This window comes from Brachybacterium sp. YJGR34 (assembly GCF_003347015.1).
Lineage (GTDB): Bacteria > Actinomycetota > Actinomycetes > Actinomycetales > Dermabacteraceae > Brachybacterium.
The window spans coordinates 1-54,095 of the sequence record NZ_PNFB01000025.1 but is presented as its reverse complement, the minus strand read 5'-3'; the positions used below and the strand labels follow the sequence as shown (position 1 = coordinate 54,095).

Sequence of the window (54,095 nt, the reverse complement as noted above, 5' to 3'; positions counted from 1 at the left end):
TCCCCGGCGAGGCCCCCTCGATCATCACGAAGGTCGAGGAGGGGATCGACTTCAACTTCCGCCGCCGCGTCCTGATCTACACCGAGGCCTCCGGCCCCGTCCCCATCGACTACTCGCCCCGCGCCTACATCCCCGTCACGCCCGCCTGACCGAGAGGACCACCATGAGCACCCACCGCCGCGGCGAGATGACCCTCACCGCCGAGCAGCGCGCCACCCAGCCCGACGCCGCCGGGTACGCCTGGACCATCACCGAGGACCAGATCAACACCGACGGCGTCGTCCCCAGCCGCGTCGGCACCCTCGGCCCCGCCGACGCCCACGAGAGCCTCTGCGAGGCCGTCCAGAAGCCGGGCCAGCACCGCGTGCGCTTCCGCATGTACGACGACGACGGGATCTACTACTACGGCGGGTTCCTGACCTACGACCCCGAGCTGACCGAGCACCTCGAACCCTCGTGGCAGCCGGTCCAGGACTTCGGCATGCCCGACGCCGGATGCGTGCGGATCTCCTACCCCGACCGCCCCGCGCTGGACTGCGCATGACCGCCACGCGACCGGCCCTCACCGACGACGGCTGCACCCTAGCGATCGCTCTGCACGAGTTCGCGCAGAGATGGGCGGACGGCATGCTCATCGACGACCTGTCCGGCACGCTCACCTGCTCCGAGCTGGACGCGCTGACGGACCTCCTCGCCGCGCTCGGCGAGGAGACCGTGGCACAGGCCTGGACGGACTCGCACGCCCTGCACGACGAAGAGGGCGACGCCCACTACACCCACTGACCACCCCACCCCGGCGGCGGCGACCCTCCTACGGTCGCCGCCGCCGCTGCATCCCCGTAGCAACAGATTTCCGCTTTGCTGTTGACAGTGGGGTGGCGCGCTGGAATACTCAGAAGGGTCAGAACGAAGCACCACACCACGGAGGACACCATGTCGCACCTGATCCAGATCACCACCACCGGCGAGATCGAGACCCTCGGCTACGACGGGACCGCCCCGAGCCGCCCGCAGCTGCTCCGGGCTCTCAGCACCGAGGGCATCACCGTGGACCTCCTCGACGCTCCCGGCCACACTCGCAGCGAGCACATCACCGTCTGGACCGACGACGAGGCGAACACCAACGACGGACGGCTGAACTTCATCGCCAGCGCCTACGCGGGCACCCCGATCATCGGCACCGCGGTCATCTCCGGCTTCAACACCGAGACCGGCGACACCGTTGGCCTCACCGCAGACCAGGCCGCCGAGGTGCGCGACGAGATCCTCAGGGCTTCCGATCGGGTCTCCGAGCGCTTCGGCGTCCTCGCCCGCCTCGCCCAGCTCTGACCGATCCGAGGACCCCCGGGGAGCCTCCCCGGGGCCCTCCCTCCCAGAGGAGCCCACAATGGCCACTCCCTGCCCGTACTGCGCCGCGGCGACCACCCCGCAGTGCCCCGGCTTCCTCGCCCACCTCGGCGAGTTCCACTGCACCCGTGCCGCTGGCCATGACGGCCCGCACGTCGCCTGCCATCCGACGTTCGGCCGCCACCAGATCCGCACCTGGCAGCCGACCATGGACGACGTCGCACGGGATCTCGTCGAGCACGCCGCCGCGCTCCGCGCGAGCATCACCCGTGTTCGCGAGCACCTCGACGCGTACGCGCGCCATCCCCACGACGAACGCTGCGACGGCGACAACCCCTGCCCGCGCGACCTCGCCGAGGAGGTCCTCGCCCTGCTGCACACCTGACCCCATGCACCGGCGGACCGGAGACCATCCGAAGAAGTTTCCGCTTTAGTGTTGACAGTGAGTATGTCCGCCCGTAAGCTAGGAGCATGCCAGGAAGGAGGAGCCGCCCACCACCCACCAGCGACACCGACGTCGCCCCGAACAACAGCAAAAGTGTCCTGTAGCAGGACATGGGGGAGTGTGCCCCCCACCCCCCCCCCGACTGTTCCCTCACGAGAGGCTCCCGCCATGTGGAAGAAGAAGCCGGCCAAGCGCCGGCGCACCCAGACCTCCGACCCCCGGCGGTTCGATCTGCCCAGGATTCCGGCCACCCAGCTCCCTCAGCTGCCCATCGGAACATGGGTCCAGGCGCACAGCACCCTCGACCCGCTCCCCGAAAGTCAGGTCATCGGCGTCAAGAAGCTGACCACCAACGTGATCTACGAGCTCGGCTACATCACCCCGCACCCCAGGCGCCGTCGCCAGCCCCCGACGATCACCCGGCTCGGCGCAGCAGCCAGCCCCGAGAACATCACCGTCCTCGGCTTCATGATCGAGGACGCCCGATGATCCGACAGCGCCGCAGCGCCCGAGAGAACGCGCCATGAGGCAGGGCCTCCACAAGCTCGCTCCCGGAGTCGCCTGGGTGCACCGGCATCGCGGCCTCACGATGGACGCCCTCGCCTCCTGCTACGCGCTGCCACCCCGGGCCGTTGCACAGCTCCTCGAGCTCGGCGACGCTCGAGTTCACGCCCGGCGCGGCGATGTCCCGATCACGTCCCTCGAAGATCTCCCCGCTCACCGGATCGCGACCCTGCTGCCGGCAGCCGGCTACGGGCTCGGCCGCTACCCGGACCTCCTCGACCCCGACCTGAGCAGGGAGCACCAGATCGCGCGGCTCTCGCTGCTCGCCTGCGGGGTCCCGCGCCGCTCCGGCGCACCGAGCAGGACCCGCGACCACGCCAAGGAGGGCGAGGACGGCCTCTACCACCTGCGCAGCGACGGACGCATGGGCACCTGCGACCGAGGAGGCACCCACCGAGCCCCAGTGCGGCTACGACGGGACCGCCTGAGCTTGCGGCCGGAGGCCGTACCCGAGAACCTGCGCTGCGAGCCCGAGGACCGACGATGGGGCACAGACCCCGTGGCCCACACCCACCGGACCCCGCGCATGGCGCGCATCGTCGACGAGCTGCGGAACATGCAAGGGCTCTCCTGCGGGGCCTGCCACAAGCAGCTCTCCACGGTCATCGACCACGATCACGTGACGGGCATGGTGCGCGGGCTGCTGTGCACGCCGTGCAACGTTGCCGTGGACTCCTGCCCGCACCTCAGCGGCTGCCCCTTCGCGGAGTACCTCAACAACCCGCCGGCCCCCGCCGGGATCCGCTACCCCCGACACCGTCCGAAGCCCCCGGCCCGGTAGTCGCCGGCTCTCCACATCTCACGACCCTGACTTGCTGCGGCCTCGTCGAGCGGCTTCGCTGGGCACATGGACTCCTCTCCCCCACCGCACCCGGTTCTCGGTCGACGGTTCGTCCCGCTGAGCGAGGTGGCGGAGATGTTCTCGATCTCCTCCTCGCAGGCCTACGCGCTGGTGCGGTCCGGCGAGCTGCGCGCGATCCAAGTCGGCGGCCGGCGCCAGTGGCGCGTCGAGCTCAGCGAGATCGAGGCGTACATCGAGCGCGCCCACGCAGCAGCCCGCCCACATGTTGACACTGAGGGAACTAGCGCGTAATCTTGCAGGTGGACGACGACCCCTCAGGAAAGGAGCCTCCACCGCCGGCGGCGAGTCGACCACCGCCTGATCTCGTACCCATGGGAGTGTCACAACAGCACCCCTCAGACGCGGTAACAGGGTGACCACCTCTCCCAAGGAAGGGCAGCACCCCATGACCGACACGCTCACCATCTACGGCAAGCCCGACTGCATTCGCTGCGACCAGCTCGTGAAGTATTGCCGCCGCAAGGGCATCCCGTACCGCTACATCGACGTCACCCAAGACGCCGACGCCCTGGCTCTCGTCAAGAGCCTGGGCTACTCGGAACTTCCTGTCGGGATGATCGGTGATGACCACTTCCATGGCGTCCGACTCGACAAGATCCGGCCTCTCGCCCCTCAGCTGTCGAAGGCATCCTGACCTACTGACCTGTACCCTTGAGAGGCCCACCCTCCACCGTGGTTTCGTTCTGACAGATGAATCCTCCTGGAGGGTGGGCTTTCTCGTGCCCCACGAGGAGATCCCCCCTTGGACCAGCCCCAGCCCCTAGCCACCATCGCTGAGCGTGTCGGCATCACCGTGCGCACGCTGCGCAAGCACGCCGAGCGCGACGGGTTCCCCGCGCCCGCGGTGCGCTGCGGCAAGTGCGGCAGCGGTCTCCTCTACGACCTGGGCGCCGTGCAGCGCTGGGAAGAGACCGGCGACGGATCGGCGACGGCCGACGGAACGACGCGCACCGTGCAGCCGCTCTCAGTGCTCGCCGACGATCTCGACGTCACCGCGACGACGCTCTGGAAGCACTCGAAGCACGCCGACTTCCCGAGCCCGGTCGCGCGCTGCGGCATGTGCGCGAACTCCTACGTGTACGACGCCGAAGCCGTCCGACGGTACGAGGAGGGCGCACCGGTCGACCCGTCCGACCGGCTCGTCTCCCTCCAAGAGGCCGCCGACGAGCTCGAGCTCAGCTACGGGTCGATGAGGACCTACCTCGGCCGTCACGCGGACTTCCCCAAGCCGGTCAAGTACACCGGGCCGCGCCCTCTGTTCAGTCTCCAGCAGATCCGCTCGTGGCAGGACAAGCGCCAGCGGATGCGGTCGACCGTGGCCGAGGCGGCCGCGGGAGACACCCTCGAGGTCGAGGGACTGCTGACCCGCGCCGGCGTCGCCGCCGAGCTCGGCGTCAAGCTCGACACCGTCACGCGCTACCAGCGACGCGACACCGACTTCTCGAAGGACTTCCCCGAGTCGGTGCGGAAGATCGGCCGCTCCCGTCTCTGGGACCGCCAGCAGGTGCGTGCGTGGAGGGACAGTCGGCCCAGCGCGCAGCGTCAGGCCTGAGCACGGCGCGTCATAGCGACACGCCCCGCACACACCGCCAGCAGCAGCACCCCGGCCCCCACCAGCAGGCGAGGAAGGTCGAATCCGACCCCGGTCGTGGGGATCGACACCAGCGCCTCGGCTGAGGGCACCACGACCTGCCAGCTGAGCAGCTTGGCGATCGCGCCAGCGACAAGCTCGGGCAGAAGCGCCGGCAGCAGGAACACCGCGGCCACCAGGCCGCCGAACACGAGGATCACGAACTCCCAGTCCTTGTCCATCACAGGCTCCCTTCGCACTCATCGAGCTCGTCCTCGAGGGCGGACTTCTCCTCCGCGGAGACGCTGAGCTCGAACTCGGTCTTCACATCGATCCACTGGATGACGTAGCCGCAGCGGCCAGCGTCAGGCATCCACTCCTCCGGGCCTCGATCGCCCTTGGATCGGTTCGCGGAGGCGTCCACCGCCAGGAGGTTGCCCGAGGTGTTGGCGAACTCCTCACGGCGCTCCTCGGGCCAGCTGGAGGCTCCCTGCTGCCATGCACGCGAGAGCGGCACGACGTGGTCGATGTCCACGGTGTTCTCGCCCTTGACGAAGTCGATCGTGGTGCCCGTGTAGGGGTCCTCGATCGTCGCCTCGAGCACCACGCAGCCGTGGGTCCCCGGCTTGGTCGTGACCTCGACGGCGCCGGCGCGCAGAGCGTCGTTGCGCTGGTCGCAGCCATTGCGGTCGATGTCTGCCCAGCGCTGCCCGAACAGGTCCCGGTCGTAGCCGTCCTCGTGGCCGAGCTCGGCGATCGCGAGCGCGTCAAGGTCGCTCGAGGCGCCTGCGAGAGCGTCTGCGTCCACGTCCTCGTCCTGGGCTGCCGAGGCCGGGGAGCTGCCGCCCGAGGGCGCGATGTCCGGGAGGATCTCGTCCAGCCCCGAGGGCGCCATGTAGGCGCCGGCTGCGAGGACCAGGACCACGAGGCCGCCGAGTGCGCCTACGCCGCGCCGGCTCATCGCTGGACCTCCGTCAGGCTCTCCCACCAGCGCACGGTCCAGAGGGCATCGCCCATGGCGGTGTGGGCCTCCTCAGCAGCCGGAGGATCGACGTGCGCGCGGCGGGAGAGGTCGTAGGAGGAGGTCGGGATCTTCACCGATTCCCCCCGTGCGAGGAGGTGCGCGTAGGTCCACGTGACCAGGTTGATGGTGTGGTGGTGCCAGCGCGGCCGTAGCCCGTGCTGGCGGAGCAGCCATTCGAGGGCCCGGGCGTCGAAGTCGGGGTTGGAGCCGACAAGAACGGTGCCGGCGGTGAAGATCTCGACCGCCTGCGCGGCGTCGTGGCTCGGGTGCAGGGCGGCGATGTCCGACGGGGCAGCGGATCCGGTCCAGCGGGGGTGCCTCTCGTAGAAGCGGTTGACGCGCAGGGAGTCGGGCGACGCGTCGGACAGGTCGGGGTCGCGCAGCATGATGTGGAACCGGTCCTCGAGCTGCCCGGGGGTGCGCTTGATGAGCGCGATCTCCCAGGGCTTCGGGGTCGGCTCCAACATGGTCGTCTCCGTGTCGACGAAGACGAGGGGCAGGCCGGGATCGAGAGCGAGGTGCTGAGGGAAGTTCATGGTGTCTCCGGGGGTCGGTCAAGGGGATGGCGGGCGGCGGGCTGTGTCAGGTCAGTCGCTCTCCTCGGTCATCCGTCGCACCTCCAGCATGTCGTCAGCGGTCAGCGCCAGCTCACCGGCGTCGTCATCGTCGGAGCGCCAGGAGATCGAGATCATGCCCTCCTCGTCAGGGTCGGCGACGGCCTCCTCGACCACGACCCAGTCGCCGTCGACGTCGATCAGGTCTCCCGGCCGCAGTCGGTCGGCGCAGACGGTCTGCACGAGGCCGTAGTCGTCGGGCTCCTCGTCCTCGCGCACGAGCTGGAGATGGCGGTCCTCGCGCGGCTCCGGGGCCGGGGCGGAGGTCTCGCCGGCTGCCGCTTCGCGAGCGCTGCTCAGGTCGTCCAGGAGCTCATCGAGGGTGAGGTGCTGGTCAGCGTCCGGGCTCGGCACGCGACGTGCCTGGGTGATGGCTGCCCATGGGGTGTACAGCGTCGGATTGTCGTTGTCGTCGAGCCAGGTCGGCGAGTCCTCGTCCTCGATCTCGTAGGTGAACCGCTTGTGGGTGGTCGAGGTCGGGTACAGGCCCTCGAGGATCTCGATGTCGCCGGCCTTGCGGGACCGGGCGACCTTGCGGGGGTCCGGCGTCCAGTACGCCTGCGCCTCGGCCGGCTGTCCGTCGGGGCCGGTGGCGGTGCCGCGGCCGGGGATCTTCCGAGGGACGCTCGTGCCGATGTAGGCGGCCTCCCACATCATCTGTGCGCCCTGCGGGGAGAGGCGGCCCAGCGAGTGGCGGTCGCCGAGGTTGTCGCGGACCTCGCCGGAGAGCAGCTCCGCGTCCGGGCGCTGCATCCCGAATCGCAGGTGGATGCGGGCCTTGCGGGCGAGTCGTGCGAGCGAGCCGACGGCGTTGAAGATGGGGCACTTGCTGGGGGCGCCCTTGTGCTTGTTCTCGGACCACCAGGCGTTCACGGCGCTGCGGAACTCGGTGTACTCGTCGGCCAGCACGAGCAGGGGCTCGAAGTCGTCCTCGTCGGCGCCGGCCGTCTCGATCAGGCGGTAGCGGTGTTCCATGAGCTCGAAGGCGTCCCAGATCATCGCGATCTGGTCCTCGACGGTGGTGGCGACGACCTGGACGTTGGGCCACTTCCGGATCCCGAGGAACTCGACGCGCTTCGGGTCCGCGACCCAGACCGCCCAGTTGCGGCCGGCGAACTCCATGCAGGTCCCGAGGAGCACGACGGTCTTGCCGGTTCCCGTCCGTCCGGTGGTCAGACCGTGCGGGTCCGTGGAGCGCAGGTCCCAGAACACGGTGTCGCCGTCCTCGGTGACGGCGCTGGGGATGAGATACCTATTCTCGTCGGTGACGTTGATTTTGGGGTGGGGAACGGCGGCGGGGAATTCCGTGCGGAGCCGGAAGGTCGCTGTGGAATTCTCGATGTCCCAGGAGGAGCGCCAGCGGCCGGGAAGGGTGCCGGTGACGACGCGTTCAACGCTCTGGCGCTTCATGCGGCTGACGAGCTTGACGGCGATCTCGTTGGGGAATTCGACCTGGATGCTGCTCAGGGAGTCGCCCTCTCCCCACGAATAGGTGGCGCTGGATTCCTTGCCGAGCAGCTCGCGGATCACCACATCGGCCTTGTGTGCGAGAGCGGCACGCGGGGAGTCATCGGTGATCTCCTCCTCACTGATCGCGGGGATCAGGTACACGCGTTTGCGGGCGCTCTGGTGCTTCTCGACCTTGTAGTCGACGCCCACGCGCGCCTCCACAGTTGCCGTCAGCTGCTGCATCCACTTCGGGTCCCAGTCGCGGGAGGCGGCGGCGTAGCGGACCTCGATCCGTCCCGGGCGGGGATGGATGTACTCGCGCTTGGCCCAGCGCGAGCAGCGGACCTCCACCCCGATCCCCATGAGCGGGACGAGGCCCTCGACGAGATCGCTCCGGAGCTGCCTTCGCTTGGCGCCTCGCCATTGAGTGAACCCCACGACGGCGAGGGGCGGGGCGACGCACGCGGCGGCGCCGACCAAGGGGACGTCGTTCATCATCAGGGTGCCGCCGGCGATGAGGGTCGCGCCGGCCCCGAGAGTGCCCAGGGGCAGAGGGGAGCTCGAGCGGCCGGCTCGTCTCCGATCGATCGCCGGTGCTTGCGTCATGAGAGGTCCTCCAGGTCTGGAACGAGGGTCACTCTCTTACCGCGTCGGGTGGGGGTCGTTGTGACCGCCGCGGAGAAGTTCCGTGTCGGCTCGTCGGCCTGCGCCGGTGTGCACTCGTCACCTCGGAGAGTCGGAGACTCGCGGCTTCGTGAGCTCGTCACCTCGTCTCCCTGGAGCTTCGGACCCTCGTGGGTTCGGGACCTCGGAGGTTCCCAGACCCGTGGCTTCGGGCCCTCGGAGGTTCGTAGGTTCGGGACCTCGTTTGGTCGCGCATGCTAGGCTCAGCGATACATGGTTCTCGTAGAGGTTCTGGATCGCTGGACTAGCATCGCTCCCGCACTCCAGAGACTCTCCCCCAGCTCTTTCCCCCTCTCTCCGGGCCCTCCAGAACCCGTCGAGCAGAGCGATCGGCACCCTGATATCGCCAGCCGTACGATGCGGCCATGGATCACAACGTCTACGCCCTCCTCGAGGTCCGCAACCTCGGGACCCCTGATGCGACGGTCGACCTCTACAAGGTGTGCCCGACCTACGAAGATGCCCTGGAGGTCTACCGGGAACGGCGTGGGGAGCCGCAATCCGTGCGCGAGAGCAGCGGTGCAGCAGGCACAACGTGGTGGCTCGATGAGGACGACTCCGGGTCCGCGACGATCACCCGGTACACGCTGCACGGTCCGCTCGAGGAGGCCTGATCCCGGCTCAGGCGCTGCCCGCAGCCCTTGTCAGCTGACGGCTCGACCCGCGATCACGGATCGTAGAGCCTTCTTGCCCTGGTGCTTGACCTGCGCTTTCGCGAACTTGCCCCGAGGAATGTCCTGCCTCAGAGGTGGGCGTCCTGGGGGGTCCAGGCGCCAGTGTCGTCCCGGGTGAGTTCGATCGTCACGGTGGTCCAGGTGGGAGTGCTCTCGCCGTCGCGCGCGTAGGGCACGGTCGCATGCACCACGAGCTGATCGTCCTCGGCCGCGAGTACCAGCTCGTGGGCGTTGCCGATCCGGACGGCGGCGCCGTCGTCGACGCTGCGGGGGAGGCTCAGGGCCTTCTCCGGGCTGGTGAAGGTGTCGCGGATCAGCTTCTCGCGGTCTTCATCGCTCTGCCCGCCCGGCTGCGCCACGACGGCCGTGAGCGCCTCCTGGACGGGTGCGCGGACCTGTTCGACGTCGTCGGTCCCCAGCGGCAGTGCGGCGCCGTCGGGTGCGTCCGTGAAGTCGATCCCCGTGACGATCGGATGGGCCACCGCTTCGTGCTCGTCGTGCTCGTGGTCGTCCTCGAGCTGGGCGTACTCGAGGGTGTAGGAGACGTCCGTCTTCGTCCCCACCGACACCCGGCCATCGCTGACGTCGAGGATCTCGTGCCCTGCTGTTCGTGCGAGCTCGCGGTCGCTCGAGAGCAGCGAGGCGAGCAGCGCCGGCGTCACGTTCGGTGCCAGGGACTGGCCCCACTCGTCGTCGGAGGCGTCGGGGTCGGCGTAGCTGTCGATGAACGCCTGAACCTCCGCAGGGACCTCCGCGGGTCCCGGCGAGTCGGTCTGCTCGGTCGCGGGTTCGTGGTGGGGTGATCCCGTCGTCACCGAGGGTGCTGCGGCCCCGGGCTGCGGGGTCTCCTGCTGCTGCCGGTTCTCGGGGTTGAACACCACCAGGGCGAGGATGCCCAGAACAGCTGCCGCGACGACCAGAATTGCTTTCAGGCTGACTCGCATCACAGGGGCTCGCTTTCTGGGTCGCTCATGCCGCCGGGATGAAGGGGACGTCGCGCTCTGGTGCCCTGGTGATCACCCATTCCAGGTGCCAGAACTCTTCGTCATGAAATAGCGCCCCGTTCTCAACGCCGTGTTTGTGATAAGAACTCCACGCGGGGGCATTGGACTTGCATGAACCGTCTGCCGCGAACCCGGAGCAGTTATGCCGGTTGTATCCGCCAGGGAGCCCTGAAATGTCTATGGCTGCACCCATCTGATGGTTGCTGTAGCCGACACGAGCGACGTTTCCACCAGAGAACGATGCCTGCGTCTCCCAGCTGCGGAACGAGGAGCTGAACTGTGGGTTGTAGCCGTCGGCGCGGACCGCCTCAAGCCACTTCATGAAGTGAGGGGCGACCAGAGAGTTGACGACGACCTCTCCGCGAGCCTTCCCGTCGAGCTCGCCGGCGCGGCAGTCGCTGCCGGTGCACACGGTGCCGGTGATCGAGCACAGACGGATGGGGATCCGCTTGCCCTGGTATCCGCCTGTCGCAGCGCCGAGGTCGGTGCTGCCCTCCGGGCACGCCACGTTGGCCGAGTCCTGGGTGAGCTGCTCCTGCGTGGGGAGATCTCCCACCGCGACGTTCACGGGGGCGCTGCATCCGAGGTTGGTGTCGGTGAGACTGCCGCTGGCCTGGCCGACAGGCACGCCCGCGAGCTCAGACATCAGCTTGCGTGCTTCGCTCTCGTGCTTGGCGTACTCGCCCTCGTACTGCTCCGCCGGGAGCTGGACGGCCGAGGCGGCCTGCGTGAGGCTCATCGACTCCCAGCCGTCGATGTCCATGAGACCGGGGATGTGCCCGGTCCTGGAGGTGTCGACCCCGCGGAAGAACGCGGTCGCGGCGTAGGCCGGGTCGCGTAGCTGCTCGACGGTGCCCCACCCCTGCGAGGGCCGCTGCTGGAACGCCCCGACGGAGTCACGATCTCCGCCGGCGAGATTCTGGAGCGTGGACTCCTGCATCGCCGTCATGAGACCGATCAGCTGAGCGCGCTCGGGCAGGCCCAGGTCCTCGCCGGCTTTCATGATCTGGGCCGCGACCGAGAGCTGCTCCGGCGTGTAGCCGGCGACGTCGGGGAGGGCCGACGTGTCCACCGAGAGGGCCTGGGCCGAGGTGCCCGTGCACGCGGCATTCGGGCTGTCAGAGCTGCTCGAGGAGATCGACGTGAACTGGAAGAACACGGCCGTGACACCGACGACGATGCCGGCACCGGCCACGAGGGCGCCGACGACGGCCCACGCGAGGATCTTCTTCATGGGGCTCTACCTCCCTCAGCGGGTCATGCGGCCGACGAGCGAGCGCGGTCTCGCGCCTGACGGACGCGACGGGTCGTCTGCGGGCGCGGGCCCGTCGATCGCGCGCGACTGCGCATCTTGGCGTTCAGGCGGTCCTTCGCAGATCCGGTACCGCCACTGGTGCCTGCCTGGCCGCGGCCGGGCTGCGGGGTAGCCCTCTCGCCCGAGCGGGAGGCGGGGGTCTGCGATCGACCGTTGCGCTTGGCGGCGTCCGGGCCGGGGTTCGCGTGGTGCGAGGCGGTGTCGGTAGAGCCCTGCTGGCGCGAGCTGGGGGCCGAGCTCCTGCGCCGCGACGTGCGGGGCTCCTGCTCGGGCCCGGGCTGTGCCGAGGAGCGGCGCTGGGGGCGCTTCCCACGGCTGCCGGGGGCCGCCGACAGATGCTGTTCCTGCCCCGTGGCGCGCTGCTCGACATCTCTGGTGCCGCCGGCCCACGTCCAGTGCTTGCCGCGCACCCGGCGCTCCTGCCGCAGCTCTCGTTTCTCGGCCCTCTTCGCTTCCTTCTTCCGCCACTTCCGCTCGCCCATGGAGTGCGCGACGCCCTGGATCTTGCGGTGGCTGGCCTTGTCGTGGATCCCGGCCTTGTGGAGCATCCCGCTGCCCAGCCGTGCTGCCATGAAGCCCGGCCGCGAGACGGTGCGCGTCGCAGCGCGGGCCGGCGCCAGCGCCAGACCGCCGGCCCGGCGTCCGACCCCGACAGCACCGCGGGCCACTCGGGATCCGGCGCGCCCTGCGACGTGCGCGACCTTGCTGCCCGCGGCCGTGGACACTCCTGCGGCGAAGCCTCCGCGACCCATCGACTGCAACCGCTGCGGCACCGGGGCGTTCTTCCCCTTCGCGCGGGTGCGCTCCTTCATCCGCTCGAAGTGCTTGCGCAGCTTCGCCCTGGTGCGGATGATCACCGCGATCATGACCAGGAGGATGACGTCGACGATGAGGAACATCGTGATCATCTCCTCCTCCCAGTTGGTGAAGGTGTACGTCACCACCCCGAGATAGAGGGCGTTGATCATGATCACGAACAACATGGCGAGGATGGACTCGACGACGTTCCAGCCCTGCCCGAACAGGCCGAGGTAGGAGCCGCCCGGTCCGACCGCGCGGAACAGCTCCCAGACGAGCTGGATGCCGGCGATGAGGATGTTGACGACCTCGTACAGGATGACCGCCGAGCACAGCACGGCGATCCCGATCAGGATGAGAGCTCCGACGGCGATGATCACCGCGGTCAGCAGCGTCACGGTGGAGGGGTTCTTGATGGTGCTCTCGGCGTCCGGCCAGCACTTGAGCATGGCGTTGGCGAGGTCCTTGCCGCTGCTGGTGAGGTTGTCGTTGTAGGTCTGCTCGCAGCCCCCGCCGTCGGAGAGTCCGCCGTAGGCGACGAACTGGTGGGGCTTCCTGACGAAGATGGTGGCGATCTGCTGCGCGAGGGATCCGGCAGCGTCGGCGGGGTCGGCGGCGCCCGCGGCGGCGTCGGGGTCGACCAGCTGGGCGCTGAACTGCTGGCCGGCCTCCTTGGTCTTTGGCAGGACGCCCTCGGGGCCGGTGAGCCAGGTGACGGGGTTGACCAGGATGGCGGCGCTGATCCCCCACGCGGCCATGCTTCCGACCATGTCGGTGAGGCCGCGTGCGGCCTGCCCGAGCCACATGCGGGTGATGCCCCAGCCGATGGCGAGGGTGATCAGAAGCTCGCGGGCGGCAGGGATCTGGTCGAGGAGCTTGTCGAGGACCTCCGCGGTCTGCTCGACGGGGTAGGTGAGGTAGTCGAGCCAGCCGAAGCCAAGGGCCAGATCGATGATGAGTGCCGCAGCGCCGATCCCGTACCGGTAGCCGTCCCAGATGAACTTCACGAACCATGCGGTCATGTTCTGACCAGGGGCGTCGAGGGAGAGCTGATCGATGAGGTACTCGACGTTGTAGTTGCTGATCTGGTAGCCGGCGGAGTCCGCGCGGTCGAGGGCCTCGAGCGGGTTCGGGGGCGCCGCCATCGCCGGCGGAGCCGCCAGGAACATCATCAGGTAGGCGACCAGGGCGATCTGGAGCCACATCACCAGTCGGGGCCGGGCGAGGATCGCTCGGATCAGGTTGGGCAGGTGGTGCGGGATGAACAACTCGCGCAGCCTGGGGAGCGCTTCACTCATGGGTGACGCCTGCCTTCGGGGTGGTGCTCGCGGCCTCTCGAGAGGCTGCGGCGGCAGGGAGCAGTGTGCGGATCCGGCCGATCGTGCCGGTGGCGTCGCGCATGTATGCCTCGCCTCGACGCTCGCGCGGGACCTGGTTGCCGATCTGGGGGGAGGTGTCGGTTCGGAGCTCGTTGACCAGGTCCTCGTCCTCAGCGTCCATGCCCAGCCAGCGCAAGGACTTCTTGGCGAGGGTCTCGTCCTCCTGGCGGTGCACGATCCGGATCGGGATCAGGCCTCGCATCGTCTCGTCGCCGAAGTCAGCCTCGGGGTCATGGCTGCCCAGGACGAGCACGGCGAAGTGCTTTCGGCCGTCGCGCACGAAGGTGGTCATCTCACCGACCTGCAAGTCGTTGCCGGTGGCGTTGTGCGCCTCGTCCTCGATGTAGGCGGCGAACCGTGTGGGGTCGTCGAAACAGATCACGCGGGCGAGGGTGCTGATCAGGGTGTAGGCCGCACGGCCGAACCGCTTCTCCAGGCGCATCGTCTTGTAGATATTCGGGTTGTCGAGCTCGTTCGTCTTCGGCATCTCGACCCGGTTGGTGCGGATGACGATCGCCGAGGACTCCCGCCAGGGCAGCGGCGGGAGCGAGTCGTCGAACAGCGCCCGTGCGAAGGGCTTGCGGGCGTACACGTTCATCTGCCCCGCGAGCTTCCGGGCGACCTCGTCGTCCTTGCCGAGCTCGGTGAGGTGCTGGAGCAGCGCGCCCAGGCCTTCGAGCTGGTGGTCCTCGAGGTAGTCCTGGCTCAGCAGGTTGCCCAACAGCACGCCCTCCTCGTCGGTCGGGTCGACGTTGAGGAGCGTGACCAGGAAGTTGCTCGCGACGGTGGCTGCGCGGTCGGGATCGAACATGCGCAGGGGGTCCACGGAGAAATCCGGCTCGATGAGGTCAACGACCGTGGGCCTGGTGAGCGTCTTGACGTAGGAGACCCACTCGCCCGTCTCGGAGCGGTCAGTGGCGATGATCTGTCCGCCCCAGCAGTCCACGATCGCCTTGATGATGATCTTGAGGGTGGTGGACTTCCCCGAGCCGAGGTCTCCGGTCACGCCGATGCAGCCCGACTTATCGCGCAGGCGGAGCATGCCGGGCAGATCGAGGTGGACCATCGACAGCAGCCCCGACGTCTGGTTCTCGGCGAGCAGGGCGCCATTGTCGTCGCCGAGCTTGGCGACGGTGATCGGCACGAGTCCGGCGAGGTCGCGGGAGGTGGTGATCTGGGCGAAGTCGTTCACCTTCGGCGTCAGGGCGGCGCCGGGCACGAAGCTCCACCAGAGGTCCTCCTGGTAGCCGGCGGGGTGACGCACGGAGAAATCCTGGTCCTGGAGGATCTTGACGGCTTCGCGGGAGCGCTGGGTGACGTCCTCGGCACTGTCCGAGCAGACCGCGAACAGGATCACGGGCTGAATCTCGACCTCGTTGGGGTCGTGGGCGAGGGTCTCGTCGAGGGCGGTGAGCGCGTCCACGGCGGCGTCCAGGTCGTGCTGACCCGTTCCGACCTCGTTCGCGCGCTGGTCCAGCTGGTCGTTGATCCTGGCCATCGCGGTGCGGTTCGCCCGCTTGGCGGCGTCGGAGGAGCGCGACCGCATCCGCAGGACCCAGTCGGCCCCGGGGACGTAGGAGTCGATGTCGCCGAGGATCTCCGAGCCCGGCCACGCGAGACCTCCCGCGGGCAGCCCGGTCAGCGCGAACATGGACTGGTAGGAGGCCATGTCCTGCGAGAACATCTCCTCGTCGCCGATCTTCACATACCGGTGGGAGAAGGGGTTGAGCTTGGACGCCTTGGTCTGCTCGTCCGACTTTCCGCCTTCGTCGATGACGGGCTCACCGATGTGGCGAGCTGGCACCAGGCTCTCGAAGTCCTCGTGGGTGAACGCGGTGGCGTCGATGCCGCGGTACTGGAGGTGGTAGTCCAGCCACACCTGCTGCGCGACGCTCGAGCGTCGAGGGGAGAACGTCTTGGGGATCATCGCCTCAACGCGCGAGGCCTGTCCCATGCGATACGTGATCTCCTGCTGGGTGACTCCGTAGTGGGGGAGCCCCAGATGCGCTTTCACGTTCTGGGTCGCCGCCTTCGCGGGGACGGTGATCTTGCGGATCCCGGAGTTGGGCAGCGGCACACACAGGAAGTAGAGACGGTCCCCGGCCTGAGTTCCCTCGAGGTGGTCGAGGCGGGCTTCGGCCTCCTCGGCCCACGCCTCGCGCTCCTCGAGGTCGACGTCCTCGATCATGCGCTGCACGATGCTCACGGGGTCCTGGGCGACGACGACGCTCAGGAGCATCGACTCCCCCGTGAGGACACGGAACATCGCCTGGTGAGCCGCACGCGCAGCTGCCTTCTCCTTGACCGGGCGCATCCCGTAGGACATGCCCTCGAGCTGCCAGATGGCCCAGCAGGTGCCCTGGCGGGTCCACATCAGATGCCCTGCGCGAATCGAAGCGGGGTGGAGCATGGCTACCTCCGTTGTGCCGATGCAGCAAGGAGCTGCTGCACCTCGTTGAGCTGGTGAGGAGAGGGGCCGCCATCTGGCCGTGAATCGACGGCCGAGCCCGCCCCTGGCGTTGTCGCGATCGCAGGCTCGAGGACGACGCTGGCGAGATCCTCGGGGGCCCCGACCTCGTCGAGGGGTTCCTCGGCGGTTTCCGACGGAGCCGGTCGCCATGTGGGTGAGGTACTGCGGTGCCTCACCGTGCGAGTCCTCTTAAGGGCGACGGTGTTGCCGGCCTGTCGTCCCCACGCCGGTGCGTCGGCGTAGCCGATGATGCCCCAGAGAATCATCAGCGGGTTCCTGCCCTTGAGGGGGATGTGCCCCGCAGCGAGCGCGCTGGCTGCGGCGAGGACGAGCACCGGGATCCAGGCGAAGATCGGGGCCATGTTCGAGGCCCAGAGCGGCATGGTCTTCTGTCCGATGAAGGCGACCCCGATGAAGGCGCCGCCCTGGGCCAGGGTGTAGGGGCCCCCGGGCAGCACCCAGTCGCCGAGTTTCCCCAGCAGGAAGGGGATCTTCCTGGCCAGGGTGTAGAACCTCACGACGGCCTGCGGCTGCTCGTTCATGGCGGATCAGGCTGCGTAGCCCAGGTCGTCGACGGTGAGCACGATCGGGTCCTCGAGCTGGGGCTGCGCCTCCAGGAGCGTGGACTCGTTCACGACCGGCGCCGCGTCGGGGATCGTGTCCTCAGCAGACTGCTGGAACATGTCCATCTGCGCAAGGATCGCGCCGCCGATGACGGCGAGGAAGATGCCGGCGATGCCGCTCGCCACGGAGAACTTGTTCTTGACCCACTGGATGGCGGCGCCGACGATGAAGCCCGCCCCGAAGAAGACCTTGGCCGTCTCCTCCGCGAGCCCCGCGAAGGTGTTGATCTGATCGAAGAATCCGGCGGCCTGGAGCGCCCCGTCCGTCTGGATGACGCCGGCGGCCTGGATGATGAGGTCGTTCATGACTGCTCTCCTGTGGTGGTGGTGGGAACTGCGGTGGTGGGGTTGATCGCGGCGACTTCCCAGCGATCGCGGTAGCGCAGCTCGACCATGTAGTCGAGTCGGGCGCTGCCACCGTCAGCTGCGGTCGCAGTGACGGAGATCTGTGCTCGCAGCAGGTCTCCCTCGGCGGGCTCTTCGGGGAGCTCCTGGGTTGTGGTGAGCGAGGAGATCGACAGCTCCTGGAACGGGGTGGGCTGCACGGCGCTCAGCGACGACTCGGGGGCCGTCAGAGGGGCGACTTCTCCCTGCCCGGTGAGGTATGCCTGCATGAAGGCCGTAACGGTGTCCTGCACGGCGGAGTCGTTGATGGCGTCGCCCTGGTCGACCTCGAGATCTCCGGCGGTCGGCGCGGCAACGAGGGACGGCAGCCCGGCCGCGGCGATGCCTCCTGCCTCGTCGGTGAGTACCGGCACCTGCCAGTAGCGGCGGATGGCGGCGCCGCTCTCGCTGGGCTGGTCGACCGCGACGGTGACGACCCAGCTTCCGTCGGAGGTCTGCACCGCTTCGCCGGGGGTCGCGGCTCCGATCGGGGAGGGCTTCTCCGGCAGGCTCAGCCGCCGGCCGGCCCCCTGGGCGAGCATCGCGGTCACCTGATCCTCTTGGCCTCGTGCCGCGGTCAGGTACTGGGTCACGAAGCTCGTGGCGAACTCCGAGACGCGCTGGGAGGCAGCCGGGTCCTGGACCTCGACCGCGGCCGTCTGGGGAGCGGGGTCGCTCCCGAAAAAGTGGAGGCCGAGAGCGGCAGGGCCAGTGAGGCACAGGCCCACGACGACACCGGTCGCCGCGATCGACTTGAGCCGCTCCCCGTTGGTCCACCCATGGGCGAGATCCGGCTCGGCCATGCTCCCGCGAGTCTCATCCGCAGCGGTGTCGCTCTCGGCCGCTGCCGCCTCATCCGGGGCGTCGATCTCGGTCTCGGGGGCGGTCTTCTTACGCCACAGGGTCAGCACGACTCCTCCTCGGGGAAGGGAGTGCGGGGGGAGCCACCCATGCCCGTCCCCGCACTCCCGCTCTGGGACACCGTCTCCAGCAGAGCGAGATCCGAACGCAGCAGCTGCTCCTCTTCAGGGCGCGTGCAGCTGCGCACTTCCGCCCACGCGCCGACGTCTCGCGGGTCGGCGAGCAAGGTCGCCAGAGAGGCACGCAGCCGTCGCTCGCGACGGCACACAGCCCCCGCAGCGCACAGCGCCGCGTACGAGACGTCGAGGTCGAGCGTGGTGGTCATCGGGATCTCCTCCGGATCGGTGTCACCCCGTTACCGCGTCCAGCGCACCCCGTTGTGACCACCCATCCGCAGGAACTTTTCGCCACCCCTCGACCTGCGACGGACCCCGCCCCTGACCAGCAGAAATGCGAGGGGCAAGAAACCCGATCGTCTTCTTGCCCCCGCGGGCAAGATCCAGGGCAAGGCCCTCTCTCCAGCGTGGAACCAACCCGTCCACTCCCCTGACGAGGAGCCACCATGGAGACCACCCAGCCGACCATCGAGTCCATCAACGCCGGCCTGCTCGCCGACCTCGACGCGATGCGCGAGCAGCCCCTCACGGCCCCTGTCGGTTCAGCCACCACGGTCCGTGAACTGTTCGCCGTTCTCGAGCACCGCGGTGACTACGACGCCACCGACCACGCGCTGCACACCCTCATCGCCCGGGCCGACACCGACCCCCAGGCGCGCCAGCTCCTGCTGTACGCGATGCGGCCCGGCCTCTCCTCGCTCGCCTGGAACCACCACCTGTTCACGTGGTTCACCAACAACAACCGCGCCGACGCGTTCTGCACCGTGATCGACGTCTTCTACGACGCCCTCGAGAACCCCTGGATCCGCCGGAAGACCACGCGCGTGGCCGCACGGCTCCTCGGGCAGGTCCGCACGCAGCTGGACGCCATGGACGCCGACTGGATGACGCAGCAGCCGGCCGACTGGCGCAAGCAGCAGACGGAGACCGACGAGATCCCCTCGATCGTCGAGCTCGAGGCCCGGCTCACCCGCCCCGCGACGGCCCACGAGAGCCAGATCGATCTGCTGGAGAGCCTGGCCTGGGCGCGCGACCGAGAGATCATCACCCTCGACGAGGCGCGGTTCCTCCTGGCGATCTACTCCCCCGACACCGGCATCGATCTCGACAGCCTCGATCTGGGTGACCTCACCCCCGCCGCCGTCCGCAAGCGCGCCTCCCGGCTCTCCCAGCGCATCGCCCGCGCCGTCACGGAGAGCACCGACCGGCAGCTCGAACTCGGCCCGCGGGAGCTCTCGTGAGCACCACCACGCTCATCCCTGCCTGCCCCGCCTGCCAACGCGGTCACCACGACAGCTGCACGGCGGCCACCACGCAACAGGCCCAGAGCGAGCCCTCCCCCTGCCAGTGCCACCTCGACCACCACGACCGTCCCACCCAGCTGGACCTCTTCACGCTCCTGGAAGGAGACCTCTCATGACCACCGAACGCGCCCGCGCCGAGCACGCCGCCAAGTACGACAAGAACCTGATCGTCCCAGCCCGCGAGTACCTCGCACTGCTCGACGAGAACGAGCAGCTGCGCACCGCAGCGCAGAAGACCGAGGAGACCCCGGCATGAGCACCAACCCCCAGCGCGTCCACCTCTCCACCAACCCCACAGACACCGCGATCCTGATCTCCGAGAACAAGGCGATGCCCCCGTCCTGGGCCGCGATCACCCGCGGCAGCGCCGCCGCGCTCATCGAGCGCCACCACGCACGACACGACCGGCTCCAGCCGGTCGCCCGGGCCGATGCCCGACTCCTGATCCCCCTCACCATCGTCGCCCTCGCAGCCGCCGGCTACCTGTACCTGAACGGAGCAACCTCGCTCTGGTGGTTCCCGCTCGTCTTGCTCGGCGGACTCTTCACCCTCACCCGCCTCCCCAAGCCGCTGCCCCGCGAACTGGACCGACAGGTCACCGAGGTCACTCAGCAGGACGAGATTCTGGTCCGGTGCCCGGTGCCGATCGCTCTCGAGCTGACGGAGGCCCAGCACTCGGCGCTCCGGGTCGCCGAGGACTACGACGTGATCGACGAAGTCCTCGGCGCCCTCATCGAACGGCACCAGGCACAGATCGATGCAGACCAGACCCGGCGCCGTGAGCTGGCCGAAGAGATCGTGAACGACCATGCCACCGAGGGATCCCGGCACACCGAGAACACTGGTTCGTAGGTTCGGGTTCTCGTAACCTCGTATTTCCGGTAAGGTGTTGACTACACCAGCCCGAAGGAGCCACCCCATGACCACCCGAATCGTGACCGTCTGCAACCAGAAAGGTGGCGTCGGCAAGACCACGACAGTGGCCGAGCTCGCCGCCACCGTCGCCGCAACAGGTAAGCGCGTCCTCGTCATCGACGGTGATGAGCAGGGATCGCTCCGCCGCTGGGTCGACCAGGTCGGCGAGGACGACACCCCGTTCGACATCGCGATCCTCTCGGACCCTGCCGAGCTGGGGAGCGTCCCCGAGATCGCCGCGGACTACGACCTGGTCTTCATCGACACCCCCGGCAGCCGCTACGAGCAGAAGCTCGTTGCCGCCTACCTCGAGGTCTCGGACTTCATCCTCGTCTCCTCCGAGGTCGACGGACTCTCCCTCGAGCCGGCCGACAGGTACATCAACGAACTGGTGGTGCCTGCGAAGAAGCCCTACTCGGTGCTGCTGACCAAGGTCGATTCCCGCAGCCCCGAGCAGGAGACCGCGGCACGCGAGTTCTTCGCCGAAGCGAACCAGCCGGTGTTCAAGTCGGCGATCCACCTGTTCCGCGCCTTCCCCTACGCCTACCAGGACGGGGTCTTCGTCTCCGCAGGAACCAGCCGCCGCGCGAACGCCCGGAAGGCCGCCAGCGAGTACCACGCCGCGGCGCTCGAGCTGCTGTCCTCCATCGCCACCCTCTGACCCGACGACACCAGGAGCCACCCATGTCCAAGCAAGTGTCGCTGCGCAAGACCATCCGCAAGAACGACGGACCGCAGTCCACCGCCACCACGGAGAAGACCTCCCCCAGTGCTACCCCGGCGCCCTCCCCCACCCCCTCCTACGACGAGCTCGTGCGCAAAGAGGCCCGCCTCCGGTCCGAGCAGGTCGACGAGATCGCCCGCCTGCGCCGACGTCTGAACAGCGCGCGTAACGCCGCCGAGAAGCCTCTGCCGGCCGAGCAGCGCAGCCCGTCGCTCCAGGACCACGTCATCACCCGCGCCGCCATCACCTACCTCCTCGAGAACGCCGACGCCATCGACGGCTGGACCGAAGAGGGAATCCTCGAGAGCCTCCGCCGGCTCAAGGGCTGACCGAAAGGACCCACCGTGCCCCTCCCCCTGCTGTCCCGGAAGAAGGACGACGACACGTCGACCACCGAGCCGACGCCCGATCCGGTCCCCACCGCCTCATCCGGCACCCCCGTCAAGCGGCGGCGCCGGCCGAGGATGCTCGCCCTCGGCATCGCCCTGCTCGTCGTCGGCGCGCTCGGCGCCTGGTGGATCACCGACCGCCTGTCCACGACCAGCCAGGTCGTCGTCGCAGCAGCAGACGTCCCCGAGGGGCAGGTCATCACGGCCGACGACCTCACCACCAGCGATGTCAACGTGCCCTCAGGATCCGCCGTCATCCCCGGCAGCGAGCTCGACAGCCTCGTCGGACAGCGCACGACCACGTCCCTGGAACAGGGCGCGCTCCTCTCCCCCAGCCAGGTCAGCGCCGCCTCCGTGCCCGGAGAGGGCACGGCGATCGTCGGGATCAAGGTCGCCCCCGGCCAGATCCCGACCCAGAACGTCGACCCCGGCGATCCCATCCAGATCGTCGGCACCCCGAAGTCCGGCGACGACCCGCCCAGCGGTGACGCACCCACCGTCAACGGAACGATCCAGGCTCTCGGAGAGCCCTCCACCGACGGCACCTACGTTGTCGACGTCCTGGTTTCCGACGACCAGGCCGGAACGCTCACAGCCCTGTCGGCCACCGGCCGCATCGGCGTGATCCTGGTCCCCGAGGAGGAGTGACGTGCTGATCTCCCTGACCTCATCCTCGGGATCCCCCGGTGTCTCCACAACCGCTCTCGGCCTGGCCCTCGCCTGGCCCCGCGACGTGATCCTCCTTGAGGCCGACACCCTCGGCGTGAGCTCGACCCTGGCGGGATTCTTCGCCGGAAGCATCAGCCCCCAGAGCACCGTCATCGACCTCACCCCCGGCCAAGACTTCGAGGAGAAGCTGCTCGAGCAGTCGATCCCCCTCACGGACGACACCGAGCCTCTCCGCCGGCTCGTGCCCGGGATCAGCAACCCCCTCCAGGGTCGCGCACTCTCCTCGAGGTGGGACGCGCTGGCGATGGCGCTGTACGACCTCGAGCGAGCCGGCATCGATGTGCTCGTGGACATCGGCAGGTTCCACGCCCCCTTCATGGCTGCACCGATCCTCAAGATCTCCGACGTGACCGCGCTCGTGCTCCAACCGACGGTCACCGCGACCGTGGCCGCCAAGAGCACCATCACCCATCGCCGGCTCGCCGAGTCCGGCGACATCGAGGCCCCCGCACTGCACCTCATCACCATCGACGCCCCCGACACCTACTCGGAGAGCGAGGCGTCGCGCGCACTGGGGCAGCCGTCGCTGGGGTCCCTCCCCTGGGCCCCCAAGCACGCCGCGGCCTTCGCTCACGGCCGCCCCCGACCCCGGGGGTTCGACTCGAGCTCCTACATCCGCTCCCTGCGGTCGCTGGCCGACTCCATCAGCACCGCTGCCAGGAAGCGACGTGCTGCCATCCAGAACCTGCGAGGAGACGCCTGATGAACTCCAACCCCGCCGAGCTGCCCGACTTCGCCAGCCTGCCCCTGATCGGCCTGGACGAGGAGAACGACGCCCCGCTGGACATCGTCCCGACCGTCCCCACCCCGCGACCGCACCTCGTGCGCGAGGACGAGAAGCCGGACCAGCCGAAGCCGGCGCAGCGCTTCACCGACTGGAAGATCGTCACCCGCCTACGCAACGACGTCTCCGAGCACCTCTCCCGCGAAGACGCCTTCGACCTCCCCCTCGAGGACCAGAAGGCACAGGCCATCTCCCTGATCACCCACCTCATCGACGATCAGGAGCGGCTGCGCATCAACCAGGGGCAGGCGCGATGGTCCGGTGAGGAACGCCGAGCGCTGAGCCAGGCCGTCCTCGAGGCCGTGTTCGGCTTCGGACGCCTCCAGCCCCTCCTGGACGACGACACCATCGAGAACATCGAGCTGTACGGCCACCAGAAGGTCATCGTCCAGCGCACCGGCCACGGCGCCTTCGAGTACGTCGACCCGATCGCCGACTCCGACGAAGAGCTGCTCAGCATGCTCGCCCACTACGCCCACAAAGCAGGCCGGAACTTCGACCCCGCCCACCCGAACCTCGAGCTCAACCTCGGCCACAACGCCCGACTGGAGGCGACAGGCTGGGTGATGCCCAAGCCGATCGCGACCATCCGCATTCACCGCCTCATCGACATCACGCTCGCCGACCTCGTCGACCTCGACCTCATGCCCCCCGAGCTCGCGTCCTTCCTCCGCGCGGCCGTCCGGGCGAAGAAGTCGATCATCGTGGCGGGTGACCGCGGCGCCGGCAAGACGACCCTGCTCCGCGCGCTGATCAACGAGATCGAGCCCGCCGAGAAGATCGGCACCATCGAGTCCGTCTACGAGCTCCACCTCGAGCAACTCGGCGACGAACGCCACCCGCGACTGATCCCCTGGGAGGCCATCCCCGGCAGCAGCGAGAAGGACGCCGCCGGCCGCCCGATCGGCGAGATCCCAATGGACTACTGGGCGCAGCGATCCTTCCGCCACAACCTCGACCGGCTCATCGTCGGCGAGCTGCTCGGCCCGGAGGTCATCGCGATGTTCGAGGCGATGCAGACCGGCGCCGGCAGCATGTCCACGATCCACGCGAAGTCCGCCGCCGCCGTCCCCGAGCGCATCGTCACCCTCGCCCGCAAGGACGGCCGCGTGACGGAAGACTTCGCCCGCCGCCAGGTCGCCGAGAACATCGACCTCGCGATCTACGTCGGAGTCATCCCCCTCGCAGAGCGCGACCCCTGGACCGGACAGGCCCCCCGCGGCCGGCGGATCACCAACGTCACCACGTACAGCCCTGGCGAGGACGGGCGCGTGGCCTCCACGCAGCTGTGGGAGTACAGCGACGGCCAGATCCACCAGCGCCTCTCACCCCCGTTCTACGACGACCTCAGGCCGCACCTGCGCGAGGACCCCACCACCTTCCCGGAGACCTCATGAGCACCTTTGACGCCATGGGCTGGTACGCGGTGGAGATCACCGCGAGGCACTCCCCCGATGCCGATCCACTCGCACTCGACGAGCTCGACCGTGCACTGCTGGCCGAGCAGCTCCACGAGATGGCCGACATGCTCACCGAGACCGACACCTTCACCCCGAGGAGCCGATGATGATCCCCTTCCTCGCCTCCCTCAGCGCGATTGCCCTGATCCTGGGCATCTGGCTGCTGGTGACCGGACTGATCCCCCAGCCCGTCACCGAGAAGACCAAGCGCTCCCGACGACTCACCCCCGCGCAGCGACGGCACGGCGGCATGATCCTCACCGCCACCGTCCTCGGAGGCCTGCTCTGGCTGGTCACCGGGTACTTCGTGGCTCTGCCCGCACTTCCCGCCCTCGCCCTGTTGCTGCCGTACATCGTTCCCCGCTCCAGCGAGAAGGCCCCGATCGAGAGGCTCAACGCCCTCGAGGAGTGGACGCGATCCCTCAGCGCCGTGCTCGGCGCCCAGGCCAGCCTCGAGCAGGCGATCATCGCCTCCCGGGCCTCGGTTGCCGATCCCATCAAGCGCGAGGTCGGCCGGCTCGTCGCACGCCTCCAGGCCGGTGTCCCCATCAGCACTGCGCTGGAGAGCTTCGCCGACGACCTGGACGATCCCACAGGGGACGTTCTCGCCGGCTCCCTCCTGCTGGGATCGTTCCGGCGCGGACCCGGCCTCGCCAAGGTGCTCGACGGGGCAGCGGAGATGATCTCCGACGACGTCGCATCCCGGCGCGAGATCGAGGCCGACAGGGCCAAGCCCCGCGCCAACGCACGGATCATCACGATCATCGCCGTGGTCGTCCTGCTGCTGCTGTTCGTGGCGAATCCGACCTACGTCGAGCCGTACCAGACCCTCCTGGGCCAACTCATCCTCTCGGTCCTCACCGCAGCGTTCCTCGCCTCGCTGTGGTGGATGAACATGGCCTCACGCACCCCCAAGGGCCGACGGATCCTTCGCACCACTGGAGGCGCACGATGACCCCCATCGTCCTGCTCGTCGGAGCCACCATCGGCGCCGGCATCTTCGTCCTCATCCGAGCCGCCATGCCGACCCAGCCGGCCCTGTCCTCAGCGGTCGAGCGACTCACCGCGGCCCCTGACGCCTCGCAGAGCCCCGATGCCGAACCCGAGGGATTCGAGGAGCGTCTCGGCGCCTGGGCCGAGCGCACCCTCACACAGCTCCCCCTGATCGTCACGCCCCGCCGAGACCTCGCCCTGATCGGCTGGAGCAGCCGCACGTTCTACGGCAAGAAGGCCAAGGCTGCGCTGTTCGGCCTGTCCCTCCCGGCGATCCTCTCGGCACTGGCCTACATCGCTCAGATCCCCCTACCCCTCGTCGGGTCCGTGGGAGCGATGCTCGTCCTGGCCCTGGTGTTCTTCCTGCTGCCCGACCTCGAGGTCCGCCAGCGCGCTGCCGAGGAACGGCAGCACTACTCCAAGGTCCTGGCCAGCTACGTCGACTTCGTCGCCCTCTCCCGCAACGGCGGCGCCGGCCCCGCGCAGGCGATGACGGAGGCCGCTTCGATCGGCGACCACGAGCTGTTCGCCCGCATCCGCCAGCTCATCGAGCGCTCACGGCTGCGAGGCACAGATGCCTGGAACGACCTGCGCGACCTCGGAGAAGAGATCGGCGTCAACGACCTCAACGAGATCGCCGACATCATCCGCCTGTCCGGAGAGGAAGGAGCCTCGATCAAGGACAACCTCCACGCACGCGCGCGCTCGATGCGCAACGCCCAGCTCCGCGACGAGCAGGGAGTCGCCAACGCCCGCAGCGAGGGCATGGTCGCTCCCCTCGCAATCCTCGCGGTCACGTTCATCGCCCTGCTCATCACCCCCTCGATCCTCAATCTCCTGTCGTACTGAGCCACGCCCTTACCGCCATACCCCGGCACCTGTAAAGATGTTGGGAGGATCCGGTCACACAACGGGTCCGAAACCGCGGTAGAGGGGTAGACCCGGAAAGGACCCACACCCATGGAAGCCCTCAAGATCCTCATCTCGTACCTGACCAGCGTCATTCGCGACCACGCGCAGCGCGCCCGTCAGTCGGCGACTGTCGGTGCGATCAGCACCGAGACCATCATCGTCACCGTCGCTCTGGTCACGCTCGCACTGGCCGTCGTCGGCGCGATCGGCGCCTACGTCTACAGCAAGATCGACGAGCTGCCCTCGTGACCTGGGTCCGTGCTGAGGGGCCGAGCCAACGCTCGGCCCCTCAGCGCTGCCGTCCTCCCGATCGACGAGGACGACACCCCGGACGACGAGCACAGCTCGAGCGCGGCTCATCCGCCGAGTCGATCATCGTGATCCCGACCGTCTTCGTGATCGTCTTCCTGATCATCCAGGTCGGCATCTGGGCTCATGCACGCAGCATCGCCGTCCACTCCGCCCGAGAGGGCGCAACCGCGGCGGCGACCTACCAGTCCAATCGCTCCTCGACCGAGGCCACCACGGCCGCCCTCGCCGAGAACGCCGACGGTGTGCTGCGCGACTACACCGTGACCTCCTCGCAGACGGATCAGACGATCACCGTCACCGTCCGCGGACGCGCACTGTCCCTCATCCCCCTGTACGAGCTGCCCGCCATCGAGCAGACCGTCACCATCCCCACCGAACACTACGTTCCGTAAAGCTGTTGACACTAAACATGCCAGCGTGCAGACTGTAGGTGTCCCAGCACAGAGAGGAGCGAGTCGATGACCCGTCTCGAGCTCGAGCGCGGATCCTCCAGCACCGAGGCCGCGATCATCGCCCCCGCCCTCTTCCTGATCCTCGGCGTGCTCCTCGCCGTCGCCAGCTTCGCCACCGGCCAGCAAGCCGTCACCACCGCAGCGCACTCCTCCGCCCGCGCCGCATCCCTGGCCACGAGCCAGACCGATGCCGTCCAGCGCGTCGAGGGGGCCTTCACCAGCGAACTCCAGCAGCGAGGGATCTCCTGCACCAACGTGTCCGTCGACGTCGACGCCACCGCCTTCACCACTTCCCCCGGGCAGACCTCATCCGTCCGCAGCACCATCACCTGCACCCTGCCCTACGCCGAGGTGATCCCCGTCCCCGGCCTCCCCGGCACGCGAACGATCACGGTCGAGTCCACCAGCCCCCTCGACACCTACAGGGAGCGGTCATGACCCGGATCCGGAAGCAGCTCGAGCGCGGAGAGGTCTCCGAGCTCGCCATCGTCATCGTCGTCGCCCTGTTCCTCGTGATCGGCCTCGTCGTCGACGGCGGCGCCAAGATGAACGCGGCCGCGGAGGCCTCAGCGACGGCGCAGGACGCCGCACGCGTCGGCGCACAGCCCCTGGAGTCCCTCCCCTCGGACACGCAGCCCGCGCAGCTGAGCGCCAGCGGCGCCGCCACCGCTGCCGAGAGCTACCTCGCGCAGGCCGGGGCCACCGGCTCAGCCCGCGTCATCGACCCCACGACGATCGAGGTCACGGTCACCAGCTCCGAGGACACCGTCTTCCTCGGCCTCATCGGCATCCACTCGGTCTCCGCGACCCGCACCGCACGCGTCGACCTCATCCAGGGACAGACGGAGGTCCTCCCATGATCAAGCCGCTCAAGGCGCTCGGCGCCCTCGTCGTGCTCGCCGCCCTCATCGGCGGGATCCCGCTCGCCCTGCTCACCTTCTACGGGAACCCGATCCCGCAGCAGCTCCCGGGCGCCGAAGACGTCGCGCACCTGTTCACGACCAACGACTCGATCGGCTTCCTGCTGTTCGTGGTGGTGTGGATCGGCTGGATCGCCTGGGCCACCTTCACCCTGTCCGTGGTGGTCGAGGTCATCGCCCGCATGCGCCACATCCCGACTCCGCAGCTGCGCGGGCTCAGCGCTCAGCAGGGCGCCGCGGCCGTCCTCGTCGCCGCGATCGCCGGGCTCGGTGCGCCCGCCGCGATGGCCGAGACCCCGGCCGAGATCGCACCAGCCGTGCAGACCGTAGAGGCCCCCGCCATGCCCACCGAGCAGCCGTCCACCGAGACCCAGAGCGACCACCAGGACACCTCCACCCCCGCGACCGAGGACCTCGTCATCACCGTGCAGCCCGGAGACACCGCCTGGGATCTCGCCGCGAAGCACCTCGGCTCCGGCAGCCAGTGGAGCGAGATCGTGAAGGCCAACGACGGGAAGATCCAGCCGGACGGCGGCGCGCTGCGCGTCGGAGAGGACCCCTTCCTCGAGCCCGGATGGAAGCTGACCATCCCCGGCGTCCCCGCCACCGACACAGCTCCTCAGGACGCTGAGCAGCAGTACGAGACGGTCACCGTCGAGCGTGGGCAGAGCCTGAGCTCGATCGCCGACGAGCACGTCGGCGACGCCGAGCGGTGGCCCGAGATCGCCGAAGCCTCCGCACACATCACCCAGCCCGGCGGGTACCACCTCGAGGACCCCGACCAGATCGACATCGGCTGGACGCTGCGCGTGCCCACCGATGCCCCCGCCGTCCCCGCGCACCAGGACGACGAGCAGCCCTCCCAGCAGGACGAGGCGCCCTCCAGCGAGGAGGCCGCCGCCGGCGCCGCCGAAGCGGCCGAGCAGGCAGTCGACGCGGCCAGCGACGCACTTCCCACCGACCAGGCCCCGCAGGCGGACACCGCGGCCGACGCCGCGCCCACCGGCGCCGAGACCCCTGCCCCTGCATCAGCTCCCAGCGCCGAGGCCGAGGAGACCTCCACCGTGCCGTGGACCGGGGTCGGCTCGATCTTCGCCGCCAGCATCCTCGGCGCGGTCCTGGCTCGCCGCCTGTACACCCAGCGCAAGCGCCGCGCTGACCAGAGGATCCCCGAGGCCGCGACGGTCGACCTCGACCAGGTCCGCCTCACCCGCATCGAGGACCCCACCGTGCTCGGGTTCGTCGACCGCGCTCTGCGAACCCTCTCCGCGCTCCAGCTGCGCGACGGCCAGACTCTCCCCGATGTCCGCCTCGCGCGCCTGACCGATGACCACCTCGAGCTGTACGCCTCGGCCCCCCACGAGCTGCCCGCACCGTTCGAGGCCACCGAAGACCCCGCCACGTGGCTGCTGCCCCGCACAGCCGCCCTGGCCGACGACGAGACGATCGCGGACATCGTCGCGCCCTACCCGGCGCTCGTCACGATCGGCACCGACTCCGACGGGTACCAGATCCTCGTCGACCTCGAGCACCTCGCCGCACTCGGCATCCACGCCGCCTCCCAGACCTCCATGCCCGTCATGCGGGCCCTCACGGTCTCCCTGGCCACGTCGCAGTGGGCCGACGACCTCGCGATTACCACGGTCGGCGTCTGCCCCGAGCTCGAGGACGCCCTCGGCTCCGGCCGGATCACCTACCGCGAGACCGTCACCGAGCTCCTGGACGACCTCGAGGCCAAGCTCGAGCGCGACCAGGAGGTCCTCGAAGAGCTCGGCCACGACTCAGCGCAGCACGCCCGCCAGGCAGGCGACGCCACCGACCTCTGGGCCCCCGAGATCATCATCATCGGCACCGACCTCTCCCTCACCGAGAAGCGCCGACTCCAGGCCATCGTCGATGCCCGCCCCCAGATCGCGGTCGCCGTGATCTCCAGCGACCAGCACACCGACCTGTCCGAGTGGAGGATGCACATCGAGTCCCTCGAGGCCGCGCGCCTCGAGCCCCTCGGCCTCGAGCTCCACCCCCAGCACCTCACCGACGCCGACTACGACGCCGTCCTGCGCGCCCTCGGCGCCGCCTCCACCCTCGAGCCCACCACCGAGGTCCCCGATGAGCAGCCGGCCACAGAGGAAGCTCCCGCGGCGCCGCTGCGCCCCGTCGCCATCGTGCAGCCCTCCACCAGCACGATCCTCACCGCGGCGCAGCGCGACGCCGAGGCTGAGCTCCCCGCTGAGCACCCGTACATCCGCGTGCTCGGCCCCGTCGAGGTCCTCGGCGCGACCGGACCCCTCGAGGACAAGCGCCTCGCCGAGCTCACCGAGACGGTCACCTACATCTGCCTCCAGCCCGGCAAGGCCGAGAACGACTTCCGCGCCGACCTCTGGCCCGGCAAGCGCGTCGCCGACAGCACCCGCCACCAGCGCATCTCCCGCGCCCGCAAGTGGCTCGGCGCCACCGACGACGGCACTCGATACCTCCCCCGCGCCAACGGCGCCGACGGGTCCTACACGCTCGACGAGCACATCACCTCCGACTGGGCCTACATCCAGCAGATCGCCGAGCTGCACCAGGACGCCACCAGCGAGCAGCTCGCCGAGGCCCTCAAGCTCGTGCGCGGCGCCCCGTTCGCCGGCGGCGGCCGCAGCCGCTACCGCTGGTCCATCACCCTCCAGTACCGGATGACCGACACCGTCCTCGACGTCGCGCACGAGCTCGCCCAGCGCGCCCTCGACGCCGGCGACATCGAGACCACCCTGTGGGCCACCCAGCAGGGCCTGCTCGTCGAGTCCCTGCACGAGCAACTCTGGCGCTACCGCCTCCAGGCAGCCGCCCACGACCCCGACCTCCACCAGCGCGTCACCCACGACCTCGAGGCCCAGATCGCCGCCGTCGACGACGACTACGACCTCATGCCCGAGACCGAGGCGCTGATGTACACCACCCCCGCCGCCCACCGCATCGCAATCTGAGGCCACCATGACCACCCCCACCCCCCGCCACCGAGGAGACCGCCCGATGATCCGACAGCGAGCACTCACCACGATCGCGATGGCCTCCCTCCTCGCCCTTCCCCTCGCCGCCTGCACCAGCAGCAACGGCGAGGAGGACCCCACGACGACTACCAGCCAGGAGGCGCCGCCCACGGCAGACCCCGCCGACGCCACACCCCAGGAGCGCATCACGGCTTCGTTCGAGGCCTCGGATGCAGCTGCGGCCGATGGTTGGAAGGACACCAGCTACATCGACGACTTCTTCGTTCCCGAGCTGGCAGAGAAGCAGCGAGCCGATGACGAAGAACGAGCCGAGACTGGCGCAGTAATCACGGGGGACCGAGTCCTCTCCGACTGGACCACCATCGAGGAGACGGATACGACAGCGGTCGTGGAGTTCTGCGACGACACCAGCGCGCTGGAGGCGACCAAGGACGGTGAGCCTGTGGAGATCACCAACCAACGAGGGGAGAGCGTCGGCCGGTTCACGCTGGTGAAGGAATCTGATTCTGAGCCCTGGATGATCAAGGAGCAGGGCTACTACGACGAGGGGACGACATGCGACGCTCACTTCGCGGGCTGATCGCCATCAGCGCGACGACCAGCATTCTCCTGGCCACGAGCCCCGCGTGGGCTGATGGAGATGACGCAGGTGGCGTCTCTGTCCACGGTGGAGGGGGAGGCAGTGCAACGGTTGAGGTTGGCGCCTCCTCCGGTGGTGGAGGCGGCGGGAAGTCCTCTGGTGGGAGTGGCAGCTCGTCCGGCGGGGGGAAGTCGTCGGGTGGTGGCGGCTCTTCCAACGGGGGGAGCAAGTCCTCTGGCGGCGGTGGGAAGTCCTCCGGGCGCGGTGGTGGAGGTGGAAGTACCTCCGTCAGCAACGGTGGCCGAACCAGCGTCGGGAACTACTCGAGCGGGTCGCCGTCCTCGGTGTCCTCGAGCCGCCCGGACAACGTCGAGATCCTCGACGACGGCTCTCGAGCCACGTATCAGCCCGAAGGCGCGTACGTGCAGGGGCAGAACGGGGGACCCACCGCCTTCTTCGACGGCATGACCCAGGGCCAGCCCGAGCCTGCGGATCCGGCAGCGCCGGCGGCTCCCGCTCCGGATCCCGCGCCTCAGGAGGGCGGTGAGCCGGCCGCGCCTCAGGAGGACCCCGCCGAGCTCGCGCAGACCGCGGTCTCCCAGATGGGGCTGAAGGCTCCGGAGATCGCCTCGACACCGAACGACACCGAGACCCTCGGCGCCGTGGGGCTGCCGGTGTGGCTGTGGGTGGCCAACCCCGGGGAGACCACGACGGGTCCGAACACGACCAGCGCCTCCGCCGGGGCGGTGACCGTCACCGCGACGGCCAAATTCACGGGCATGTCGATCGACATGGGCGACGGCACCACGATCGAGTGCGACGGACCCGGGACCGAATACCCCGGCACCGGAATCGACCCCTCCCCCGACTGCGGCCACGTCTACGAGCAGATGAGCGATGAACAGCCCGATGGGCTGTACACCGTGAACATCACCGCGCACTGGGGCGTCGAGTGGGAGTCGAACACCGGTGAGACCGGCACGATCCCCGTCGAGCTGACCACGTCCAAGCAGCTGCGCATCGGCCAGTACCAGACCGTCGTCACCGACGTGTCCTGACCACCCTTACCTCCTGGGAGTACCGATGAACGTCACCGACCCGATCACCAGCGCACACCTCGGATTCGGCGAGCCGACCGGCAACCGCAGGGAGGCTGTCACCACGGTCCGCCTGACCCATGCCAGCGGCCAGATCGAGGACATGTCGCTCACCGAGGAGGTCACCCACGTCGGGCCACTCGAGGGGCTCCTCCTGCTCACCGATCGAGCCACAGATCAGGGCCAGGGGTTCCCCTTCACCTACGAGGCCACCAAGGACCTCACCCTCGAGGACTTCATGGATCCACGGCCCCGGCCGGCGAGCTGATCCATCCGACCAGAGACATCCAGTCCAGGCACGCTGATAGGAGAGCACGATGCCCGAGAACCTCGACATCAAGGACGGGCCCACCTGGGCGCTCGCTCGCGAGGAGATCGTCACGTACCCGATCGGGCACGGCCGCGATCTGATCCTGGTGGCGACCTTCGCGCGCACGGTGCGCTCGGGGAGGATCTTCCGACGCTCCACTGAGCAGTTCATGCACCTGTCGATCCCGTTGAAGGTCGGGGATTGGACGACGGGCAGCACGATGACGAACTTCGCCGAGAGCCTGTCCGCCGAGCTGTTCAAGGACCCCGCGACGAACGCCCTGTGCAACCGCTGGTCGGACGAGTTCACTCGGGACAACGGCTACGTCGCCCACCCACTGCTGGCCCGGACCAAGGAGCCCCCGGTCATCAGCCAGGACATCCTCGTCGACGAGAACGGGGAGGTCTCGAACCATCTGATGAGGAAGTCGAAAGGCAACCTGGCAGTGATCAGCTGGTACAACTACAAGATCAACGACGTCGCCGAGATGATCCAGGGGGACACCTCGTGCCTCCTCCTCAACGATGAGGAATCGGCCGAGTACGCCGACCGTGTCGATCCGTCGTGGCGAGCTCGTGAGAAGGCACTCCGCGCGGACCGTGACGACAACATGCGCCTGTTCTTCGAGCGCTTCGGCATCGAGTGACCTCGCGGATCCCCTCTCCTCGCCCCATACTGGGGGCAGCCTGAGGGAGGTTCTCGATGTGCGGACGATTCACGCTGGCATTCGACGGAGACGGGCTGCTGCGCTCCTACGTCGCCACTAGCGATGACCGGGCAGTTCAGTGGGAGCCGACCTACAGCATCGCGCCGCGCACGAAGGCTCCCGTGGTGCGCGAGTTCGTCGACGAGGACGGAGCGTCGCACCGCACCCTCGAGCTCGCCCGTTGGGGCCTGCACCCGTCCTGGGCGAAGGACAAGGGCCCTCGGCCGATCAACGCGCGCCTGGAGACCGTGAGCAGCAACGGGATGTTCCGCGGCGCGTTCTCGAGCGCCCGGGCCGTGATCCCGATGACCGGCTACTTCGAGTGGGTCGAGGCTGCCGACGGCGGGAAGGATCCGTACTTCATCCACCACCCCGACGGGAAGCTGCTGCACGCCGCCGGGCTCACGGCCGCCAGGAAGGACGAGGGCGACGCGTGGGACGTGTCCTTCACGGTGATCACGCGCGAGGCGCGGGATGCCGGCGGCGAAGTCCACGACCGGATGCCGACCTTCCTGACCGAGGACGCGATCGAAGAGTGGCTCTCCCCCGGGAAGCTCGAGGCCGACCAGAAGGCGCCGCTGCTCGCGCAGCTCGAGGACGTCTCGTCCACGATCGCGGGGCAGCTCGTCACCCGCCCCGTAGATCGGCAGGTCAACAGCGTCCGCAGCCTGGACCGCTCCGACCCCTCCCTGATCGCACCGATCTGACCTCGAGCACAACTGATCGAACGGAGCAGAAACCATGCCCACACCCGAAGGGTTCTCCGGTCTGCACAGGGTGCTGACCGGCGAAGAGGCAAAGGCGATGGGGCAGGAGATCGCCCGCGCGGCCGGCCGACCGGAGGCCCAGAGCGCCGGCCTCCGACCCGGCCGCATACAGCCGAGCGACGAGCCCTCCCGTGGCCCTCACCGCGGCGAGCTCAGCGGCTCTTGATCTTGCAGTAGGCCTGCACGGCGATCAGATCAGCGTCGTCCTCGCGGATCTCCGCCTGGTGCGTCCTGGTCGCCGGTTCGTCGAGACCGCGATCGACGTACCGCATCCAGTACGCCCAGCAGGCCCCGGTGCCCTGGGCGGGGTGCCCGTGCTTGGACAGGAACCTGATCCCCAACGGCAGGGTGCCGTCGTCGAGCGTTACCTCGTCGCGCAGCGCCGTGGCGATCGCGGTCGTCAGGACTCGGTCGTCGCCGGTGAGGTGCGCGAGCGTCAGGGGCTCCTCCAGGAGCCCCTCGGCCGTGGGCCACGCCTGGGGCAGGAGATCCTCGAGGGCGGTAATCGTCTCGATGGCCGTGATGTCGATCCACCAGCCGGCGGGGAACGTGAGCGTGTAGAGCTTCCTGCCCTCGCGGAAGGCGCGCGGCAGCCAGCTGGCCTTCATAGTGCCGGCCTCGTCCCACTCGGCGACGATCTCGCGCCAGAGCGCATCGAGGTCCTGCCCCATGGCGTCGGCGATCGGCTGGAGAGCACGGCGCTCGGCGTTGACGTCGGTGCGGTACGGGGCCAGCAGCTCCATGTAGGCCGTGACCCGGTCGGCGCACGCGTAGATCGTCCGGCCCGGGGTGTCGTACCGGCTCCAGGCCTGCGGGCTCTCCCCCGGTGGGCGAGGGACCGGGTTGAGGGGGCCGTAGGACTCGCGCGCGATGCGCAACGCGGAATCCGGGCCCGCCACGAGGGCGAGCCCGGTCCGCGAGCAGATCCGCTGATCGAGCGAGGTCATCGCCGCGGGTCAGCCGCTGAACGAGTCGTCGACCAGGGCCTGCGCCGCCGTCGCGACCTCCGGGAGGCGTCCCTCTCGGATCGCGTTCACCGGAGTGTCGTATCCCAGCCAGGGGTTCGCTCCGATGAACCACACCCGGGCGGTGTGCTCACCTTCGGCCTCGGAGACCTTCTGCCACTGCTCATAGGCGAAGTAGAGGCGCTTGACGGTCTCTGGGCGCGGGTTGGGGCCGGTGGACTTCGCCCACTTGTGCGAGGACTTCGTGTCCGAGGAGCCGGCGAGAGCCGAGACCAGCGTCCCTCCGAGCGAGGCGTTCAGACGCCGGGTGACCTCACGGACGTCGAGGGCGATCGCACGCCGGTAGGCCGGGTTCTGGGTCGCTCGAGCATCTGCCGAGGTGGTGGAGGATGTCGTGGGAACCATGGGTGCCTCCCTTCCGAAGGTGTCACCCCATCGTACCGTTTATTTCCCCGGCATAGCTACCGTCATGCCACCGTTATTACACCCGTTTATCCGTCTGGTGTGACAGCCCGGGCCGCCGCGCGCGACAAGTTGGTGCTGTGCGGTCACACGGCCCCCGGGAACCCGCGGTAGAGGGATGTGGGTGTCGTCGAGGCACCCACGTCCACCGTGACCCGAACGGAGATCCGATGTGCCAGTCCCAAGCCGAAGGGGGACGACGCTGCTACGCGCATCAACGACAGCGCGTCGACAAGCTCGAGCAGCGGCTCGCCGAGACCTCACCCGACACCGCCGAGCACGAGGAGATCACCTCGCGCCTGGAGACCGCCCGGGCCGATCTGATCCAGACCCGCACCGGGCTCCAGGAGCACATCACCGAGCGGACCGCCGCCGGCGGCTCCTACGACGCCGAGCAGCTCACCGCGAACATCAACCGCTACGTCGCCGACTCCCCCACCGGGAAGCCGCTCACGCTTCCCGGAGGCTCCTTCCGCGTCGTGCGCGCGCACACCTCGCATGGGCACACCGTTCTCGAGGTCACCGGGCCGACATCCGCACGGTCCTACAGCAGCGGCCTCGCGCAGCGGTACTCCCAGGACGCCGCGGGGAAGCAGGTCACCAGGGCCACCCCCACCGAGCTCCAGCACGACTTCCACACGATGCTCGTGCTCGCGGACGGTCGCGCCGGCGCAGCCGTCCGCCACAGTGGCGAGATCTCAGCGGTGTACTCCGACGGCAGCAGCCGCGGCGCGACGCGTGCCCTGCTGCCCATCGCAGTGGAGCGCGGCGGGACACACCTCGAGTGCTTCGACACGTTCCTGCCGAAGATCTATGCCCGCAGCGGCTTCGTCAAGGTCGCCTCGATCCCCTTCAACCGAGATTTCGCGCCCGACGGCTGGGACTATTCGGCCATGAGCAGGGTCGCCCCACCTCGCGGAGAACCCGATATCACCTTCATGGTGACGCAGGACCAATACGAGAAGCTCGGCCGCCCCGAACCGAGATCGTTCCAGGACTACGATGAAGCCGACGAGTACACCAGAACAGGACACACGTCATGAGCACTAACCGGAGCACCACCTACCCCGACTTCGTGACCGACTCCGATCGGCGCGCCTGGGATGAGCTCACCCCTGAGCGGAAGCAGCAGTACCTCGATGCCGTGGACTACGTCCGCGCCGAGTACCCCGACGAGGAGCTGTCCGTCGCCCTCATCGGCACGGTCCTCTCCTTCGGAGGCTGACCGCCCCACGATTGTCCGGGCCCCGCGGTTCCCCCTGACCGCGGGGCCCGGCTCTGCCCACCCGAGTAGACCAGCGGCACCGCCACATGCCTGGCACAACCCGTGACTGCGATGCCTCACGCCGGGAGTGGTTCGTCCATCTCTTGCAGGAACATCCGGGCTAGATCCATCCACTCCTGAGGAGTCGCGCCCTCAACCCAGATCTCGAGATATTCCTCCGGACTCAGCCCCATAGGCTCCTGGGTCAACGGCATAGTCTTGAACTCTGCAAACGGCGAGGTCCTCTTGACAGAAAACAAGATGTCTCGCCCCTGCGATGTGCGTCCGTCCGCGGATCCACCAACCTTGAACGCCCGGAAGACGTCGGAGCGCGTCGACGGTGGCCACGATCGCCACGCCCTATAGAAGGCCCCTTCCCACCGGTGATGCGGCCAAACCCAAGGACCCTCGAAACCAACAGCCGCAAGTCCACCGAGCAGCCCTTCCGCAATATTTCTGAGTCTCTGCTGCTTGTTCATGAGGGATCCTCTCTTGGCGGTGTCGAGTACCGTAAGCGTATTCGCCGACCTCTACCCTGGCCGCCGTGTCTACGCAGGAGGACTCCCAGCATGGCCCGCAAGACTCGCATCGTCCTGACCGACGACCTCGACGGCTCCGCAGCCACCTCGACGATCGGCTTCGCCCTCGACGGCGTCACCTACGAGATCGACCTCAACGACGAGAACGCCCAGAAGCTTCGCGACGAGTTCGAGGCGTGGCTGGAGCATGCACGCCGCATCGGCGGCCGCGCCCGACGAGGCACCTCCCGCGGACGCAGCGACGAGACGAAGCGGATCCGCGAGTGGGCGCAGGCCAACGGGTACGCGATCGCCGACCGCGGCCGCGTCTCCGCAGAGATCCGCGAGGCCTACGCCGCCGCCAGCTGAGCCCGTCCCTCACGCGCTGATCGGAGTCGCCCGACCCCGAGAACCAGGAAGAGTGTCCCCGGCGGTCACACGAGCCCGCCCCCGCCGCGGTAACAGGGCGACCATCCACCCGACGAAGGACACGACGATGCCCAGCCCCAGCAGCCTCGAGGAGGGGTAGCGCCGATGTACCTCCTCACGCCCGAGCTCTGGCCGGCCTTCGCCCTCTTTCTCCTGCTCGCGCTGCCGATGGTCGTCACCGATGCACGCGAGTCCCGGCTCCCGCTGCCGCTGAATCTCGGCCTGCTCGGCGCCGGCGCCGTCGCACTCCCGATCACCGCGGTCTGGGTCGGCTTCGATCATCTGATCTGTGCGGCCGTCTCCTGCGCGATCGCCACCGTCTTGATGCTGGTCCTGTTCGTCATCTCGCGCGGCGGCCTCGGCTTCGGCGACGTCATCCTCGTCGCCGCCCTCGCCCTCTACAGCGGCTTCGTCTCCCCGCTGATGATGCTCGCTGGCATCTGGCTGGGCTGCATCGGCACTCTGGGATGGATCCTCGTTCGGCGGCGACGAGGCATCCGCGGACACATCCCCTTCGGTCCCGGCCTGATCCTGGGCACCCTGCTCGTCCTCGTGGCTCCTGTGGCCACTGCCTGACCTACGAACCTACGAGGTTACGAACCTACGAGGTTCGCGGACCGTGCGCAGACGTCCTCTGACCAGCCCGTTCACAAGATCATCCCTAATTGTTGTCAACGGGAACAGTTGATGCTACGCTGTTCCCGTTGACAGCAATATAGAGAGGAGGTGATCCCGATCGACAAGGATCTGAAGAAGCTCCGCAAGACCCTGCTGGCACAGGGAGCGCGGATCGACGAGAAGAAGTCCGGATGGATGATCTACCCGCCCGACAAGGAACGGGACCCAGTGATGATCCACCTGACGAACTCCGACTGGCGCTCGATCAAGAACGCCAGGGCGATGCTCCGACGGAGCGGCTTCGACGTCTAGACGACGAGGGGGTCGGGCGGCCACCCGACCCCCTCACCCTACCCGCGGATCCCGACGCTCACCAGCACCTCCTCCACCGCACCACCAACACGAAGGAGAACACCATGCCCACCACCTGGCATGCCCGCCTCGACTGGGCGAGCACCGCCACCACCACGACCGACGCCCTCGAATCTCTCCTGGACGAGCTCGCCAACCACTCCCCCGCCGGATCCGTCAGCCGCGACGGACTCCACGGGTCGGTCATGCTCTTCCTGGAGTCGGCCCAGCTGGAGGATGCCATCGCCGACGCGATCGCCATCGTTCGGGCTGCGCTCCAGCGCAGCGTGCCCACAGCTGACGTCGTCGGCGTGGACGTGCGTGATGGCGATGCCCTGGACCGCGAGCTCGAGCAGCCCGTGTTCCCGGGCGTTGTCGGCTACGCCGAGATCGCTGAGATCGCGGGCGTCTCGCGGCAGCGCGCCCGGGCGTTCACGAAGATCGACGGCTTCCCGGCCCCGGTCATCGTTACCGCCCAGGGGCCCCTGATGGCCAGAGCAGCCGTCGAACGGTGGCTCGAGAACCGCAACACCCGCCCGGGCCGGCCCGCCACCTCCTGAGGCCCCACGAGCCCGCCCCGGAGGCACGCCCGACGACTCGCCGAGGACACGCCCCGTGGCCTCGCAAGCCTTCTCGGCCGTCGGGCGGTCCCGGTACCGTCGATGCGCTCCGGAGGCGGACCCGGGGCAGGAAGGAGCAGGCGACGGGCGAGGCAGCGGGCATCACCGTGGCCGTGATCGCGCTGGTCACCGCGGGTATCAACCTGGTGACGGCGCTCATCCGGGCGAAGTGCGAGGTCGGCGCACGCACGCACCGCACGGCCGCAGGTCGGCATCGGCGAGGGTGACCCAGAGGGCCGCTCACCGCGCAGCAGCGCGGGGAGCGGCCCTCCTGGCATGCAGGAGAGGTTCTACCCTCACCGCCGCCGGGAGCTGGCTCGCCGCGACTCCAGATCGATGATCCCCGGCACCTCTCCCTGTCGCGCCCTCTGGATGCGAGCAGCACGCTCATCCTCGAGGCGCACCAGGCGCCGGCGCAGCCGGCCGTAGGACCATCCCAGCCCGTCCGCCATCCGCGTGCGCGGACATCCCTCGTCCGCGAGCTCTAGGAGCAGCCGATCGCGCAGGCCCTCGCACGTGTGCCGCGCACCGGCGAGGGACTCCCACAGGCCCCAGACCTCCTCGCCGCGAACCAGCGGATTGGGCGGGCACGCGTCCACGACCTTGCTCGCCCGTCGGGCAGCGTCGCTTCCCTCTCGCACCGGCTGTCCCTCCCGCGCGAGTCGGCGGATCCACTCGGTGGAATCGCGCAGCGCCTCGGCCGTCGCCTCGAGACCACCCTCACGCGCCGCTTCGAGCACCTCGCGCGCATGGACGTCCCACACCACCTGCTGTGACGCCTTGATCTGTTCCCCGGTGCGGGCGAGCCAAGTCAGATCGGCAACCGTGCCGACTTCATCGACGCCGCCGTGCTCGTAGTAGAGCTGGGAGCTGTAGGCAGCGGTTGCCTGGAAGCGACGCCCCGAGGGCGCGTGCTCACCTCTCCACTCGTCGAGCTCGCCGCGCCATCGTGTGAACCTCGGCGAGGGCTCGCGCGGCCACGGTCCAGAAGTCATGTCCCCATGATGCCGACCTGCACATTTGCGCCCATCACGCCACGCCAGCGATTCGTGATCACCGAACCTCGTAGTCTCGTAGGCGGACAGCTCGCGGCGTCAGCGACCGATCCAATCTTCCACTCTCGTAGGTTCGTAGTCTCGTTACCTCGTAGGTTCGGCACGCCGCAGGTCGGTCGGTTCGGAACTCTGCCTCTTCGTAGTCTCCGAACCTCGTAACCTCGTAACCTCGTAATCTCGTAATCTCGTAATCTCGTAGGCTCGTAGGCTCGTGCCGTGAGCCTTGAGTGTGCTCAGTCGTGGATCTGCCGCCACAGGGGCTCGAGCTCTGCGGTGTCGCCCCGGAAGGTCTGAGCGACGTCCTTCGTCGGGAGCCAGCACATCTGCGTGGACCACGGGTTGCTCGAGTCGTTCTGCCAGACGACGAGGACCTGAGTGACTGTCCATCGGTTCGCTCGCGCCGGCCGCCACATCTCTGTGCCGTCGTCGAGCACGAGCCGCGCCAGGACCGGGATGTTGCCCATGGGGCGTGCTCCCGGCGTGCCCACCGAGGGGAGCCGGTTGGTCACCGTCAGTTCGGGCGGCCTTCGATCGCTCACCCGACCACTTTCCCACGAGGGCCCGACACGCCGGAGCGCGCAGAATCTCGACGGGGGAGCGGGGCAAGAGAGCGCCTCCTGCTCGTCCACCCAACTCAGCCCGACCAACTGCGGGGTCTCCCGAACCCGGGCCCGTAACCCCTCGAATCTGGGCGTGCCTCCCCCTGAGTTTCCCCGGGGGAGGAGTGGGGGAGGGCGTGTCTTTTGCGGTGCTCGCACCCTGCTCGCACCCCCTGCTCGCACCCTGCTCGCACCCCTAGGTGCGAGCACTTTTCCCGCCTTGACCTGCCAGTCCTTTCTGGCTCGCACCGCTCGCACCCTTTCAGGGCCAAGAGGTCGTATGCGTGCGCGCTACGCGCTCGCGTGCGCGAGGGATCGCAAGGTTACGAGGTTACGAGTCTGCTCGGATGTGTCACAGCAGGGGTCCCCGATCGCGGTAGACGGGCATGAAGGTTCTCCAGCGCGCTCGCAGCACCGACGACACGCCCAACCCCAATCTTGTTCCGATTCGGAGTTACACGGCTGTAGTTTGGTCCGCACAGGCACTGCTAGCAGACGAGGAGATGCCATGCCCCAACCGCACCGAGGCGACCGCAAGCCGGTCAACTTCCTCACCCCGAGCTCTCTCCGGGACGAAGTCGATCGCCGAGCGCACCGCGCTGGGCTCTCCCGTGGTGACTACCTCACCCGTCTGCTGGCGATCGAACACGGATTCCCGGTCCCTTCGTACATCCCGAACGGGCAGCCGGGCGATGCTCAGCTGCGTCTCCCCGATTCGGAGGCGCAAATGTCCGCTTGACATGCAGGAAGCCCCCCACCTGGCAGTGAGGGGCTTCCGAAGCTTGAGTCCTCCGATGCTTGCCGGCGAGAGAGGACCGATGACCTTCCAGCACAGATTCTGTGCCAAAACTCGTTCTTGAGGATACTCGATGACCCTGCCCATGCAAGGACCTGCGGCTGATGACACGCCGCAGCCCCAGGCATCGCTGCACCGTGTGAGGGACGCGCTGGCGCAGCGCGGTGACCCGATGAAGGGCACCACCAGCGACTTCAAGGCTCGCTGCCCGATCCACGACGACAACGAGGCGTCTCTGCACGTCAGCTACGTGCCCGGCGACGACGGGCGCGTGCTGCTGCGGTGCTTCGGCTGCCAGGGCGAGGTGCGCGACATCGCTGCCGCGCTCGGCCTCGAGGTCACCGACCTGTTCGATCGACCGCTCCCGCCCCGCGAGGAGCGTGTCGGACGGTCGACGACCCGACGCCGCACGGGCAAGCGTTGGGGGAAGATCGGCCCTCTGCCCGCACCGATCGCCGCGCCCGAGCGCGAGCCGGAGGAACAGCTCGACTGGCAGGTCACCGCGACCTACGACTACGCCCGTCCCGACGGCGAGGTGATCCAGCAGGTCATCCGGAAGGAAGCCACCAACGCCGCGGGGGAGCGGCGCAAGACCTTCACGCAGACGTACTTCACCGCCAAGGGTCAGGTCTCGAAGAAGCCGCAGGGGTTCGAGCCCACCTGGTACCGCTGCCCTGAGCTGGTCGACGCTCTGGCCGATGACGAGACGGTCTGGATCCTCGAGGGGGAGAAGGACGTCCACACCGCCGAGGAGCGCCTCGACGTCGTCGCGGCCACGAACGCCGGCGGTGCCGGCTCGCTCTCCGATGCCATGCTCGACATGCTCGAGGGCGGCACCGTCCGCGTCGTCGTCGACCGTGACGGCGCCGGCTACAAGCGCGGCGCGCAGCTGCTCGAGGCTCTCGAGGGTCGCGCTGACGTGCGCGTGTTCCTGCCCCGCACCCTCGAGGCGAAGACCGACCTGACCGACCACGTCGACGACGGCGGAACCCTCGAAGACCTGATCGAGGCCTCCCTGGCCGAGCTGCACACCTGGGCTGCCGCATCCCAGCTCGAGGGAGCTCTCTCCCGCATCGAGGAGGCTGACCGCGAGGCCCGGGCCCATCTCGACGCCGCCGAGGAACGGGCCGAGTCGGCCCCCAAGGCGGCCGAGACCCACCGCAAGCGCGCGACGCGCTGGACGATCGAGTCCGAGGTCCGCCTCGAGAAGCTCACCGAGACCACCACGACCGTCGAGCGCTACGCCACGGTCGCCAAGACGGACTGGGCCGAGGAGGCCGTGCGCCTGGCCCACTCCGCCCGTGAGCGGGGCGTCCGCCTCGCCCGCACCCTTCACGAGCACATCGGTCGCGACATCCCGCCGGCGCTCCAGCTCCCGTCGGAGACCCCCAAGCCGGTCACGGAGGCCCCTGCTCCCGCGCCGGTGCCCGAGGTTGGCCCGGCCCCGGAGCTGGCCCAGGACGCCGGTGCGGACCGCGCCCCGCGACAGTTCGACGTGGAGATCTCCGCCCCGAAGTACGTGCTGATCAACGGGCAGATCTGCAAGGAGGAGTGGAAGCCCGCCAGGGGCGGCGAGGGCGAGTACGTCCGCAACCTCAAGCGCATCCTGGACCTCGACGCACGCATCATCGCCCGCGACGCGAACGAGGTCCTCGATGACGCGGACTTCGTCGACCAGATCCGCGTCAATGACGTCACCGCGGCTGCCGCCGACGGGATCCAGGAGACCCGCACGGGCACCGGTGACCTCAAGCAGTACCTGCTCGCCTACACCCATCCCCTGTCCGGCGAGCAGATCATCACCAAGGTCGACGCCGACGACTTCACCTCGAGCAAGTGGCTCGAGCGGCTCGACTTCGCCGTGGACTACGCCGCCACGACCAACGGCCGCGCCGAGGTCGCCCGAGCCATCACCCAGGTCAGCGTCGGCTACAAGGCCCGCACCATGTACCGCGGGGTCGGCTGGCGCCGCCGCAAGGCCGCCGACGGATCCGCCGACTGGGGCTACGTCCACGCCGGAGGGATCATCACCCGCGAGGGCAACGAGCACGCCCCCGTCGCCCTCGACGCCCCGCTGAACCGCATCCAGCTGCCGCCGCCGAGCACCAACACCGAGGAGCTGCGCACCGCGTTCTCCACGGTCATCGAGCCGATGCTCGAGACCTGCCCGCGACGCGTGATCCTGCCGCTGCTGGGCTTCATGATGCGCTCGGCCATCGGCCACAACCCGATGATCACCGTGCTCGTCGGCGTCCCCGGCACCCTCAAGAGCTCGCTGGCATCCTGGGCGATGAGCTTCTTCGGCGAGACCTGGGAGCGCAACAAGCCCTGCATGAGCCTCGCCGGCACCGGCGACACCTCCAACGCCGCCCGCATCGGGATGTCCCGCGCGAAGGACTGCGTCTGGTGGGCAGATGACGCCGCCCCCGACCGCGGCATCGCCTACGCGCAGCGCGCCTTGAAGGAGAACGCGCGCATGATCGCCGAGCGCATCGGCCGCTCCCGCGCGACCCGCGACGGCAACGACGTCAACCCCGGCGCCCGCCCCAACGCCTCGGGCCTGTTCACCTCCGAGTTCGCCCCGGAGGCGGGCAGCGGCCAGCAGCGCACCTTCCCCCTCCCGCTGCGCGCCGGCGACATCTCCGTGGACCTCATGAAGCAGCAGTCCAAGGCCGATCCGCGATTCCAGCGGACGCTCCTGATGAGCAGCTTCATCCACTGGCTCGCCAAGAACGACCCCCAGCTCGTGCGCGAGCAGGCCAACCTCGACGCCGACGAGGAGCTCCACCGCCTGCGCCAGCACTACCTCACCCGCGGTGTCGCCGACGAACGCCCCGGCGCCGCCATCACGCAGATGTGGGTCGGCTTCAAGATCTTCCTGGAGTTCCTCCGCGACGTCGGCGTGCTCGACGACGACAGCGCACAGGACTGGATGACCTCCCTGAACGAGAGCCTCTTCGAGGCCTGGCAGGCCACCGTCGACCCCGACATCCCCACCTCCACCGGCGGCCGCGTCCGCGAGATGCTCCAGTACGCCCTGCACTCCGGCATCGCCTACCTCAGCCACGTCCAGGACGGCGCCGCCCCCTCCTTCCCCCTGGCTGCTCGCCTGGGCTGGAAGCGCCAGGGCGGAGCTGCATCCGAGCGTGTCGAGGCCCGCGGGATCCCGCTGGGATGGATCAACCCCGACAGCGAGAACGGCCCCGAGATCTACCTCGAGCCCCGGGCCCTGCCGCACGTCCTCGCGCAGGCTCGCACCGCCATGGACGTTCAGATCGAGCTCGACGAAGCCACCGCCAAGCGCGCCCTGTACGACGAGGGGATCCTCGTCACCGATGCCGCGCAGCCCGGCAAGGCCCCGAAGATGACCAAGACCCGCAACCTGCCCTGCATCGGAGCCAGGGCCCGCGTGCTCGTCATCCCCTTCGGGCAGCTGTTCCCCGATGATGACGAGGGCGGCGACCCCCGCCTGTTCGGCAAGCGCGCCCCCACGGGCCCCACGCCCCTGACGCGCCGCAGCACCACCCCCGCCAGCCCCTCGCCGGCTCCCGCGCAGCAGCAGCCCGCAGCGACCGCCCCGGCCGCCACCGCGCAGGCACAGGGCGCGGTGGCGCTGGCCCCTCAGCGCGACGCGCAGCCGGCCACCCAGCCCCCGGCTCCTGCGCAGGTCCCGGCTGAGCAGCCGCAGACCCAGGAACGTCCTTTCCATGTCGTCCGCACCCAGGAGGCCCCCAGTACCCTGATCGGGCCGGCTGCCGTGCTCGACGTCGACACGATCTACACCCCCGACGGGAAGCGCCACGCCTGGCCCGAGCTCACGCACGTCGGACAGCTCGCCGAGCTCCTCCCCGCCCTCGGCATCGGCCACTCCAAGGGCGACCTGCGCGAGGTCGGTCAGCTGTGGATCACCCACGCCGCGGCCCTCAAGCTCGGCCTGCCCGTCGACCAGCTCGGCGACGACCCCTCCGAGGTCCGCTCCAAGCTCTCCCAGCTCACCACCGGTCACGAGCTGATCACCCGCGCCGAGCGCCACGGCTACCGCGTCGGCGGCAAGGGCACCGCGCTGAGCAACTGGACCCGCATCTTCCGCAGCGACCAGGACGCCCCGATCGCGATGCTCGTCATCATGAGCGCGCTGCCCGAGGACTACCCGATGATCGGCGACGACCCGAGCCCCCAGGAGCTCGTCGAGCGGATCCGCGACGCTGCCACGGCTGTCGGGATCCCGCTGTACATGCACCCGGGCCAGACCGGGATCGACCTCGCGATCAAGCTGCGTCGCAAGGGCATGGACGTGACCACCTCGACCGGCCAGCGCGAGCACCGCCGCGTCAAGGAGCTCTTCGCCCCCTACGCCCCGGTCCCGCCCGCCGAGGCCTCGAACACCGAGCGTGACCTCGACTGGTCCCGCGTCCCCGACGAGCAGGAGCGCCAGCTGCCCTACCTGCACGCCTACGACCGCGGCGGCTCCTACATGGCCGGCGCCGCGTCCCTCGAGCTCAGCATCGGCGAGCCGGTCCACCACCCCGACGGCCGGCCCTTCGATAAGCGCCTGCCCGGGTACTGGCTGATCGACGTCCCCGAGAACGGCGACTGGAGGCTCCCCAACCCCCTGGCACCCGGCGGTACGAAGGCCCCCGATCACCCGATCTGGGTCACCACCCCCACCCTCGAGCTCGCCCAGGCCCAGGGCTACGGCCCCGAGATCCACGAGGCCTACACCTGGCCCGAGCACGGCCGCGTCCTCCAGCCGTTCTACGAGCAGATCAAGAACGGCCGCACCGCCCTGCTCCAGAGGCTCGACCGACTCGCGCACCCCACCGACGAGGCCGGCATCATCGATCTCACCACCACCGAGCACGCCCTCGACGCCCTCAAGGCGGTCTACACCCGCATGATCGGCATGATGGGCTCCGCGTCGTGGATGCAGGGCAAGCAGGGCTTCGCCCCCGAGCGCCGGCACCACATCATCGCCAAGTCCAGGGCGAACATCCTGCGCACGGTCGAGAAGAACGGCCTCGACAGCGGGATCTGGCCGATCGCGATCGGCACCGACACGATCTGCTACCTCTCGGCCAACCCCGACCCGATCGCCTCCTGGCCCGGCGACCCCTCCAAGCTCGGCCGCGGCTTCGGCCAGTACAAGCACGAGGGATCAGCGCAGCTCGCCGACCATCTCGAGTTCCTCACCGGACGCGACTGGCGCGGCAAGGCGAGCCTGATCGACCCCGCCGACTGGGACCCCACGAAGGAGTGACCGAGCATGCCTAACCTGTCCATCTTCCAGGGCCTCACCGGCCGCCCGGGCTCACCCACCGGCGGCAGCGTCCGCGACATGATCATCGGCGCGTTCGGCACCACCAAGAGGGGCGGCCCGAACACCAGGGCCGCCGCCGAGTCCCTCGGGGTCTCCCAGCGCAGCGTCCAGCGCTGGATCGCGGGGGAGGACCGCAAGCAGCGCAACGCCCCCCGCAGCGATCACCTGTCCAACCTGCGCGTCAAGGCCCGCCAGGCCGTGAGCACGAAGAAGGGCCGCAAGGCCTCCCTGGACCAGTCCCGTCAGCGGTTCGCGGGCCGCAAGAGCACCAAGCTCACCACCCACGGCCTCCAGGGACCCGAGGGCGGCGGGAAGGGCTACTCACGCGTCCGCACCGTCAGCATCGAGCTCTCCGGCGGCGACGTCGACGCGATGTTCGACGCCTACGAGCGAGGCGGCGACAGCGCCGTCACCGACTGGCTCCAGCAGCACCACTCCGCGAACTACGTCCCCGGCTGGACGTTCGAGAACATCGACCACATCAAGCTTGAGTAGAGGCTTCCGACCTCTTCCGCTACCGTGGAGGGATGTTCTACACGATCAAGGTGCTTCGCTAAGTCGCCGCTCGCAGTTGCCTGGAGCTCTTCGCCGGGCGCTTGCGAAGCATGCGCACTTCTACCCTTTCCGCCAATAGGAAGCACCTTGACAAGCATCAAGCATCCCCACCTTCTCCGTCGCGCACTCGTATCGAACGCTAGCGACGCTGCCGGATACCAGCTCTACGACACGATAATCGCAATCATCGTCGTAACATCTCTCGGATTCAGCGCAACTCAAGTTGGCCTACTTAACGCGCTTGGATCACTACCCTTCCTACTCCTTGCGGTCCCCATAGGAATCATTGTTGATTCTTGGGGGGCGAGCCGCATTATTGTGGTATCTCTGCTCGTTAAGGTCGCCGCCACTGGTGCTACGTTCGCTCTATACGCCACGGGCCTACTAGAAACAATCACGACATTCATGCTGGTGACCATCATCGGCATCACGACACTCGCGTCCGAGAATGCACAAACCGCACTGGTCCCTCGGATCGCCACAGGAAAACGTGAAATCACATCCTTCGTGTCTAGCATGGCTGCCGCAGACCGCATCGCCGGGATCATTGCGCCCGCGCTGGCAGGCATACTCGCAGCAGCCTCTGGCAGCGCGTACGCGCTCGGGCTCGCCGTAGCCCTCCTGGGCATCTCCGCCATTGCTGCTGTTCGGCTCCTCGCGATCCCCCGCGCAGTTGAAGCGCCGGAAGCCACAGACTCACAATCCGGCGAGAAACGGATAGCGAAGCCCCCACTGCGAACTCAACTTAATCACGGATTTGTAATCCTAAAGAATGACCGCTTTCTACTAGGAACAACACTACTAGTCGCGGCAGGAAACATAGGCCTTGCCATGGGAGACTCTCTAGAGCCGATCCTGGTACTACGCGAGCTAGACCTGGGGAAGATCTACTTTGGCCTCCTAGGAACGCTGGCAGCATTCTCGGGGATTCTTGCGACCGTAATTGCCCCCAGAGTGACTAGTCGGATCACAACAAGACGTCTTTTTGTTATTGGCGCAATAGTTCAGTCCGGTGTGGCGACACTCCCTCTGGTCTCCCTGATGGTGCCGCCTGTCGCCTACTTCACAATGGGTGCCTTTAGCGTCCTGTGGTCGATAACGCTGACTATCACCAATATTGCCGGCACTACCTATGCGGCCCAGGCGGTCAGAGAGGAGTCTCTAGGTCGCGCCGCCGCCGCACGGCGCATGATCACCATGGGTAGCGTCCCTTTGGCTGCTCTAGGTGCTGGAGCTCTCGCAGACACTGTAGGACTGGCCGTCCCGCTTCTCGTGTGGCCAACGCTCACAATCGTGGCCGCGATAATGTTCCTGGCCATGACCTCCAAGCGTTCCGAGACATCCCCGGAGGTCGACCCCGCATCGCCATCGCGAACCCCGCTGTAGAGGCCCAGTCCACGGATGTGACATGGGGCACCCTCCTCTGCTAGGTTCGCTCGCAGCAGGGGAGGTCCCTGCCATCACCAATGGAGGTAGTCATGAAGCTTCTGAAGAGCCAGGTCGCCCGCGCGTTCGCCGCCGCCGCTTACAAGAACCAGTACGGCGGACCTCAGTGACCTTCTGAGCAAACCCCTGGGGCGCAGCCTACGAGGCTGCGCCCCAGTATTATGAGTTGGGAACCATGTCCTTCTTTTCAAACTGGATAGCCACCCACGCGTTTAATCCGTATGCGCTCTACCGCTGGACAGATGACATGAGCGTCGATGCACGACACAGCGTGGTCGCCAGGCACAAGAGCGTCTCAGAGCTACTTACTTCAAAAGCGTTCCAGCTTGAGCATGAATCTGGGTTCTTCCGACTGGGACAGTCCCACCTTCCCGCGGAGGCCGTTCGGCAAGGAAGCGCCGCACTGCGGGGGCTACTCCATCAGACCTCTGTCGACCGTGCGGGGCGCGCACAGCAAATACTTTCAACATACTCGGGCCGCACTTTTTCTACACGATCAATAGGTCAGAGAATGATTCTGACTTACTTTGCTCAAGCAATCCTCCGGGATCGCCCCAAGTGCATACAAGACGCCGTCTCGAATTATGTACGGTTTTCCGTTATACCAGACGATGTTCGCCGGAGATCCTTTCGCCACTATGCGACTCTCCCTGAACTTCGCCAGAACATCGCAACCGCGATCCAGGAGGCTGACGTTCGTGAGCCGGTTTCTGACATGCTTGACATAGCCCTCACTGTCGCCCCCTCGCGAATCGGGGCGGCGGAGCTGCTCCAGCGCTTGACTCTTTCGACCGTCGGATTTACGGGCGCGGCGCTCGAATGGATACTCATCCAGGCCAGCAAAAAAGCCAAAGTTGAGGGCCGCTCTCGTGCTGAGAATCGAGTCCGTGAAACACTTCGACTAGCCTCGCCCGCTTGCCGGCTAACCCGCACTACCTCCCAAGGAGCCTCCCTTGGGGACCTGTCGTTCCCGCCAGAACATGAGTTAATTATCAACGTGAGATCGGCCAACAGGGATCAATCGGTATGGCGCGACGCAGAGACATTCATCCCGTCAAGATGGGAAGCAGGAGAGGCCAAGAAGAATGATTTAACCTTTGGTAAAGGCGCTCGCAGCTGTCCCGCACAGAGGGACGCAATAGAGGCTCTCGTTGACTTCCAGAAGCAACTAGACACCAGGTATCGCGTATCGTTTATTCGTGCACCCTTCTCGACGCCTCTGGTTGGCACCCTATTAGCCCCACCACTCGGCCTCATGACGTTGCATGAAGAACCGCATCGATGAGTTTAATTCTCCCCGTTCAGATTGATGCCGAAAGATTCGCAACCGACTTGCTCGAGCAGCACCACTCCGCGAACTACGTCCCCGACTGGACGCTCTAGAACATCGGCCGCATCAAGCTCGACTAGCTCCGTCGGCCCAGACGAGTACCGAAGAGCCGCCGGCCCCTCCTCGCTGCACCCGGAGCGGGAGCCGGCGCGGGAGATTCCTTCCCCGCTGAGAGTGCAGCGAGTAGCTCCCGGTGCTTCGCCTCCTCGCGATCGTCCTTCTCAGACTCCGCGCGTTCGTTGAGCTCGAGGGCCAACGGTTCGAGCAGCACGGCGGCGGCGAGGAAGAGGATCAGGCCCAGAGCTCCCATGAGGCCATTCCTCGCATCGTCCGTCACGTGGTTCCCCATCGTGAACAGGATGAACAGCCCTGCGGCACCGCCCCAGAGCTCGACCTTCTGCTCGGATCGCAACGACTCCCTGGTGAACTGGAACCGCTGCCTCAGGATGACCACGATCAACACGACCGTCACGATGAGCATGATCCACGCCATCGTGCGGGCTCCGTCCTCCGGCTTGATCTGCCCCTCGCTGAACATCGCATCCGGGAACAGCGCGAACGGCACCGTCGTCACCAGCGAGGCCGAGCACGCGAGGAACACCGCGACATCAGCGAACCACCGCCAGATCTTGATCTTCACGTCGAGGGCCTTCATGTACCCCTTGGCATCCGCCATACCGTCCTCCTCCTGTGCCAGGCCGCCCGCCCTCACCGGATGCTGCACACCAGATGGGACAGCAGCCGGCGATCGACCATCGTGGCCTGTTCCTCGTCCTCACTGAACCACGCCCCGAGCTCCTCGATGAGCTCCTGGGCGGTCACGAGGCGCACCGCGCCGTCGGTCCGGTCGTTGAGCAGCTCGAGGTCCTCCGTGATCGACTTCGGATGCACCACGATGTACCCCCGGACCTCAGCCCCGAGACGGCGACCGCCGAGCCTGGCCCGGTACCTCTCCACCGCCGTCGGCATGTGCGCCGGGAAGTAGCTCCACCCCTCATCACCCCCGACGCGGATCGCATCCTGTCCCGCGACCATGGCGTAGGTGGCCGGCTTCCACGCCTTCGAGTCGATCAGGGCCACGCGCCGGCCACAGAGCACCGCGTGATCGATATCAGCGGTCTCGGAGCCGGGGAACGCGAGCCCGTTCACCAGCCTCACCCCAGGGATGGACCCCAGGAAGTAGCCGACCTCCGCGGCCGTCAGCCGTTCCCCCTCGACCCCGTCCATCGTGCGGTCCAGGCCGAAGACCTCCTGCGCGTGCGCGAGGGTCTCCCCGGGTTCCCCCCAGTAGAACCCCTCCGGGATGTCCTTTTGCGGCACCCGCAGGCGCTCTCGCACCGCGAGCTCGTACACCGCCCACCAGACGCCCCCGATGAGGACGAGGATGCCTCCCAGGCCAAGCACCGGGGCATGCCAGCTCGAGGGCCCGATCGAGCTGTAGAAGACGCTCACAGCCGCGAGGACCACCGTGGTCAGCGCAAGAATGGCGGTCAGTCTCCGGGGGAACCTGCGGGTCATCCAGATTCGCAGCGCGCCCAGGAGACCGACCAGCACCGGCAACAGCGTGACCGTCACCAGTTGCGTGAGCACGATCGTGCCCGCAGCCGCGCCCGCGCCGATGAGAGCCCAGTGCCATCGGCGTAGCCCCGCCCCGGTGATCCTCACGCTCGAGCGCTCCACGCCGTCGAACTGATCGATCCAGGGCATCCGGTTCAGATCGTGCCCTTCACGCGGCAGAGGGCCGCTGTAGAGCTCCTCAGGCACCTGTTCTCCGGGTACCCACCCTCGAGGCGGAGGATCCGCCGGGGGAGGCGCGGGTTCAGCAGCCGGCGCCGCGTACCCGCCGCTCATGGTGCGGTCGTACTTCGCCCGTTGAGCGGGATCGGACAGCACCTCGTGCGCGTGTTGGATCAGGAGGAACAGCCCGTTCATCTCGGCCCCCGCAACGTCTGGGTGCGTCTTCCGAGCTCGCTTGCGGTAGGCGGCCTTGATCTCGCTCGCAGAGGCGTCCGGGGAGACCCCGAGGATCTCGTACAAGGTCGGTCCGGTGGTAGCCATGATCTGATCCTCACTCCCTCCCCGGTCCGCGGGGATCCTTCCGCCGGATCCCGTCATGCAGGACCTCGAGCGGACGCAGCTTCGCTCCGCTGATCCAGCGCTCGGAGCCTCCAGACATCCCGGCCAGTCGCACCCTCCACGGAGAGACCTCACGCAACACGGCCGCCTTCACCAGCTGGGCCTCGAACCTGTTGCTCACGACCACCGAGCGCACGTTCTGGGAACCAGCCTCAGCGTGATCCCGGCGAGTCCCCACCCTCGTCAGACGGACCACAGAGGTCCCATTGACCTGGTCCTCGACCCACACGCGATGAGGTGACATCCAGTCCTGCTCCCGCCAGGCCGCCAACGGCGCCCTGCGCGCTCGCAACCGCTCCAGGGCCTTGCGAGCGTTGTCCTCCTGGAACTGCTCACGCTCACGATCCGCAGGGGCCGGCGAGATCTCCCGCAGCAGCTCCTCGAGCCTTCGGGCCGGGATCGCCGCCGGAGACCCCTTCCAGGGCCCGCTCCGCGTCAGCCAGCGCCTCACCGTCGACGGGTGCACCTTGAGCGCCGCCGCCAGGTCCTTCTTCGTGCGTGCAGGCGTTCCTCTGCGCTGGGACACCAGGCGCAGCAGGACCTCGACTCGAGCCGGAGTCCATACGGGCCGGCTCCCCTGGGAGCCTCCGATACTCGCGCGGCCGGCGGTATCCGCTCCCCTCACCGTCTCCCAGGCGGCCAGACGGTCCTCCGTCAGTCCCCAGCTCCGGCCCACCTGAGTCACGGGCGGGAACGCCGGATCCTGGCTCCGCCACCACCGGACCGTCTCGGGCTTCACCTCGAGCCGATCCGCGATCTCCTGCACGGAGTAGACCTTCATGACACGCCTCAGTTTCCGGATAACAATTACCAATCATTCTATCGAGACCCCGCCCCAAACGCTACCGAACCAACGAGATTACGAACATACGAAGTAACGAGATTACGAGACTACGAGGTTACAGAAGTGGCCACGCAACGCCCCTACCTGAGGGTGCTTCCGCGCCCCATCTACGCACTTCAGAAGCTAATCCAGGGGCCCCGGCACCAGACCACTTAGCGCGGCCAGTCCGGGCGGCGCAGCCGCCCGATGGACTCGAACGGCGTGGCCGTGGCCACGCCTGCGAACCGGCGATGGCGCAGCCTGAGCTACCCGGCCGCAGG

General features: G+C 68.2%; 62 protein-coding genes (1 of these 62 running past the window's edge). 43 read left to right on the top strand and 19 right to left on the bottom strand.

From position 1 onward, the window contains the following. The 10 genes from CXH06_RS16585 to CXH06_RS16540 all read left to right on the top strand — a co-directional run. A protein-coding gene (locus CXH06_RS16585) for a hypothetical protein (protein WP_114856309.1) crosses the window boundary here: on the top strand, window positions 1–149 show its 3' portion. Its footprint begins 79 nt before the window's first position; the window shows 149 of its 228 coding nt (coding positions 80–228); the start codon falls outside the window, past its left edge; its stop codon occupies window positions 147–149. 14 nt (window positions 150–163) lie between these two features. After that, the gene (locus tag CXH06_RS16580) at window positions 164–544 is read left to right on the top strand and encodes a hypothetical protein (RefSeq protein ID WP_114856308.1); all 381 of its coding nucleotides are present in this window, start codon (window positions 164–166) and stop codon (window positions 542–544) included. Beyond that, window positions 541–783, top strand: a complete 243-nt coding sequence (locus CXH06_RS16575) for a hypothetical protein (protein ID WP_114856307.1) — start codon at window positions 541–543, stop codon at window positions 781–783. Before CXH06_RS16580 ends, CXH06_RS16575 begins: the two co-directional genes overlap by 4 nt. Before the next feature lie 150 nt (window positions 784–933). Then, entirely contained in the window at window positions 934–1,329 is a 396-nt protein-coding gene (locus CXH06_RS16570; RefSeq protein WP_114856306.1) for a DUF3846 domain-containing protein, read from the top strand. Between the two features lie 58 nt (window positions 1,330–1,387). Beyond that, a complete protein-coding gene (locus CXH06_RS16565; protein WP_114856305.1) occupies window positions 1,388–1,732 on the top strand; it encodes a hypothetical protein in 345 nt (114 codons plus the stop codon). 228 nt (window positions 1,733–1,960) lie between these two features. Then, on the top strand, window positions 1,961–2,281 hold the full coding sequence (locus CXH06_RS16560) for a hypothetical protein (RefSeq protein WP_114856304.1): 321 nt from the start codon (window positions 1,961–1,963) through the stop codon (window positions 2,279–2,281). 34 nt (window positions 2,282–2,315) lie between these two features. Beyond that, entirely contained in the window at window positions 2,316–3,137 is an 822-nt protein-coding gene (locus CXH06_RS16555) for an endonuclease domain-containing protein (RefSeq protein ID WP_114856303.1), read from the top strand. Window positions 3,138–3,203: 66 nt separating this feature from the next. Then, window positions 3,204–3,449, top strand: a complete 246-nt coding sequence (locus CXH06_RS16550) for an AlpA family transcriptional regulator (RefSeq protein ID WP_114856302.1) — start codon at window positions 3,204–3,206, stop codon at window positions 3,447–3,449. A gap of 154 nt (window positions 3,450–3,603) precedes the next feature. Further along, window positions 3,604–3,852 carry a glutaredoxin family protein gene (locus CXH06_RS16545; protein WP_114856301.1) on the top strand — a complete coding sequence of 83 codons (249 nt, stop codon included), beginning with the start codon at window positions 3,604–3,606 and terminating at the stop codon, window positions 3,850–3,852. Window positions 3,853–3,960: 108 nt separating this feature from the next. Then, entirely contained in the window at window positions 3,961–4,770 is an 810-nt protein-coding gene (locus CXH06_RS16540) for a hypothetical protein (protein WP_114856300.1), read from the top strand. Here CXH06_RS16540 and CXH06_RS16535 read toward each other — a convergent pair. The 4 genes from CXH06_RS16535 to CXH06_RS16520 are packed head-to-tail and all read right to left on the bottom strand — an operon-like array spanning window position 4,761 to window position 8,481. Continuing rightward, a complete protein-coding gene (locus CXH06_RS16535) occupies window positions 4,761–5,030 on the bottom strand; it encodes a hypothetical protein (RefSeq protein WP_114856299.1) in 270 nt (89 codons plus the stop codon). The two genes, CXH06_RS16540 and CXH06_RS16535, sit on opposite strands and share 10 nt — an antisense overlap. Then, window positions 5,030–5,749: an HNH endonuclease family protein gene (locus tag CXH06_RS16530; RefSeq protein ID WP_114856298.1), complete on the bottom strand. Its 720-nt coding sequence runs from the start codon at window positions 5,747–5,749 to the stop codon at window positions 5,030–5,032. The genes CXH06_RS16535 and CXH06_RS16530 overlap by 1 nt, the downstream gene beginning before the upstream one ends. Continuing rightward, window positions 5,746–6,348 carry an exonuclease domain-containing protein gene (locus CXH06_RS16525; protein WP_114856297.1) on the bottom strand — a complete coding sequence of 201 codons (603 nt, stop codon included), beginning with the start codon at window positions 6,346–6,348 and terminating at the stop codon, window positions 5,746–5,748. Before CXH06_RS16525 ends, CXH06_RS16530 begins: the two co-directional genes overlap by 4 nt. A 51-nt stretch (window positions 6,349–6,399) precedes the next feature. Next, window positions 6,400–8,481: an FtsK/SpoIIIE domain-containing protein gene (locus CXH06_RS16520; RefSeq protein WP_114856296.1), complete on the bottom strand. Its 2,082-nt coding sequence runs from the start codon at window positions 8,479–8,481 to the stop codon at window positions 6,400–6,402. A gap of 443 nt (window positions 8,482–8,924) precedes the next feature. Between CXH06_RS16520 and CXH06_RS16515 the strand changes: the two genes are divergently transcribed. Beyond that, on the top strand, window positions 8,925–9,173 hold the full coding sequence (locus CXH06_RS16515; RefSeq protein ID WP_114856295.1) for a hypothetical protein: 249 nt from the start codon (window positions 8,925–8,927) through the stop codon (window positions 9,171–9,173). 128 nt (window positions 9,174–9,301) lie between these two features. Here the strand turns inward: CXH06_RS16515 and CXH06_RS16510 are convergent, their stop codons facing one another. From CXH06_RS16510 to CXH06_RS16475, 8 genes are read right to left on the bottom strand one after another with little or no spacing between them, the layout of a single operon-like run. Next, window positions 9,302–10,177, bottom strand: a complete 876-nt coding sequence (locus CXH06_RS16510) for a hypothetical protein (RefSeq protein WP_157975793.1) — start codon at window positions 10,175–10,177, stop codon at window positions 9,302–9,304. Between the two features lie 25 nt (window positions 10,178–10,202). Further along, window positions 10,203–11,471, bottom strand: coding sequence for a hypothetical protein (locus CXH06_RS16505; protein ID WP_114856293.1), 1,269 nt, complete (start codon window positions 11,469–11,471; stop codon window positions 10,203–10,205). Between the two features lie 23 nt (window positions 11,472–11,494). Continuing rightward, window positions 11,495–13,648 (bottom strand): hypothetical protein, encoded by a 2,154-nt coding sequence (locus CXH06_RS16500; RefSeq protein WP_157975792.1) that lies wholly within the window; start codon window positions 13,646–13,648, stop codon window positions 11,495–11,497. Then, window positions 13,641–16,139 carry an ATP-binding protein gene (locus CXH06_RS16495; RefSeq protein WP_114856291.1) on the bottom strand — a complete coding sequence of 833 codons (2,499 nt, stop codon included), beginning with the start codon at window positions 16,137–16,139 and terminating at the stop codon, window positions 13,641–13,643. Before CXH06_RS16495 ends, CXH06_RS16500 begins: the two co-directional genes overlap by 8 nt. A 2-nt stretch (window positions 16,140–16,141) precedes the next feature. Continuing rightward, on the bottom strand, window positions 16,142–16,741 hold the full coding sequence (locus CXH06_RS16490; RefSeq protein WP_114856290.1) for a hypothetical protein: 600 nt from the start codon (window positions 16,739–16,741) through the stop codon (window positions 16,142–16,144). Between the two features lie 6 nt (window positions 16,742–16,747). Then, window positions 16,748–17,128 (bottom strand): hypothetical protein, encoded by a 381-nt coding sequence (locus CXH06_RS16485; protein WP_114856289.1) that lies wholly within the window; start codon window positions 17,126–17,128, stop codon window positions 16,748–16,750. Then, window positions 17,125–18,117, bottom strand: coding sequence for a conjugal transfer protein (locus tag CXH06_RS16480; protein WP_114856288.1), 993 nt, complete (start codon window positions 18,115–18,117; stop codon window positions 17,125–17,127). Before CXH06_RS16480 ends, CXH06_RS16485 begins: the two co-directional genes overlap by 4 nt. Continuing rightward, on the bottom strand, window positions 18,111–18,392 hold the full coding sequence (locus tag CXH06_RS16475) for a hypothetical protein (protein WP_114856287.1): 282 nt from the start codon (window positions 18,390–18,392) through the stop codon (window positions 18,111–18,113). The genes CXH06_RS16480 and CXH06_RS16475 overlap by 7 nt, the downstream gene beginning before the upstream one ends. Window positions 18,393–18,629: 237 nt before the next feature. Here CXH06_RS16475 and CXH06_RS16470 point away from each other — a divergent pair, with 237 nt between their 5' ends. The 22 genes from CXH06_RS16470 (at window position 18,630) to CXH06_RS16375 (ending at window position 34,470) form a co-directional block, all read left to right on the top strand. Then, window positions 18,630–19,424, top strand: coding sequence for a hypothetical protein (locus CXH06_RS16470; protein WP_114856286.1), 795 nt, complete (start codon window positions 18,630–18,632; stop codon window positions 19,422–19,424). Beyond that, window positions 19,421–19,603: a hypothetical protein gene (locus CXH06_RS16465; protein ID WP_114856285.1), complete on the top strand. Its 183-nt coding sequence runs from the start codon at window positions 19,421–19,423 to the stop codon at window positions 19,601–19,603. Before CXH06_RS16470 ends, CXH06_RS16465 begins: the two co-directional genes overlap by 4 nt. Next, window positions 19,600–19,743, top strand: a complete 144-nt coding sequence (locus CXH06_RS18375; protein ID WP_157697277.1) for a hypothetical protein — start codon at window positions 19,600–19,602, stop codon at window positions 19,741–19,743. The genes CXH06_RS16465 and CXH06_RS18375 overlap by 4 nt, the downstream gene beginning before the upstream one ends. Then, window positions 19,740–20,339, top strand: coding sequence for a hypothetical protein (locus CXH06_RS16460; RefSeq protein WP_114856284.1), 600 nt, complete (start codon window positions 19,740–19,742; stop codon window positions 20,337–20,339). The genes CXH06_RS18375 and CXH06_RS16460 overlap by 4 nt, the downstream gene beginning before the upstream one ends. A gap of 67 nt (window positions 20,340–20,406) precedes the next feature. Further along, on the top strand, window positions 20,407–21,063 hold the full coding sequence (locus tag CXH06_RS16455) for a ParA family protein (protein ID WP_114856283.1): 657 nt from the start codon (window positions 20,407–20,409) through the stop codon (window positions 21,061–21,063). A 23-nt stretch (window positions 21,064–21,086) separates the two neighbouring features. Further along, window positions 21,087–21,455: a hypothetical protein gene (locus CXH06_RS16450; protein WP_114856282.1), complete on the top strand. Its 369-nt coding sequence runs from the start codon at window positions 21,087–21,089 to the stop codon at window positions 21,453–21,455. A 15-nt stretch (window positions 21,456–21,470) separates the two neighbouring features. Then, the gene (locus CXH06_RS16445) at window positions 21,471–22,163 is read left to right on the top strand and encodes an SAF domain-containing protein (protein WP_114856281.1); all 693 of its coding nucleotides are present in this window, start codon (window positions 21,471–21,473) and stop codon (window positions 22,161–22,163) included. Between the two features lies 1 nt (window position 22,164). Further along, window positions 22,165–22,947 (top strand): hypothetical protein, encoded by a 783-nt coding sequence (locus CXH06_RS16440; RefSeq protein ID WP_089066510.1) that lies wholly within the window; start codon window positions 22,165–22,167, stop codon window positions 22,945–22,947. After that, window positions 22,947–24,425 (top strand): CpaF family protein, encoded by a 1,479-nt coding sequence (locus CXH06_RS16435; RefSeq protein ID WP_114856280.1) that lies wholly within the window; start codon window positions 22,947–22,949, stop codon window positions 24,423–24,425. The genes CXH06_RS16440 and CXH06_RS16435 overlap by 1 nt, the downstream gene beginning before the upstream one ends. Beyond that, window positions 24,422–24,595, top strand: a complete 174-nt coding sequence (locus CXH06_RS18370; RefSeq protein ID WP_157975791.1) for a hypothetical protein — start codon at window positions 24,422–24,424, stop codon at window positions 24,593–24,595. Before CXH06_RS16435 ends, CXH06_RS18370 begins: the two co-directional genes overlap by 4 nt. Beyond that, window positions 24,592–25,443, top strand: a complete 852-nt coding sequence (locus tag CXH06_RS16430) for a type II secretion system F family protein (RefSeq protein ID WP_198684094.1) — start codon at window positions 24,592–24,594, stop codon at window positions 25,441–25,443. Before CXH06_RS18370 ends, CXH06_RS16430 begins: the two co-directional genes overlap by 4 nt. Continuing rightward, window positions 25,440–26,330, top strand: a complete 891-nt coding sequence (locus tag CXH06_RS16425; RefSeq protein WP_114856279.1) for a type II secretion system F family protein — start codon at window positions 25,440–25,442, stop codon at window positions 26,328–26,330. The genes CXH06_RS16430 and CXH06_RS16425 overlap by 4 nt, the downstream gene beginning before the upstream one ends. A 111-nt stretch (window positions 26,331–26,441) precedes the next feature. Further along, on the top strand, window positions 26,442–26,642 hold the full coding sequence (locus CXH06_RS16420) for a hypothetical protein (protein ID WP_198684093.1): 201 nt from the start codon (window positions 26,442–26,444) through the stop codon (window positions 26,640–26,642). After that, window positions 26,639–27,097, top strand: a complete 459-nt coding sequence (locus CXH06_RS16415) for a TadE/TadG family type IV pilus assembly protein (protein ID WP_114856278.1) — start codon at window positions 26,639–26,641, stop codon at window positions 27,095–27,097. The genes CXH06_RS16420 and CXH06_RS16415 overlap by 4 nt, the downstream gene beginning before the upstream one ends. Before the next feature lie 66 nt (window positions 27,098–27,163). Continuing rightward, window positions 27,164–27,595, top strand: a complete 432-nt coding sequence (locus tag CXH06_RS16410; protein ID WP_114856277.1) for a TadE/TadG family type IV pilus assembly protein — start codon at window positions 27,164–27,166, stop codon at window positions 27,593–27,595. Beyond that, window positions 27,592–28,017 carry a pilus assembly protein TadG-related protein gene (locus tag CXH06_RS16405; RefSeq protein ID WP_089066504.1) on the top strand — a complete coding sequence of 142 codons (426 nt, stop codon included), beginning with the start codon at window positions 27,592–27,594 and terminating at the stop codon, window positions 28,015–28,017. The genes CXH06_RS16410 and CXH06_RS16405 overlap by 4 nt, the downstream gene beginning before the upstream one ends. Further along, window positions 28,014–31,046 carry a LysM peptidoglycan-binding domain-containing protein gene (locus tag CXH06_RS16400; protein ID WP_114856276.1) on the top strand — a complete coding sequence of 1,011 codons (3,033 nt, stop codon included), beginning with the start codon at window positions 28,014–28,016 and terminating at the stop codon, window positions 31,044–31,046. Before CXH06_RS16405 ends, CXH06_RS16400 begins: the two co-directional genes overlap by 4 nt. Window positions 31,047–31,092: 46 nt before the next feature. Further along, window positions 31,093–31,650, top strand: a complete 558-nt coding sequence (locus tag CXH06_RS16395; protein WP_114856275.1) for a hypothetical protein — start codon at window positions 31,093–31,095, stop codon at window positions 31,648–31,650. Between the two features lie 344 nt (window positions 31,651–31,994). After that, window positions 31,995–32,708, top strand: a complete 714-nt coding sequence (locus CXH06_RS16390) for an ATP/GTP-binding protein (RefSeq protein ID WP_114856274.1) — start codon at window positions 31,995–31,997, stop codon at window positions 32,706–32,708. A 25-nt stretch (window positions 32,709–32,733) separates the two neighbouring features. Next, window positions 32,734–33,015, top strand: a complete 282-nt coding sequence (locus CXH06_RS16385; RefSeq protein WP_114856273.1) for a hypothetical protein — start codon at window positions 32,734–32,736, stop codon at window positions 33,013–33,015. 49 nt (window positions 33,016–33,064) lie between these two features. Then, complete coding sequence (locus CXH06_RS16380) at window positions 33,065–33,703, top strand: hypothetical protein (RefSeq protein WP_114856272.1); 639 nt, start codon at window positions 33,065–33,067, stop codon at window positions 33,701–33,703. Window positions 33,704–33,759: 56 nt separating this feature from the next. Continuing rightward, window positions 33,760–34,470 (top strand): SOS response-associated peptidase, encoded by a 711-nt coding sequence (locus CXH06_RS16375; RefSeq protein ID WP_114856271.1) that lies wholly within the window; start codon window positions 33,760–33,762, stop codon window positions 34,468–34,470. Between the two features lie 212 nt (window positions 34,471–34,682). Here the strand turns inward: CXH06_RS16375 and CXH06_RS16365 are convergent, their stop codons facing one another. Continuing rightward, window positions 34,683–35,477 (bottom strand): hypothetical protein, encoded by a 795-nt coding sequence (locus tag CXH06_RS16365; protein WP_114856269.1) that lies wholly within the window; start codon window positions 35,475–35,477, stop codon window positions 34,683–34,685. Window positions 35,478–35,486: 9 nt separating this feature from the next. Further along, the gene (locus CXH06_RS16360; protein WP_232820403.1) at window positions 35,487–35,900 is read right to left on the bottom strand and encodes a hypothetical protein; all 414 of its coding nucleotides are present in this window, start codon (window positions 35,898–35,900) and stop codon (window positions 35,487–35,489) included. A gap of 227 nt (window positions 35,901–36,127) precedes the next feature. Between CXH06_RS16360 and CXH06_RS16355 the strand changes: the two genes are divergently transcribed. Together CXH06_RS16355 and CXH06_RS16350 are read left to right on the top strand one after the other, a co-directional pair. Next, the gene (locus CXH06_RS16355) at window positions 36,128–37,000 is read left to right on the top strand and encodes a hypothetical protein (RefSeq protein ID WP_114856268.1); all 873 of its coding nucleotides are present in this window, start codon (window positions 36,128–36,130) and stop codon (window positions 36,998–37,000) included. After that, window positions 36,997–37,182, top strand: coding sequence for a hypothetical protein (locus tag CXH06_RS16350; RefSeq protein WP_114856267.1), 186 nt, complete (start codon window positions 36,997–36,999; stop codon window positions 37,180–37,182). Before CXH06_RS16355 ends, CXH06_RS16350 begins: the two co-directional genes overlap by 4 nt. Window positions 37,183–37,298: 116 nt before the next feature. On the opposite strand, the gene CXH06_RS18365 is transcribed toward CXH06_RS16350, so the two are convergent. Further along, entirely contained in the window at window positions 37,299–37,700 is a 402-nt protein-coding gene (locus CXH06_RS18365) for a hypothetical protein (RefSeq protein ID WP_157975789.1), read from the bottom strand. Window positions 37,701–37,790: 90 nt separating this feature from the next. Between CXH06_RS18365 and CXH06_RS16345 the strand changes: the two genes are divergently transcribed. The 4 genes from CXH06_RS16345 (at window position 37,791) to CXH06_RS16330 (ending at window position 39,697) form a co-directional block, all read left to right on the top strand. Continuing rightward, the gene (locus CXH06_RS16345; protein ID WP_114856266.1) at window positions 37,791–38,108 is read left to right on the top strand and encodes an Lsr2 family protein; all 318 of its coding nucleotides are present in this window, start codon (window positions 37,791–37,793) and stop codon (window positions 38,106–38,108) included. A 165-nt stretch (window positions 38,109–38,273) separates the two neighbouring features. Continuing rightward, a complete protein-coding gene (locus CXH06_RS16340; protein WP_114856265.1) occupies window positions 38,274–38,744 on the top strand; it encodes a prepilin peptidase in 471 nt (156 codons plus the stop codon). 150 nt (window positions 38,745–38,894) lie between these two features. Then, a complete protein-coding gene (locus tag CXH06_RS16335) occupies window positions 38,895–39,098 on the top strand; it encodes a hypothetical protein (protein ID WP_089066487.1) in 204 nt (67 codons plus the stop codon). Window positions 39,099–39,202: 104 nt separating this feature from the next. Beyond that, a complete protein-coding gene (locus CXH06_RS16330) occupies window positions 39,203–39,697 on the top strand; it encodes a hypothetical protein (RefSeq protein ID WP_114856264.1) in 495 nt (164 codons plus the stop codon). Between the two features lie 356 nt (window positions 39,698–40,053). Here CXH06_RS16330 and CXH06_RS16325 read toward each other — a convergent pair whose 3' ends face one another. Together CXH06_RS16325 and CXH06_RS16320 are read right to left on the bottom strand one after the other, a co-directional pair. Further along, the gene (locus tag CXH06_RS16325) at window positions 40,054–40,752 is read right to left on the bottom strand and encodes a hypothetical protein (RefSeq protein ID WP_114856263.1); all 699 of its coding nucleotides are present in this window, start codon (window positions 40,750–40,752) and stop codon (window positions 40,054–40,056) included. A gap of 293 nt (window positions 40,753–41,045) precedes the next feature. Further along, window positions 41,046–41,351, bottom strand: a complete 306-nt coding sequence (locus CXH06_RS16320; RefSeq protein WP_232820402.1) for a hypothetical protein — start codon at window positions 41,349–41,351, stop codon at window positions 41,046–41,048. A gap of 1,028 nt (window positions 41,352–42,379) precedes the next feature. Here CXH06_RS16320 and CXH06_RS16315 point away from each other — a divergent pair. The 4 genes from CXH06_RS16315 to CXH06_RS18825 all read left to right on the top strand — a co-directional run bounded on the left by CXH06_RS16315 (window position 42,380) and on the right by CXH06_RS18825 (window position 50,810). After that, window positions 42,380–47,464 (top strand): hypothetical protein, encoded by a 5,085-nt coding sequence (locus tag CXH06_RS16315; RefSeq protein WP_157975788.1) that lies wholly within the window; start codon window positions 42,380–42,382, stop codon window positions 47,462–47,464. Window positions 47,465–47,470: 6 nt separating this feature from the next. Next, window positions 47,471–48,019, top strand: coding sequence for a helix-turn-helix domain-containing protein (locus CXH06_RS16310; RefSeq protein ID WP_114856260.1), 549 nt, complete (start codon window positions 47,471–47,473; stop codon window positions 48,017–48,019). A gap of 147 nt (window positions 48,020–48,166) precedes the next feature. Further along, entirely contained in the window at window positions 48,167–49,465 is a 1,299-nt protein-coding gene (locus tag CXH06_RS16305) for an MFS transporter (protein WP_157975787.1), read from the top strand. A 235-nt stretch (window positions 49,466–49,700) separates the two neighbouring features. Beyond that, window positions 49,701–50,810: a cytochrome P450 gene (locus CXH06_RS18825; RefSeq protein ID WP_114856258.1), complete on the top strand. Its 1,110-nt coding sequence runs from the start codon at window positions 49,701–49,703 to the stop codon at window positions 50,808–50,810. Between the two features lie 121 nt (window positions 50,811–50,931). On the opposite strand, the gene CXH06_RS16295 is transcribed toward CXH06_RS18825, so the two are convergent. After that, a complete protein-coding gene (locus CXH06_RS16295) occupies window positions 50,932–51,531 on the bottom strand; it encodes a hypothetical protein (RefSeq protein ID WP_114856257.1) in 600 nt (199 codons plus the stop codon). Window positions 51,532–51,563: 32 nt separating this feature from the next. After that, on the bottom strand, window positions 51,564–52,892 hold the full coding sequence (locus tag CXH06_RS16290) for a DnaJ domain-containing protein (RefSeq protein WP_232820401.1): 1,329 nt from the start codon (window positions 52,890–52,892) through the stop codon (window positions 51,564–51,566). Window positions 52,893–54,095 lie beyond the last annotated feature (1,203 nt).

Excerpts from the sequence above, each read along its gene's own strand:
- CXH06_RS16355 (WP_114856268.1), top strand. The coding sequence starts at position 36,128 with ATGTGCCAGTCCCAAGCCGAAGGGGGACGACGCTGCTACGCGCATCAA.
- CXH06_RS16375 (WP_114856271.1), top strand. The coding sequence starts at position 33,760 with ATGTGCGGACGATTCACGCTGGCATTCGACGGAGACGGGCTGCTGCGC.
- CXH06_RS16400 (WP_114856276.1), top strand. The coding sequence starts at position 28,014 with ATGATCAAGCCGCTCAAGGCGCTCGGCGCCCTCGTCGTGCTCGCCGCC.
- CXH06_RS16460 (WP_114856284.1), top strand. The coding sequence starts at position 19,740 with ATGAGCACCAACCCCCAGCGCGTCCACCTCTCCACCAACCCCACAGAC.
- CXH06_RS18825 (WP_114856258.1), top strand. The coding sequence starts at position 49,701 with ATGTCCTTCTTTTCAAACTGGATAGCCACCCACGCGTTTAATCCGTAT.
- CXH06_RS16350 (WP_114856267.1), top strand. The coding sequence starts at position 36,997 with ATGAGCACTAACCGGAGCACCACCTACCCCGACTTCGTGACCGACTCC.
- CXH06_RS16385 (WP_114856273.1), top strand. The coding sequence starts at position 32,734 with ATGAACGTCACCGACCCGATCACCAGCGCACACCTCGGATTCGGCGAG.
- CXH06_RS16515 (WP_114856295.1), top strand. The coding sequence starts at position 8,925 with ATGGATCACAACGTCTACGCCCTCCTCGAGGTCCGCAACCTCGGGACC.
- CXH06_RS16450 (WP_114856282.1), top strand. The coding sequence starts at position 21,087 with ATGTCCAAGCAAGTGTCGCTGCGCAAGACCATCCGCAAGAACGACGGA.
- CXH06_RS16325 (WP_114856263.1), bottom strand. The coding sequence starts at position 40,752 with ATGACTTCTGGACCGTGGCCGCGCGAGCCCTCGCCGAGGTTCACACGA.
- CXH06_RS16510 (WP_157975793.1), bottom strand. The coding sequence starts at position 10,177 with ATGCGAGTCAGCCTGAAAGCAATTCTGGTCGTCGCGGCAGCTGTTCTG.
- CXH06_RS16560 (WP_114856304.1), top strand. The coding sequence starts at position 1,961 with ATGTGGAAGAAGAAGCCGGCCAAGCGCCGGCGCACCCAGACCTCCGAC.
- CXH06_RS16495 (WP_114856291.1), bottom strand. The coding sequence starts at position 16,139 with ATGCTCCACCCCGCTTCGATTCGCGCAGGGCATCTGATGTGGACCCGC.
- CXH06_RS16555 (WP_114856303.1), top strand. The coding sequence starts at position 2,316 with ATGAGGCAGGGCCTCCACAAGCTCGCTCCCGGAGTCGCCTGGGTGCAC.
- CXH06_RS16580 (WP_114856308.1), top strand. The coding sequence starts at position 164 with ATGAGCACCCACCGCCGCGGCGAGATGACCCTCACCGCCGAGCAGCGC.
- CXH06_RS16530 (WP_114856298.1), bottom strand. The coding sequence starts at position 5,749 with ATGAGCCGGCGCGGCGTAGGCGCACTCGGCGGCCTCGTGGTCCTGGTC.
- CXH06_RS16380 (WP_114856272.1), top strand. The coding sequence starts at position 33,065 with ATGCCCGAGAACCTCGACATCAAGGACGGGCCCACCTGGGCGCTCGCT.
- CXH06_RS16570 (WP_114856306.1), top strand. The coding sequence starts at position 934 with ATGTCGCACCTGATCCAGATCACCACCACCGGCGAGATCGAGACCCTC.
- CXH06_RS16365 (WP_114856269.1), bottom strand. The coding sequence starts at position 35,477 with ATGACCTCGCTCGATCAGCGGATCTGCTCGCGGACCGGGCTCGCCCTC.
- CXH06_RS16475 (WP_114856287.1), bottom strand. The coding sequence starts at position 18,392 with ATGACCACCACGCTCGACCTCGACGTCTCGTACGCGGCGCTGTGCGCT.
- CXH06_RS16310 (WP_114856260.1), top strand. The coding sequence starts at position 47,471 with ATGCCTAACCTGTCCATCTTCCAGGGCCTCACCGGCCGCCCGGGCTCA.
- CXH06_RS16520 (WP_114856296.1), bottom strand. The coding sequence starts at position 8,481 with ATGACGCAAGCACCGGCGATCGATCGGAGACGAGCCGGCCGCTCGAGC.
- CXH06_RS16405 (WP_089066504.1), top strand. The coding sequence starts at position 27,592 with ATGACCCGGATCCGGAAGCAGCTCGAGCGCGGAGAGGTCTCCGAGCTC.
- CXH06_RS16360 (WP_232820403.1), bottom strand. The coding sequence starts at position 35,900 with ATGGTTCCCACGACATCCTCCACCACCTCGGCAGATGCTCGAGCGACC.
- CXH06_RS16425 (WP_114856279.1), top strand. The coding sequence starts at position 25,440 with ATGACCCCCATCGTCCTGCTCGTCGGAGCCACCATCGGCGCCGGCATC.
- CXH06_RS16525 (WP_114856297.1), bottom strand. The coding sequence starts at position 6,348 with ATGAACTTCCCTCAGCACCTCGCTCTCGATCCCGGCCTGCCCCTCGTC.
- CXH06_RS18370 (WP_157975791.1), top strand. The coding sequence starts at position 24,422 with ATGAGCACCTTTGACGCCATGGGCTGGTACGCGGTGGAGATCACCGCG.
- CXH06_RS16490 (WP_114856290.1), bottom strand. The coding sequence starts at position 16,741 with ATGAACGAGCAGCCGCAGGCCGTCGTGAGGTTCTACACCCTGGCCAGG.
- CXH06_RS16500 (WP_157975792.1), bottom strand. The coding sequence starts at position 13,648 with ATGAGTGAAGCGCTCCCCAGGCTGCGCGAGTTGTTCATCCCGCACCAC.
- CXH06_RS16330 (WP_114856264.1), top strand. The coding sequence starts at position 39,203 with ATGCCCACCACCTGGCATGCCCGCCTCGACTGGGCGAGCACCGCCACC.
- CXH06_RS16575 (WP_114856307.1), top strand. The coding sequence starts at position 541 with ATGACCGCCACGCGACCGGCCCTCACCGACGACGGCTGCACCCTAGCG.
- CXH06_RS16535 (WP_114856299.1), bottom strand. The coding sequence starts at position 5,030 with ATGGACAAGGACTGGGAGTTCGTGATCCTCGTGTTCGGCGGCCTGGTG.
- CXH06_RS16470 (WP_114856286.1), top strand. The coding sequence starts at position 18,630 with ATGGAGACCACCCAGCCGACCATCGAGTCCATCAACGCCGGCCTGCTC.
- CXH06_RS16430 (WP_198684094.1), top strand. The coding sequence starts at position 24,592 with ATGATGATCCCCTTCCTCGCCTCCCTCAGCGCGATTGCCCTGATCCTG.
- CXH06_RS18375 (WP_157697277.1), top strand. The coding sequence starts at position 19,600 with ATGACCACCGAACGCGCCCGCGCCGAGCACGCCGCCAAGTACGACAAG.
- CXH06_RS16345 (WP_114856266.1), top strand. The coding sequence starts at position 37,791 with ATGGCCCGCAAGACTCGCATCGTCCTGACCGACGACCTCGACGGCTCC.
- CXH06_RS16420 (WP_198684093.1), top strand. The coding sequence starts at position 26,442 with ATGGAAGCCCTCAAGATCCTCATCTCGTACCTGACCAGCGTCATTCGC.
- CXH06_RS16545 (WP_114856301.1), top strand. The coding sequence starts at position 3,604 with ATGACCGACACGCTCACCATCTACGGCAAGCCCGACTGCATTCGCTGC.
- CXH06_RS16315 (WP_157975788.1), top strand. The coding sequence starts at position 42,380 with ATGAAGGGCACCACCAGCGACTTCAAGGCTCGCTGCCCGATCCACGAC.
- CXH06_RS16485 (WP_114856289.1), bottom strand. The coding sequence starts at position 17,128 with ATGAACGACCTCATCATCCAGGCCGCCGGCGTCATCCAGACGGACGGG.
- CXH06_RS16550 (WP_114856302.1), top strand. The coding sequence starts at position 3,204 with ATGGACTCCTCTCCCCCACCGCACCCGGTTCTCGGTCGACGGTTCGTC.
- CXH06_RS16340 (WP_114856265.1), top strand. The coding sequence starts at position 38,274 with ATGTACCTCCTCACGCCCGAGCTCTGGCCGGCCTTCGCCCTCTTTCTC.
- CXH06_RS16395 (WP_114856275.1), top strand. The coding sequence starts at position 31,093 with ATGATCCGACAGCGAGCACTCACCACGATCGCGATGGCCTCCCTCCTC.
- CXH06_RS16435 (WP_114856280.1), top strand. The coding sequence starts at position 22,947 with ATGAACTCCAACCCCGCCGAGCTGCCCGACTTCGCCAGCCTGCCCCTG.
- CXH06_RS16505 (WP_114856293.1), bottom strand. The coding sequence starts at position 11,471 with ATGAAGAAGATCCTCGCGTGGGCCGTCGTCGGCGCCCTCGTGGCCGGT.
- CXH06_RS18365 (WP_157975789.1), bottom strand. The coding sequence starts at position 37,700 with ATGAACAAGCAGCAGAGACTCAGAAATATTGCGGAAGGGCTGCTCGGT.
- CXH06_RS16295 (WP_114856257.1), bottom strand. The coding sequence starts at position 51,531 with ATGGCGGATGCCAAGGGGTACATGAAGGCCCTCGACGTGAAGATCAAG.
- CXH06_RS16455 (WP_114856283.1), top strand. The coding sequence starts at position 20,407 with ATGACCACCCGAATCGTGACCGTCTGCAACCAGAAAGGTGGCGTCGGC.
- CXH06_RS16410 (WP_114856277.1), top strand. The coding sequence starts at position 27,164 with ATGACCCGTCTCGAGCTCGAGCGCGGATCCTCCAGCACCGAGGCCGCG.
- CXH06_RS16565 (WP_114856305.1), top strand. The coding sequence starts at position 1,388 with ATGGCCACTCCCTGCCCGTACTGCGCCGCGGCGACCACCCCGCAGTGC.